General features: G+C 69.9%; 51 protein-coding genes and 1 pseudogene (2 of these 52 running past the window's edge). 34 read left to right on the top strand and 18 right to left on the bottom strand.

Annotation, left to right across the window (positions count from 1 at the left end):
* A pseudogene (gene msrB / locus AOP72_RS11535) lies at positions 1-173 on the top strand (peptide-methionine (R)-S-oxide reductase MsrB) (its annotated part extends 214 nt beyond the left edge of the window); the annotation flags it as partial.
* 188 nt (positions 174-361) lie between these two features.
* A complete protein-coding gene (locus AOP72_RS11530) occupies positions 362-961 on the top strand; it encodes a hypothetical protein (RefSeq protein ID WP_062137248.1) in 600 nt (199 codons plus the stop codon).
* A 252-nt stretch (positions 962-1213) separates the two neighbouring features.
* On the opposite strand, the gene AOP72_RS11525 is transcribed toward AOP72_RS11530, so the two are convergent.
* Together AOP72_RS11525 and AOP72_RS11520 are read right to left on the bottom strand one after the other, a co-directional pair.
* On the bottom strand, positions 1214-2185 hold the full coding sequence (locus tag AOP72_RS11525) for an NUDIX hydrolase (RefSeq protein ID WP_062136548.1): 972 nt from the start codon (positions 2183-2185) through the stop codon (positions 1214-1216).
* The gene (locus AOP72_RS11520) at positions 2182-4467 is read right to left on the bottom strand and encodes an RNA degradosome polyphosphate kinase (RefSeq protein WP_084631780.1); all 2286 of its coding nucleotides are present in this window, start codon (positions 4465-4467) and stop codon (positions 2182-2184) included. Before AOP72_RS11520 ends, AOP72_RS11525 begins: the two co-directional genes overlap by 4 nt.
* 115 nt (positions 4468-4582) lie before the next feature.
* Between AOP72_RS11520 and AOP72_RS11515 the strand changes: the two genes are divergently transcribed.
* The 4 genes from AOP72_RS11515 (at position 4583) to AOP72_RS11500 (ending at position 8573) form a co-directional block, all read left to right on the top strand.
* The gene (locus AOP72_RS11515; RefSeq protein WP_062136545.1) at positions 4583-5068 is read left to right on the top strand and encodes an ArsR family transcriptional regulator; all 486 of its coding nucleotides are present in this window, start codon (positions 4583-4585) and stop codon (positions 5066-5068) included.
* Entirely contained in the window at positions 5065-6015 is a 951-nt protein-coding gene (locus AOP72_RS11510; protein ID WP_062136542.1) for an ABC transporter ATP-binding protein, read from the top strand. The genes AOP72_RS11515 and AOP72_RS11510 overlap by 4 nt, the downstream gene beginning before the upstream one ends.
* Complete coding sequence (locus tag AOP72_RS11505; protein WP_062136540.1) at positions 6015-7679, top strand: ABC transporter permease subunit; 1665 nt, start codon at positions 6015-6017, stop codon at positions 7677-7679. The genes AOP72_RS11510 and AOP72_RS11505 overlap by 1 nt, the downstream gene beginning before the upstream one ends.
* A gap of 186 nt (positions 7680-7865) precedes the next feature.
* Positions 7866-8573 (top strand): phosphatase PAP2 family protein, encoded by a 708-nt coding sequence (locus tag AOP72_RS11500; protein WP_084631779.1) that lies wholly within the window; start codon positions 7866-7868, stop codon positions 8571-8573.
* 6 nt (positions 8574-8579) lie between these two features.
* Here the strand turns inward: AOP72_RS11500 and AOP72_RS11495 are convergent, their stop codons facing one another.
* Complete coding sequence (locus AOP72_RS11495) at positions 8580-9026, bottom strand: plastocyanin/azurin family copper-binding protein (RefSeq protein WP_084631777.1); 447 nt, start codon at positions 9024-9026, stop codon at positions 8580-8582.
* 71 nt (positions 9027-9097) lie between these two features.
* On the opposite strand from AOP72_RS11495, the gene AOP72_RS11490 reads away from it, so the two are divergent.
* Positions 9098-9385 (top strand): hypothetical protein, encoded by a 288-nt coding sequence (locus tag AOP72_RS11490; protein ID WP_152650368.1) that lies wholly within the window; start codon positions 9098-9100, stop codon positions 9383-9385.
* Between the two features lie 13 nt (positions 9386-9398).
* Here the strand turns inward: AOP72_RS11490 and AOP72_RS11485 are convergent, their stop codons facing one another.
* Positions 9399-9995 carry a TetR/AcrR family transcriptional regulator gene (locus AOP72_RS11485; protein ID WP_062136529.1) on the bottom strand — a complete coding sequence of 199 codons (597 nt, stop codon included), beginning with the start codon at positions 9993-9995 and terminating at the stop codon, positions 9399-9401.
* 138 nt (positions 9996-10133) lie between these two features.
* Between AOP72_RS11485 and AOP72_RS11480 the strand changes: the two genes are divergently transcribed.
* The 5 genes from AOP72_RS11480 (at position 10134) to AOP72_RS11460 (ending at position 16398) form a co-directional block, all read left to right on the top strand.
* Positions 10134-11159 (top strand): ABC transporter permease, encoded by a 1026-nt coding sequence (locus tag AOP72_RS11480; protein WP_062136524.1) that lies wholly within the window; start codon positions 10134-10136, stop codon positions 11157-11159.
* A complete protein-coding gene (locus AOP72_RS13845) occupies positions 11156-12940 on the top strand; it encodes an ATP-binding cassette domain-containing protein (RefSeq protein ID WP_084631774.1) in 1785 nt (594 codons plus the stop codon). Before AOP72_RS11480 ends, AOP72_RS13845 begins: the two co-directional genes overlap by 4 nt.
* A gap of 54 nt (positions 12941-12994) precedes the next feature.
* The gene (locus AOP72_RS11470; protein ID WP_439645547.1) at positions 12995-15076 is read left to right on the top strand and encodes a S9 family peptidase; all 2082 of its coding nucleotides are present in this window, start codon (positions 12995-12997) and stop codon (positions 15074-15076) included.
* An 87-nt stretch (positions 15077-15163) separates the two neighbouring features.
* Positions 15164-15496 (top strand): ArsR/SmtB family transcription factor, encoded by a 333-nt coding sequence (locus AOP72_RS11465; protein WP_062136518.1) that lies wholly within the window; start codon positions 15164-15166, stop codon positions 15494-15496.
* Positions 15496-16398, top strand: coding sequence for a cation diffusion facilitator family transporter (locus AOP72_RS11460; RefSeq protein ID WP_062136515.1), 903 nt, complete (start codon positions 15496-15498; stop codon positions 16396-16398). The genes AOP72_RS11465 and AOP72_RS11460 overlap by 1 nt, the downstream gene beginning before the upstream one ends.
* A 21-nt stretch (positions 16399-16419) precedes the next feature.
* Here AOP72_RS11460 and AOP72_RS11455 read toward each other — a convergent pair whose 3' ends face one another.
* Entirely contained in the window at positions 16420-17808 is a 1389-nt protein-coding gene (locus AOP72_RS11455) for a mercuric reductase (protein WP_062136512.1), read from the bottom strand.
* 80 nt (positions 17809-17888) lie between these two features.
* Complete coding sequence (gene acs / locus AOP72_RS11450) at positions 17889-19892, bottom strand: acetate--CoA ligase (RefSeq protein ID WP_062136509.1); 2004 nt, start codon at positions 19890-19892, stop codon at positions 17889-17891.
* A 142-nt stretch (positions 19893-20034) separates the two neighbouring features.
* Here acs and AOP72_RS11445 point away from each other — a divergent pair, with 142 nt between their 5' ends.
* Complete coding sequence (locus tag AOP72_RS11445) at positions 20035-20331, top strand: hypothetical protein (protein ID WP_062136505.1); 297 nt, start codon at positions 20035-20037, stop codon at positions 20329-20331.
* A 68-nt stretch (positions 20332-20399) separates the two neighbouring features.
* Complete coding sequence (locus AOP72_RS11440; RefSeq protein WP_062136502.1) at positions 20400-20678, top strand: hypothetical protein; 279 nt, start codon at positions 20400-20402, stop codon at positions 20676-20678.
* 14 nt (positions 20679-20692) lie between these two features.
* Here the strand turns inward: AOP72_RS11440 and AOP72_RS11435 are convergent, their stop codons facing one another.
* From AOP72_RS11435 to AOP72_RS11415, 6 genes are all read right to left on the bottom strand, one after another.
* Positions 20693-21634: a hypothetical protein gene (locus tag AOP72_RS11435; RefSeq protein WP_062136499.1), complete on the bottom strand. Its 942-nt coding sequence runs from the start codon at positions 21632-21634 to the stop codon at positions 20693-20695.
* Positions 21635-21811: 177 nt separating this feature from the next.
* Entirely contained in the window at positions 21812-21943 is a 132-nt protein-coding gene (locus tag AOP72_RS13915; protein ID WP_274519732.1) for a hypothetical protein, read from the bottom strand.
* Between the two features lie 66 nt (positions 21944-22009).
* Positions 22010-23560: a hypothetical protein gene (locus AOP72_RS11430; RefSeq protein ID WP_152650367.1), complete on the bottom strand. Its 1551-nt coding sequence runs from the start codon at positions 23558-23560 to the stop codon at positions 22010-22012.
* 47 nt (positions 23561-23607) lie between these two features.
* A complete protein-coding gene (locus AOP72_RS11425) occupies positions 23608-25158 on the bottom strand; it encodes a hypothetical protein (RefSeq protein WP_152650366.1) in 1551 nt (516 codons plus the stop codon).
* A gap of 1 nt (position 25159) precedes the next feature.
* Entirely contained in the window at positions 25160-25894 is a 735-nt protein-coding gene (locus tag AOP72_RS11420; RefSeq protein WP_062136475.1) for a SigE family RNA polymerase sigma factor, read from the bottom strand.
* Between the two features lie 19 nt (positions 25895-25913).
* On the bottom strand, positions 25914-26714 hold the full coding sequence (locus AOP72_RS11415) for an HAD family hydrolase (protein WP_062136470.1): 801 nt from the start codon (positions 26712-26714) through the stop codon (positions 25914-25916).
* A 146-nt stretch (positions 26715-26860) separates the two neighbouring features.
* Here AOP72_RS11415 and AOP72_RS11410 point away from each other — a divergent pair, with 146 nt between their 5' ends.
* From AOP72_RS11410 to AOP72_RS11390, 5 genes are all read left to right on the top strand, one after another.
* Positions 26861-27934, top strand: coding sequence for a TadA family conjugal transfer-associated ATPase (locus tag AOP72_RS11410; protein WP_238581665.1), 1074 nt, complete (start codon positions 26861-26863; stop codon positions 27932-27934).
* Positions 27921-28931: a type II secretion system F family protein gene (locus tag AOP72_RS11405; RefSeq protein WP_152650365.1), complete on the top strand. Its 1011-nt coding sequence runs from the start codon at positions 27921-27923 to the stop codon at positions 28929-28931. Before AOP72_RS11410 ends, AOP72_RS11405 begins: the two co-directional genes overlap by 14 nt.
* A 140-nt stretch (positions 28932-29071) precedes the next feature.
* Positions 29072-29260 (top strand): DUF4244 domain-containing protein, encoded by a 189-nt coding sequence (locus tag AOP72_RS11400; RefSeq protein ID WP_062137240.1) that lies wholly within the window; start codon positions 29072-29074, stop codon positions 29258-29260.
* Positions 29261-29313: 53 nt separating this feature from the next.
* On the top strand, positions 29314-29610 hold the full coding sequence (locus AOP72_RS11395) for a hypothetical protein (protein ID WP_193746414.1): 297 nt from the start codon (positions 29314-29316) through the stop codon (positions 29608-29610).
* Complete coding sequence (locus tag AOP72_RS11390; protein WP_084631928.1) at positions 29607-29993, top strand: pilus assembly protein TadG-related protein; 387 nt, start codon at positions 29607-29609, stop codon at positions 29991-29993. The genes AOP72_RS11395 and AOP72_RS11390 overlap by 4 nt, the downstream gene beginning before the upstream one ends.
* 30 nt (positions 29994-30023) lie before the next feature.
* Here the strand turns inward: AOP72_RS11390 and AOP72_RS11385 are convergent, their stop codons facing one another.
* A complete protein-coding gene (locus AOP72_RS11385; RefSeq protein ID WP_062136455.1) occupies positions 30024-31925 on the bottom strand; it encodes a hypothetical protein in 1902 nt (633 codons plus the stop codon).
* On the bottom strand, positions 31922-32482 hold the full coding sequence (locus AOP72_RS11380) for a sigma-70 family RNA polymerase sigma factor (protein WP_084631772.1): 561 nt from the start codon (positions 32480-32482) through the stop codon (positions 31922-31924). The genes AOP72_RS11385 and AOP72_RS11380 overlap by 4 nt, the downstream gene beginning before the upstream one ends.
* 167 nt (positions 32483-32649) lie before the next feature.
* Here AOP72_RS11380 and AOP72_RS11375 point away from each other — a divergent pair, with 167 nt between their 5' ends.
* Positions 32650-35025, top strand: a complete 2376-nt coding sequence (locus AOP72_RS11375; RefSeq protein ID WP_084631770.1) for a sodium-translocating pyrophosphatase — start codon at positions 32650-32652, stop codon at positions 35023-35025.
* 60 nt (positions 35026-35085) lie between these two features.
* On the opposite strand, the gene AOP72_RS11370 is transcribed toward AOP72_RS11375, so the two are convergent.
* Positions 35086-36270 carry an asparaginase domain-containing protein gene (locus AOP72_RS11370; RefSeq protein WP_062136452.1) on the bottom strand — a complete coding sequence of 395 codons (1185 nt, stop codon included), beginning with the start codon at positions 36268-36270 and terminating at the stop codon, positions 35086-35088.
* Positions 36271-36571: 301 nt separating this feature from the next.
* On the opposite strand from AOP72_RS11370, the gene AOP72_RS11365 reads away from it, so the two are divergent.
* From AOP72_RS11365 to AOP72_RS11340, 6 genes are all read left to right on the top strand, one after another.
* A complete protein-coding gene (locus AOP72_RS11365) occupies positions 36572-37876 on the top strand; it encodes an MFS transporter (RefSeq protein WP_062136449.1) in 1305 nt (434 codons plus the stop codon).
* The gene (locus tag AOP72_RS11360; RefSeq protein WP_062136446.1) at positions 37873-38808 is read left to right on the top strand and encodes a LysR family transcriptional regulator; all 936 of its coding nucleotides are present in this window, start codon (positions 37873-37875) and stop codon (positions 38806-38808) included. The genes AOP72_RS11365 and AOP72_RS11360 overlap by 4 nt, the downstream gene beginning before the upstream one ends.
* Before the next feature lie 57 nt (positions 38809-38865).
* Complete coding sequence (locus AOP72_RS11355; protein WP_084631768.1) at positions 38866-40398, top strand: MFS transporter; 1533 nt, start codon at positions 38866-38868, stop codon at positions 40396-40398.
* Between the two features lie 10 nt (positions 40399-40408).
* Complete coding sequence (locus AOP72_RS11350) at positions 40409-41830, top strand: M20/M25/M40 family metallo-hydrolase (protein ID WP_062136443.1); 1422 nt, start codon at positions 40409-40411, stop codon at positions 41828-41830.
* Between the two features lie 21 nt (positions 41831-41851).
* Positions 41852-43420, top strand: coding sequence for a DUF7059 domain-containing protein (locus tag AOP72_RS11345; protein ID WP_062136440.1), 1569 nt, complete (start codon positions 41852-41854; stop codon positions 43418-43420).
* 190 nt (positions 43421-43610) lie between these two features.
* A complete protein-coding gene (locus AOP72_RS11340; RefSeq protein ID WP_062136436.1) occupies positions 43611-44273 on the top strand; it encodes a hypothetical protein in 663 nt (220 codons plus the stop codon).
* Positions 44274-44632: 359 nt separating this feature from the next.
* Here AOP72_RS11340 and AOP72_RS11335 read toward each other — a convergent pair whose 3' ends face one another.
* Positions 44633-45460 (bottom strand): inositol monophosphatase family protein, encoded by an 828-nt coding sequence (locus tag AOP72_RS11335; RefSeq protein WP_152650364.1) that lies wholly within the window; start codon positions 45458-45460, stop codon positions 44633-44635.
* 149 nt (positions 45461-45609) lie between these two features.
* On the opposite strand from AOP72_RS11335, the gene topA reads away from it, so the two are divergent.
* From topA to AOP72_RS11300, 7 genes are all read left to right on the top strand, one after another.
* Positions 45610-48270 (top strand): type I DNA topoisomerase, encoded by a 2661-nt coding sequence (gene topA, locus AOP72_RS11330; RefSeq protein WP_062136431.1) that lies wholly within the window; start codon positions 45610-45612, stop codon positions 48268-48270.
* Positions 48271-48311: 41 nt separating this feature from the next.
* Positions 48312-49079: an ABC transporter ATP-binding protein gene (locus AOP72_RS11325; protein WP_062136428.1), complete on the top strand. Its 768-nt coding sequence runs from the start codon at positions 48312-48314 to the stop codon at positions 49077-49079.
* Positions 49061-50623 (top strand): hypothetical protein, encoded by a 1563-nt coding sequence (locus AOP72_RS11320; protein ID WP_062136425.1) that lies wholly within the window; start codon positions 49061-49063, stop codon positions 50621-50623. The genes AOP72_RS11325 and AOP72_RS11320 overlap by 19 nt, the downstream gene beginning before the upstream one ends.
* 186 nt (positions 50624-50809) lie before the next feature.
* Positions 50810-51349, top strand: coding sequence for a sigma-70 family RNA polymerase sigma factor (locus tag AOP72_RS11315; RefSeq protein WP_062136422.1), 540 nt, complete (start codon positions 50810-50812; stop codon positions 51347-51349).
* On the top strand, positions 51346-52746 hold the full coding sequence (locus tag AOP72_RS11310; protein ID WP_062136419.1) for a hypothetical protein: 1401 nt from the start codon (positions 51346-51348) through the stop codon (positions 52744-52746). The genes AOP72_RS11315 and AOP72_RS11310 overlap by 4 nt, the downstream gene beginning before the upstream one ends.
* Positions 52747-52967: 221 nt before the next feature.
* Complete coding sequence (locus AOP72_RS11305; protein ID WP_062136417.1) at positions 52968-53504, top strand: sigma-70 family RNA polymerase sigma factor; 537 nt, start codon at positions 52968-52970, stop codon at positions 53502-53504.
* Positions 53501-54898, top strand: a complete 1398-nt coding sequence (locus tag AOP72_RS11300) for a hypothetical protein (RefSeq protein ID WP_062136414.1) — start codon at positions 53501-53503, stop codon at positions 54896-54898. Before AOP72_RS11305 ends, AOP72_RS11300 begins: the two co-directional genes overlap by 4 nt.
* A 124-nt stretch (positions 54899-55022) precedes the next feature.
* Here the strand turns inward: AOP72_RS11300 and AOP72_RS11295 are convergent, their stop codons facing one another.
* Entirely contained in the window at positions 55023-55715 is a 693-nt protein-coding gene (locus AOP72_RS11295) for a DUF998 domain-containing protein (protein WP_062136411.1), read from the bottom strand.
* Between the two features lie 41 nt (positions 55716-55756).
* Complete coding sequence (locus tag AOP72_RS11290; RefSeq protein ID WP_062136408.1) at positions 55757-56416, bottom strand: DUF998 domain-containing protein; 660 nt, start codon at positions 56414-56416, stop codon at positions 55757-55759.
* 66 nt (positions 56417-56482) lie between these two features.
* Here AOP72_RS11290 and AOP72_RS11285 point away from each other — a divergent pair, with 66 nt between their 5' ends.
* Positions 56483-56770, top strand: the beginning of a protein-coding gene (locus tag AOP72_RS11285; protein WP_062136404.1) for a Gfo/Idh/MocA family protein. Its footprint extends 741 nt past the window's final position; 288 of the gene's 1029 nt are visible here — the first part of the coding sequence; the start codon lies at positions 56483-56485; its stop codon lies beyond the right edge, outside the window.

Genomic DNA, 56770 nt, shown 5'->3' with positions numbered 1-56770 from the left:
TCACCGCCGAGAACGACGCGGTCACGCTGAGCGAGGACGTCTCGCTGGGCATGATCCGCACCGAGGTGCGCTGCGCCACGTGCGACTCGCACCTGGGCCACGTCTTCAAGGACGCGCCTCAGACCCCCACCGGGGACAGGTTCTGCATCAACTCCGTCTCCCTGACCTTTGAGGACGGCGGACAGCAGGCCGATGCGCGTGAGGCTGATGGCGCTGGCGCCGAGACCGCTGGTGACGGTGCGGGCGACGGTGAGCGTCTCCCGTACGACGCCGGGCGAGGCTTCCTCGACCCACAGGCCAACCACTACACGGGCGAGTCGCGCAACCCCTGATGGTCGAGCCACGGTTCCGGCGTCCCGCCATGCTCGACATGGAGGAGGCCGAGCAGATCGAGGGGGACATCGACCCCGCCGACCGCGGGCTGATCGCTCATGAGACCGCGCTCGCGCTCGTGTCTCAGGCCCGCGCCGCGCAGGATCCCGAGCTCACGGGCCGCCTGGTGCGGCTGGTGGACGAGGAGGGCATCGACACCGTCGCCATGATGTGGTCCAAGGCCGGCGCACACAGCCTGCCCGGCGCCCTGTGGCGCATCTACATGCTGCGCGAATGGGTCAAGCACGAGCCGCGAGCCGTCGCACGGACCTACCACCACGGCGTTCACGCGGCCCATGTGCGGCACGTGATCGCCGGGGTCGAGGACCCTCCGGGCCCCTCCGAAGTGCAGGCGCTCGCCGATTCCGTGCTCTCGGGGGTGTTCTCGGGCGACCTCGCCGTCGCCCTGGAGCGCGCGGGAGCGTTCTGCCGCGTCGTGGCCACCGGGGCTGCCTACGAGGCGGAGTCCGATGACGGACATCACGATCGCCGTGCTCATGAGACCGCGCTGCGCGCCGCCCAGCTGCTGCGCACTGGCGAGGACCTCGAACGCTGCGCCGCCATGTGGCGCGAGGACCGCCTGGACTGACTCGGGTGGCCCGTCCGCGCATCGGCCGCCCGAACCCGCGGAGCCTCGAGTGCAGTCGCCGACTGGAGTGCAGGTGACGAGGGGACTGGACCTCCCACGCGAGAGGCGTACAGTGGTCAGTGACATCGGACTGCGGTAGCCCCGGGCTCCAACACAAGCCGCCACGAGCGGCCTTCGCGCCGACTGGCGCTCCCAGTCCGATGTCGCCCCTTTCCCGCCGCGTGCGGCAGCGGCGTGCCGGGCGGGTGCGACCTACGGATGCACTTGCAGCAAGTGGGTCTCGATCGCCGTGACGCGAGGTCCGGAGTCGGTATCGAGCACGTGGGCCACGAGCACGCCGCCCGCAGGCAGGTACGGGTTCTTCCGCGGCAGCGCTCCGCGCGTGTGGGAGCGGGTGGCAGCGCGCACCATCTCGACGATGGTGGGCAGCGTGGGGCGATGCACGCACACCACCCGGCTCGACGTCTTGCCGAGCAGATTCACGAACACCGATGCGGTGGCGAGAGGCTTGGCGGCGTGGCCGGGCTCGGTCAGCGCCTTGTAGCTGTGGACCTTGAGACCGGCGGCCTCGGCGTATGGCTCCACGGTGGCCACGCAGCGGCGCGCCGGCGACGAGTCGATGCACTTGACGCCGAACGCCGCGAAGAGCGGCACCAGCTGCTGCGCGCGCTCGGCGCCGACCTTGGTGATGGGCCGGTCGATGTCTTCGCCGTCCCATCCCTTGCGCCTCTTCGCTCGGGCGTGACGCGCCAGCACGAACGCGCGGGTGTCGAGCCGGTCATTGCGATAGGCGTCGACGAGCACCTCGAGCGGGCGCAGGTCGTCCTTGAAGGTGATGACTCGACGGGCCTCCTCCACCGACAGCCAGCGCTTCTTGTCGATCTCATGCTTGGAGGCGTCCTTGACCGGCGGTCGCGCCTTCACGCTCGGCGCGCCGTCCGACGCCAGATGCGCGGCCCAATACTTGACGACCTTGGTCTTGCCTCCGGAGGGGTAGCGCAGCGTGGGCAGCGGCTGGCCCAGGATCACCTCCTTGCCGGTCTCCTCGGCCACCTCGCGGATCGCGCAGGCGGGCAGCGTCTCTCCAGCGTTGAGCTTGCCCTTGGGCCACGACCAGTCGTCATACCTGGGGCGATGTACGGCCAGCACCTGGAGTTCGCCGTCACGGACGCGCCAGATCAGGGCCCCTGCGGCGATGACGGTGCCCGGGGGATAACGCTTCACTTGCGCTTGGCCCTCCGCTTGGGCTGGCGCTTGATGTACGTGGCCTGCACGTCCTTGAGCCGGCGACCATCCGTGTCCCTGGTGGTGCGGGTGAACACCCCGTCCTCGCTCAGCTCCCATGCGGAGTAGTCCGACGACATCGCCATGTCGATGTTCTCGAGCAGGAACTCCTTCTGATGCGGCGCGACGATGGAGATCAGCGCCTCGATGCGGCGATCGAGGTTGCGGTGCATCAGGTCAGCAGAGCCGAGGAAGATCTCGGGGTCCCCGTCATTTGCGAACGCGAACACTCGCGAGTGCTCGAGGAACCGCCCCAGCACCGAGCGCACGCGGATGTTCTCGCTGAGGCCCGGCACGCCTGGCTTGAGCGCACAGATGCCTCGCACCACGAGGTCGACCCTCACGCCGGCCTGCGAGGCGCGATACAGCGCGTCGATGGTCTTCTCGTCGACGATGGAGTTGAGCTTGAAGCGCACCCAGGCGTCCTTGCCGGCACGGGCATTCTCGGCCTCGCGCTCGATGCGGTCGATCAGGCCGATGCGCACGCCCGTGGGCGCCACGATGAGGCGCTTGAACTTCGCCTTGGGAGCGTAGCCGGAGAGCTGGTTGAACAGCTTGGTGAGGTCGGCGCCCACCTCGGTGTCGTTGGTGAGCAGACCGTAGTCCTCGTACAGGCGCGCGGTCTTGGGGTGATAGTTGCCGGTGCCGATGTGGCAGTAGCGCACCAGTCCCTCGTCCTCCTGGCGCACCACGAGCGACAGCTTGCAGTGCGTCTTCAGCCCGACGAGCCCGTACACCACGTGCACACCGGCCTTCTCGAGCTTGCGGGCCCAGCCGATGTTCTGCTGCTCGTCGAAGCGCGCCTTGATCTCGACCAGGGCGAGCACCTGCTTGCCATTGCGGGCGGCCTCAATGAGCGCGTCGACGATGGGACTGTCGCCGGAGGTGCGGTACAGCGTCTGCTTGATCGCCAGCACCTTGGGGTCGAGGGCGGCCTGCGACAGGAACGCCTGCACCGACGTGGAGAACGAGTCGTAGGGGTGGTGCAGCAGGATGTCGCCGCGGCGGATCGCGTCGAAGACGTTCTGCTCGTCCGCAGTCTCGACGGGAGCGAGCTGGTGGTGCGTCGTGGGACGGAACGCCGGGAACTGGAGCTTGGGCCGATCCAGGTCCGCGATCACGTTCAGGCCGGTCAGGTCCAGCGGCGCGGGCAGATGGAACACGTCGTGCTCCGTGATGCCGAGCTCGCGGACCAGCAGGTCGTGGATGTGATCGGGCAGGTCCTGTGCCACCTCGAGGCGCACTGCGGGGCCGAACCGTCGTCGCAGCAGTTCGCGCTCCATGGCCTTGAGGAGGTTCTCGGCGTCGTCCTCCTCGACCTCGACGTCCTCGTTGCGGGTGACGCGGAAGGTGGAGCTGCTCACGACCTCCATGCCGGGGAACAGGTAGTCGAGGTGCTCGGCGATCACGTCTTCGAGGGGCACGAAGCTGCGCGGCTCGTCGGAGAGGGCCGATGCGTCCGTCACTTGGGCGGCCTTGCCCGTCGAGTCCACGCTGAGGAACCGCGGCAGAGTCTCCGGGACCTTCACTCGGGCGAAGAACTGCTTGAGCGACTCCGGGTCACGCAGCTCGACTGCAAGGTTGAGCGAGAGCCCGGAGATGTACGGGAAGGGGTGCGCCGGGTCGACTGCCAGGGGCGTGAGCACCGGGAAGATGTCGGAGCGGAACAGCTTGCGCAGCCGCTCCCGCTCGGTCTCCTCCAGGCTGCCGATGTGGACGAGGTGGATGCCCTGCTCCTGCAGGCCCGGCAGCACCTGGTCCTCGAACACGTCGGCGTGGCGGTCCATCAGGTGGTGGGCGCGCTCGGTCAGCGCATCGACCAGGCGGGTGGGGCTCATTCCGGTCGCGCTCGGCACCGCGAAGCCGGCGGCGATGCGGCGCTTGAGTCCCGCGACGCGCACCATGAAGAACTCGTCGAGGTTGGACGCGAAGATCGCCAGGAAGCGCGCACGCTCGAGCAGAGGGGTCGCCTCGTCCTCGGCCAGCTCGAGCACGCGCTCGTTGAACGCGAGCCACGACAGCTCGCGGTCGAGGTAGCGATCCGCAGGCAGGTCTGCGGACGGGTCCGTGGCCTCCACGTCGTCGTCGAACGGGTCGCTCGGCGAGCGTTCGGCCGTCGCGATCGCCCCGCTGGTGGGGGGAGTGGGTGCGGTGGGATCACCGGCGGGCACGGGCCCAGGCGCGGTCTGGTCGAGGCTGTCAGCCTGGCTGCCATCGTGCATGTGCCCATCGTGGCATGGCGGCGCGCATGCGACCACCTCCGTTGGTCCTCGTTCACCGACAGATCATCCGCGAGGACGATAGACAGTTTCATGCGATTCAAATAGAACTGAAAACATGACCGCTGCCTCCTCGCCCACCGCGCTGACTCCCGAGCGCCTCGCGTACGTCGAGCGCGTGGCCGTCTACTGGCAGGCCGGGGGGCTCGGCCACGCCGCCGGCGCGATCCTCGGATACCTGACGGTGTGCGAGCCCGCAGCCCAGACGCAGAGCGAGATCGCATCGGCCCTGAAGCTGTCTGCGGGCACCGTCTCGACGCAACTGCGCACGCTCGCGGGAGTCGAGATGGTGGAGAAGGTGCGGCGCATGGGGGTGAGGACGCACTTCTACCAGCTGCCCCAGGACATGTGGGTGCGACTGATCGGCTCCGAGGACCGCCGCATTGCCGGGCTGCGCGTGCTTGCCGACGAAGGGCGCGCAGTGATGCCGGAGACGCGTCGCGACCGCGTCGCCTCCCTCGATCAGATGGTGCGGTTCTTCGAGCACGAGTGGCCGCAGCTCTCGACGCGGCTCGAGGAGTTCTTACGAAGGGAGGGGTCATGACACCGACCCCAGTCATCGAGGTGGATCGCCTCACCAAGAAGTTCGGACGCTTCACCGCGGTGGACGACGTGAGCTTCGCCATCCATCCGGGCGAGATCTTCGGATTCCTGGGTCCCAATGGCGCGGGCAAGTCGACGACCATCAGGGCGATCCTCGATCTCATCCGGCCCACGTCTGGTGCGTGCCGCGTGCTGGGGCTGGACAGCAGGCGCGATGCTGTGGAGATCCACCGGCGCATCGGCTTCCTGCCGTCCGACCTGGCGCTGTGGCCGAGTCTCACCGGCCGGCAGACGGTCGAGTACCTCGGTGGGCTGCGTGGCGGTGTCGACTGGACGCGCGTGGGCGAGCTGTCCGAGCGCCTGGGTGCGGACCTGTCCCGGAAGGTCGGCGAGTACTCGTCCGGCAACCGCCAGAAGCTGGGGATCGTGCTCGCCTTCATGCACTCACCCCGCGCGGTGATCCTGGACGAGCCCATCACGGGCCTGGACCCCCTCGTCCAGCTCGAGTTCCACACCCTGATTCGCGAGATGGCCGATGCGGGGGGGACCGTGTTCCTCTCCTCTCACACCATCAGCGAGGTCGAGCGCGTCGCGGACCGGGTGGCGTTCATCCGGCGGGGCCACCTGATCGCGGTCGAGCAGATGGCGGAGCTGCAGGACAAGGCGTTGCGCCGCATCACGCTGGAGTTCGGAGCGCCGGTCCCGGAGCGGGCGTTCCGCGGTATCGCCGGCGTGCACGAGGTCACCGTCGACGGCCCCACCGTGGCGGCACAGTACGAGGGCTCGATGGCGCCGCTGCTGGCGGTCGCCACGGCGCATGACGTGCTGTCCGTCTCCTCCGCCAGCGTCGACCTGGACGAGATCTTCCTCGAGTTCTACCGGGATGAGGTCGAGGCCGCCGGCGATGATCGGACGACTGCTGGCGGGCGCGACGGTCGGGTGGCGTGATGCTGCGCACCGTCTACCTCAAGAGCCTGCGCGACCGGTGGCTGGGCGCCGTCATCGCGGTGGCGTCGCTGTTCGCCATTGCGTGGATGGGGCTGTGGGCGTACGCCGACATGGGCGACGAGGCCACCGACTTCATCTCGCAGATGCCGGAGGCGTATCTCTCACTGCTGGGCATCACCTCAGACTCCGGCGTCGCGGGCCTGATGCTCAGCAACATGTTCAACTTCCTCGGGCCATTCGTGATTGCAGGCCTCGGCATCTCGATGGGGGCCGCGGCAATCGCGGGCGAGGAGGCCGCGGGCACAATGAACGTGCTCGGGGCCATGCCCCGCAGCCGCGCGCGGCTGCTCCGGTCCAAGGCCCTCGCCGCCGCGACGATCGTGCTCGTCGCCGGCGTCGCGGCGTCCGCGTCGTACGTGGTGGCGGCCGCGCTCGCCGGCGCCGACGTGGGCTCGATGGATCTGGCCGCTGCGACGGTCCACATGCTCGTGGTGTGTCTGATGTTCGGCTCCCTCTCCCTTGCGCTGGGGGCATGGACGGGAAACCGAGCGCTCGCATCGGGCGTGGGCGTCGGCCTGGTGGTGCTGTCGTTCCTCGCGTCCGGACTGCTGCCGCTCTTCGACGGCGTTGCGAGCTGGGCGAAGGCCTCGCCCTGGTACTGGATCAGCGGATCCCAGCCGATGACGACCGGGATCGACTGGGCGCCGCTGGTGGTGCTGCTCGCCGTGACGGCGGTGTTCGTGGGAACGGCATGGTGGGGGCTGGTGCGGCGAGACCTGGGGGCGGGAGCAGCGCGCGCTCCCATCCTCGAGCGCCTGCGGGAGGACCCGCGCTTGGGACGGATCGGCGCGATGCTGGCCGGGAGCGCCTCGACGCGCGGGATCGCGACCAAGGCGCTGACGGACCTGCGCCCCTTCCTCGTCGTGGCGGGCGGGGCCATGCTGCTCCAGGCCCTGGTGCTCGGCCCCCTGTTCAGTGCGATGCAGCGCAGCGCCGTGAACATCGGCGAGGTGGTGGACTCGATGCCGGAGTCGATCCTCGCGATGGTGGGCTTCGCGGACTTCTCGACCGCCGAGGGCTGGTACTTCGGCGAACTGATGACCATCGTCGCGCCGGTCGCGGTCGCGGTGATCGCGATCAACGCCGGGGCGGCGCTCGCGAGCGAGGAGAAGCGTCGCACGGTGAGCGTGCTGGCGACGATGCCCGTATCGCGCAGGTCGCTGGCGATACGCAAAGCCGCCGCGATCGCGGTCGGATCGCTTGTCGCTGGCGTCGCACTGTTCGCCGGAGTGGCGGGCGGAAGCGCCATCGCCGGACTGGGCATGGACGTCGCCCACATCGCTGCGGCCGGTGTGCTGCTCGCCGGCCTCGGCACGCTGCTCGGGTCGGTCGCCTTCGTGGCGGGCGCGGTCACCGGTCGCGTGAACGTGGCGATCGGCGCGAGCACCGGGGTGGCCGTGCTCGGCTGGGGCATCAACAGCTTCGTGCCCGTCAACCCCGATCTCGCGGACTGGGCGCGCGTCTCGCTCTTCTACTACTACGCCGCCGGCAACCCGCTCGAGATCGGACTGACGTGGTGGCATCTCGCGGTGCTCGTGGGCGTGTCCGCCGCGCTGGTCGCGGTCGGCGTGGCGGCGTACTCTCGGCGCGACCTGCGGGGGTAGCAACCGGCCCCGCCCCGGCCAGCCCACGCCAGTGTCGATACGCGTGCACCGATGGTCGCCGCACGGCACGCATCTCGACACTTGCGGAGCGGGGAGAGACCGGGTCCGTGTCCGCGTCCCGTGCCGGACGGCCGATGCGGGGACGCCCGGGCGTGGGGCGGTGCCACGCCCGCTTAGGCTGAACGGATGATCCGAGACGCCTGGACGAGACTGCCCCCTCTGGTGCGCGCCGTCGTGCCAGGTCTGATGCTCGTCGCCGTCGGCGCATGGGGTTTTGTCGCGGTGCTCGACGAGGTGCTTGACAACGACATCCTCGAGGCCGTCGACCAGCCGCTCATCGAGTGGCTCGTCGACAACCGGGTCGAGTGGCTGACCACCCTGATGACGGCGATCACCGAGACGTTCGGCCCCGTGGTGCTGCCGGTCCTGATCCTGATCGGCTGCGCGCTGTGGGTGTGGCGCACCCGATCGTGGCGCGACCCGCTGCTGCTGGCGGGTTCGATGGTGCTGGCGACCGGGATCTCGATGCTCGTGAAGATGATCGTGGCGCGTGCGCGACCGGACGCGGGCTTCCAGACCGTTCCCGGGTACGAGACCTCCTTCTCGTTCCCGTCAGGTCACACCACCGGTGCCGCGACGCTGGTGCTCGTGACGGGGTACCTGCTGTGGCATCGGCGCGGCGGTGTGCGCGGCGCGCTGTGGTGGGTGCTCGGATCGGTGCTGCTCATCGCCCTCGTCGGTGGGACGCGGCTCTACCTCGGCTACCACTTCCTGTCGGACGTGCTTGCCGGCGCGTGCGTGGGTGTCGTGGTGCTCGGCCTCGTGGTCGCCGTCGATCGCTGGCTGGACCTGCGGGAGGCGAGCCGCGCATCGGCCGCGCCCGCCGCGCCCTGACGAGGGTCACGCCACCGTGAAGGTGACCTCCATGCCCTGCGAGCGATGCGTGCCGACCGAGCAGTAGACGGTATACGTGCCGGGCGCGAGATCCACGGTGAACGAGTCGGACTCACCCGGGCCGAGGATCGCGGTGCCTTCGTTCACGCCCTCGCCCTCGATCACCAGGTCGTGCTCCATGCCCCCGTTGTTGGTGAGCTCGAACGTGTACGTCCCCGCGGAGGTCGGGGCGATCATCTGGTAGCCGAACTCGAACGCGAAGGCCGGCACGATGATGGCCTGCCCCTCCGCCGGATCTCCTGACGCAGCGATGGGTGCGGGCGCGCCGGTGTTGCCGGTGCCGAGGTCGACGACCTCGCCACCGCCTGACGATCCGCAAGCGGACAGCGCGACCGCGGTGACCACGGCCAGGGCACCCCGGAGGATCCGGGGAGAATGACGTGAATCAGACATATGCCGATGCTAACGCGCCCGGGTGCGGCGTGTGGGGCGGGGCCCACGCTGACAGGGTCTAGGTTGTCCGCATGAGGGCAACGGCGTGGACAATCGGCGGTGTGGGCACGGCCGTGGGTCTCCTGGTGATCGCTGCGGTGCTGATGTGGGACGCGACACTGCCCGGCTTCAGCGGCGAGGGCGGGCTCGGCGCCGATCTGCGCGCCTCGCTCATCGGGGTCGCGATCATCGCGGTCTCGATCGCCGTGGCTGCCAGCGTGCGCCGCTCGCACCTGTGGGCGAACTACGTGTTCGTGCTGCTCGGGATCCTGGGCGCGGCCGCCGCGGTGTGGTGGGCGGTCGCCGAGCTCCTGGGCTGACGTCAGCGCGGCGCTATAGCCCGGTGCGCTCGCCCAGTGCTCGGAGCGCGCTCGCGGCGTCGACCTCGCCGAAGATCCGGCGCTGGAGCAGCAGGCCGGGCATGACGCCCGCGAGCGCCGTCGTCAGTGCGTCAGCGTCTTCGCTCGCGGGGATGTGGCCGGCCTCCTGCCAGCGAGCCACAAGCGCGCCCAGATCCGTGCGAATGCCCCCGTAGACCTGCTGCAGGGCGTCGCGAATCTCCGCATCACGCTGCGACTCGGCCCACACGTCGAGGGTCAGCGCGGTCATGTCGGTGCCGTCCCGCTGAGCCCTCTCCAGCAGCGCCGCGAACATCGTGCCCATCGCCTCCGTGGGCCGCACCACCCTGCCGGACGCGACGAGCGCGGTGAGCGGAGCGGCTGCAGGCAGGAACACGGCCCGGCCGGCGGCAACCACCAGCGCGGACTTGGACGGGAAGTATCGGTAGACCGTGCCTGCGGAGACGCCGGCCGCCGCGATCACGTCCGCCATCGATGCTGCGTGGAAGCCGTCGCGTGCGAAGCATCGCAGCGCGGCCGCGAGCACCTGCTCGCGGCGCTGCTCGTGGTGCTGGGGCGAGCGACGGGGCATGGGTCCACCATAGCGAATGAACATTCGTTCTTGACAGCCCGCTGCGCTCGCGCCACGATGGAGTCGGAAACCGAATGAACGTTCGGTTTAGGCGGGCGACTCCGCCACCGCCATGCGCATGACGCCGGGGAGGCACCGATGAAGGGCATGATTCTCAAGGAGTTCCGCGAACTTCGGCGCGACCGGCGCACGATGGCCATGCTGGTCGCGCTGCCCATCGTGCTGCTCATCGTCTTCGGCTACGCCGCCAACTTCACGGTCGACGAGATTCCCACCGCTGTGATCGGGGAGCGAGCGGACCAGATCGAGCGGGCGCTGCCCGAGATCTTCACGGTGGCCGATGACAACGATCCCGACGCCGACCCCCGGCAGCTGCTGCGCGACAACGTCGTGGACCTGGCGATCGACAGCTCGACGCAGCCCCCGACCGCGTACCTCGACGGCTCGAGCCTGTTCGCCGCCCAGTCCGCCGACGCCGCTCTGGCCCGCGGGGGCGACGCCGTCGAGGTCGAGATCCTCTTCAACCCCGACCTCGACACCTCGTGGGTCATGGTGCCCGCGCTGATCGGTCTGATCTTGACCTTCATCGGCACCATCATCACCTCGATCGGCCTGGTGAAGGAGCGCCAGAACGGCACCCTCGAGCAGCTCGCGGTGATGCCCCTGAGGCCCTGGGACGTGATCCTGGGCAAGATCGCGCCGTACTTCATCCTCGCGGCGATCGACATGCTCATCGTCACCCTGGTGGGCGTGTGGCTCTTCGACGTCCCCTTTGCGGGCAATCCCTGGCTGTTCGCTGCGGGGGCTGGCCTGTACCTGTTCGTGGTGCTCGGGTTGGGCGTGCTGATCTCGACCGTGTCGCAGACCCAGGCTCAGGCGATCCAACTCGCCATCATGATGCTGCTCCCGCAGATCCTCCTCTCCGGCTTCATCTTCCCGCTCGACGCCATGCCCACCGTGATCGCGTGGATTGGACGCTGTCTGCCGCTCACCTATTTCGTGGAGATGAGCCAGGGAATCTTCCTCCGCGGCGCGGGGCTGACCTCGCTGTGGCCGGTCTTCGCTGTGTTGCTGGGTATGGCCTTCACTGTCTTCACCGCAGCCGTTCTCCGGTTCCGCCGTGACCTGGCGCCGCGCGCGCACCAGAAGGCGCGGGCCTCATGACGGCCGATGCGCGGACCTGGGGCCTCGACTCCGTCACCGTCCGCTACGGGAGCCACGTGGCGCTGGACCAGGTGACGCTCCAGGCGACACCGGGAGAAGTGCGCGCACTCGTGGGCGGCGACGGTGCCGGGAAGACGACGGCGCTGCGAGCTCTGGCCGGCGCACTGCGGCCCGCAGAGGGCGAGGTGCGTGCGCCCAGCCTGGCGCACCTCGGCTTCATGCCCACTGCCGCTGGGGTGTGGCGCGATCTGTCCGTCGACGAGAACATCGCGTTCGCGGGCGCGGTCTACGGCGTGCGCGGCGCGACGTTGCGCGAGCGTCGCGCGACCCTGCTCGAGGGCACGGGACTCGCTGGCGCGACCGCTCGGCTGGCGGGCGCTCTGTCTGGCGGAATGCGTCAGAAGCTCGCGTTCTCCCTTGCGATGCTCCATCGGCCCGAGCTGCTGATCCTGGACGAGCCGTCGACCGGTGTGGACCCGGTGAGCCGCATCGACCTGTGGCGGATGATCTCCCAGGCTGCCGCGGACGGCGCCGCCGTGGTGATGGCGACCACGTACCTGGACGAGGCCGAGCGCGCCTCGCACGTGCTCGCCCTCGATGCCGGACGCGTGCTCATCGAGGGGACTCCCGCGCAGGTGCGAGCCGCTGTTCCGGGCCACGTGGCCACGACTGAGACTCCTGCCGAGCTCGCGTACGCGTGGCGGCGTGGCGCGTCATGGCGGCAGTGGTCTCCAGATTCCCCAGCATCAGGCGAGGCCCCCGTGGCGGATCTGGAGGACGCGATGGTGGCCGCTGCGTTCGCGAAGCTGGCGGTCGCCGAGGGGGAGAGCGCGCCGGCCGGCGCGCCCGTGGCGTCGTCGTCCATCGTCCGCTCGGCCCGCGCATCGGCGGTGCCGCGCCGCCAGACGGGCGACGCGGACGCAGCCCCCCTTATCCGCGCTTCGGCCGTCAGCCGGCGGTTCGGTGACCTCACGGCCGTCGACGACGTGTCGCTGACGGTGCTGCCCGGCGAGATCGTGGGACTGCTCGGCGCCAACGGCGCAGGGAAGACCACGCTGATCCGGATGATCCTGGGCCTGCTGCCTGCCTCGGCGGGCGAGCTGGAGCTGTTCGGAGAGGTTCCGTCGCGGCACACCCGCGCGCGCCAGGGGTACGTGCCGCAAGGTCTGGGGCTGTGGGCTGCACTCACGGCGCGCGAGAACCTCGACTTCGTGGATGCCGCGTTCGGGTCCCGCGGTACCGCGCTGCCCGAGGCGCTCACGGGCGCGGGCGGCCGCACCGTGGGACAGATCGGGCTGGGCGGTCAACGGCAACTCGCGTTCGCCGCGGCACTGGGGCATGAGCCCCAGCTTCTGGTGCTCGATGAGCCCACGTCAGGCGTCGACCCACTGTCGCGCGCGCGCCTGTGGGACGTGATCCACGAGCATGCGGACCGCGGCGTCGGCGTACTCGTCACGACGCACTACATGCAGGAGGCGGAGCAGTGCGACCGACTGGTGCTGATGTCGCGGGGTCGCGACGTCGCCGCCGGGTCGCGAGACGACATCGTGGGCGGCGTTCGCGCCCTTGAGGTCGAGGTCGAGCAATGGCCGGCCGCGTTCCGGGCATTGTCCGAAGCCGGCCTTCTGGTGTCGCTCGCCGGGACGCGGGTGCGGGTGATCGGGGCGTCCACGGGGCAGGTGCGGGACGCGCTGGGCATCGCCGGGCTCCGCGGCGGCATCCACCAGGTGCCCGCCACACTGGAGGAAGTGATGACCGCGCGCGAGCGCCTGCCGGCCTGACGGGTCCATGGCTGGCGGTCTCGCACACCCGATCGCGCCGATTACGGTGGACTGGTGAATGATGCATACGAGAATCTGAGCGACTTCATCGCCATCCCCCGCATTGACGGCCTCGCGCTGTCGCCTGACGGGACGCGTGCCGTGCTGACGGTCGCGACCCTCACCAAGGACGCCACCGCCTACGAGCGTGCGCTGTGGGAGGTCCCCGCCACCACGAATGCCGAGGGTGAGCCCGTGCGCCTGACGCGTTCGGCCAAGGGGGAGTCCGGTGCGGCCTTCACGGCGGCCGGCGACGTGCTGTTCACGTCGACACGGCCCGATGCTGATGGCGACGACTCGACGTCGCAGGTGTGGCTGCTCTCCGCCCGCGGCGGCGAGGCGCGCTGCATCTCTCGACTCGCAGGCGGCGTCTCGGGGATCGAGGCGATCGCGGCCGATGCGCCCGCGGCGATTCTGGGCGCCCAGCTCATGCCCTCGGCAGAGTCGCTCGAGGAGGACGCGCGCATTCGCGCGGCCCGCACCAAGGGCAAGGTGAACGCGATCCTGCACTCGTCGTACCCCATCCGGGACTGGGACCATGACCTCGGCCCGGCCGAGCCGCACCTGCTCGCGCTGGACCTCGACCGCGTGCCTGCTGAAGCCGCGCGCGCATCGGCCGCGGAACCTGCGGAGCAGGACGACGCTGCCACGACTCCCTACCCAGAGACTCTGCCGCGCCCGCGCGACCTGACCCCCCAGCCAGGTCTCAGCGTCGACCACGGGGGAGTCGCGGTCAGCCCCGATGGCACCACTGTGATCGCCGCCTTGTCGGTGCCGGTGGGCCGCTCGTCGCGCACCAGGCTGGTGTCGATCGACGTCGCCTCCGGCGCCCACACGGTGCTGGCTGACGAGGAGGGGATCGACTTCGCGAGCCCCGCGATCAGCCCGGACGGCACCGCCCTGGCGTACGGGCGCGGCGCGAAGTCGACGCCTGCCGGTCCGGCCGACCACGAGCTGTGGATCGCGAACCTGGACGGCTCTGGCGCCCGCGAGATCGCCGCCGACTGGGACCGCTGGGCCGCATCGACCCAGTTCTCTGCCGACGGTTCCGCGCTGATCGTCACGGCCGATCACGACGGCCGTTGCCCCGTGTTCTCGATCGACGTCGCGACCGGCGAGGTCGCCCAGATCACCGAGGACGACGCCGCCTACTCAGCCGTGGCCGTCGACCGGACCGGCGCCGGCCTGGTGGCCCTGCGCGCCACGATGCTCGAGCCGGCGCACCCCGTCCGGATCGCCTTCGACGGGACCGTGACGCGCCTCGCGAACCCTGCTCCCGCGCCTGAGGTGAACGCGACGCTGACCGATGTGGACGCCACCGCCGAGGATGGCGCCCGGGTGCGCGGATGGCTGCTCACCCCGCCCAGCGCATCGGCCGCAGCCCCTGCTCCGCTGCTGCTGTGGATCCATGGTGGGCCGCTGAACTCGTGGAACCAGTGGTCGTGGCGCTGGAGCCCCGCGCTCGCCGTGGCGAAGGGCTACGCGGTGCTGCTGCCGGACCCCGCGCTGTCCACCGGCTACGGCCTCGAGTTCATCGCGCGCGGCTGGAACAGCTGGGGCCACAAGCCCTACACGGACCTCCTGACGATCACCGATGCGGTGGAGGCTCGGCCCGAGATCGACGAGACGCGCACGGCCGCCATGGGCGGCTCCTTCGGCGGCTACATGGCCAACTGGGTGGCGGGCCACACGGACCGATTCGACGCGATCGTGACGCACGCGGCGCTGTGGGCGCTCGACCAGTTCGGTCCGACGACGGATCACGCCGACTACTGGCAGTCGATCTTCACGCCCGAGGCGATGGTCGAGCACTCGCCGCACCACTCGGTGGCCGAGATCTCGACGCCCATGCTCGTCATTCACGGGGACAAGGACTACCGCGTGCCGATCGGCGAGGGCCTGCGGCTGTGGGCTGAGCTCGCGGAGCACTTCGCGGCGCCCGACGGCTCCATGGATCACCGGTTCCTGTACTTCCCGGACGAGAACCACTGGATCCTGAAGCCGCAGCACGCGATCGTCTGGTACGAGACGGTCTTCGCCTTCCTCGCGCGGCACGTGCGAGGCGAGGAGCCGGAGCTGCCGGAGGTGCTGGGCTAGCCCACGCCCCCTCGGCTCCCAGGGCCTTGTGCTCTCACTTCCGATCTCTTAATGTATGAATAAGTGCTCATATATTCAGGAGTTGACGTGACCGCATCGCATCACCACAGGCCTCTTCCTGCGCCACTGACGCAGGAAGAGGCCGACCGTCTCGCAAGCGTGTTCTCCCTGCTCGCCGACCCTTCGCGGCTGCGTCTGGTCTACGTGCTGATCGACGGCGGTGCCATGTGCGTGAGCGACATCGCCACGGCAGCGGGATCCTCCGAATCGGCCACGAGCCATCAACTCTCCAGGCTCCGCGCCTCGGGCGTGGTGCGCTCGGAGCGGCACGGTCGCGAGATCTGGTACCAGCTCGAGGACTCACACATCCGCGTACTCCTCGATCTTGCCGCCGAGCACTACCTGGTGGAGAAGCACTGATGGGCCACTCCCACAGTCCCGCCGCTCACGTGGGTGCGCGCTACCGCAACCGTCTCCTGGTCGTCTTCGTGCTGGTGGTCGTGTTCATGGCCGCCGAGGTGGCAGCCGCCATCCTGTCCGGCTCCTTGGCATTGCTCGCCGATGCGGGCCACATGACCGCCGACGCCGTCACGTTGGGCGCGGCGTACGTGGCGACCCGCGTCGCGACTCGCGTCGACACCACAGGGACGCGCACGTACGGCTCCTACCGCGCGGAGGTGTTCGCCTCCGGGCTCGCGGTGCTGATCATGCTGGGTGTCGCGGTCTTGGTGGCGGTCGAAGCGCTGGGACGCATCGGTGCGCCTGCAGAGGTCTCGACCACTCCCATGCTGGTGGTCGGTGTGCTCGGGCTGCTCGTGAACGCCCTGTCGATGCTGATCCTGCGTGCTGGCGCGAAGGAGTCCCTGAACGTCAAGGGCGCATACCTCGAGGTGATCGCAGATGCGGCGGGCTCGGTGGGCGTGATCGTTGCCGGCGCGCTCATCCTCGTCACGGGGGACGGTGTCTGGGATGTGGTGGTGGGCCTCGCGATTGCGGCGTTCGTCGCGGTGCGAGCCGCGATCCTTGGCAGGGAGGTGCTCGCGGTGCTCGGTCAGCATGCGCCGCGCGGCTTCGATGCGGCCGCGGCCGTCGCCGACCTCCGCGCCGTCGAGGACGTCGTCGAGGTGCACGATCTGCACGCGTGGACGCTCACGTCGGGAATGAACGTCGCCACGGCTCATCTGATGGTGACGGCCACCGCAGACCTGCAGACAGTGCTCGCGACAGCACAGTCCGTGCTTTCCGAGCGGTACGAGATCGCGCATGCCACGTTGCAGGTCGAGTCCGCTGCCTCACGGCAGTGCGAAGAGGTGACCTGGTAGCGCGATGGCGCAGCGCCGCTGCTAGCCCTCGTCTGGCGCGAGCGCGCCGTAGACGGTGGGCAAGAGTTCCGCGACGGTCGGATGGATGGTGAGCCAGGTGTGCAGGGCCGATGCGGGCCCGTCGAGGTGCATCAGCATCGACAGGGCGTGGATCACCTCGTCGCCGTGGTGGCCGAGGACGGCGGCACCCACGAGGCGGTCGCGATCCGCGTCCACCACGAGCCGGATGGTTCCCGCGGTGACGCCGTCGAGAGCGGCGCGAGCGACACCGGCCATGGGGTAGTCCGCGACGGAGACATTGACCCCCGCGTCGCGTGCCTGCGCGAGAGTCATCCCCACGCGCCCGAGCGGCGGGTCCGTGAACACCGCGTAGGTGGGGATGCGGCCGGCCACCGACCGGTCCTCGCCCGCCAGGTGCTCGGCGAGGATCTCGTGATCCTGGTAGCTGGTGTGCGTGAAGGCGCCGCGGCCATTGACGTCGCCCAGGGCGTAGATGCCCGGCGCAGAGGTCAAGAAGTGCTCATCGGTGACGACGTAGCCGCGCCCGTCGGTGTCGACTCCGACGGTGTCGAGGCCGAGCTCATCGCTGTTGGGGATGCGGCCTGCCGCGATGAGCACGCGGTCGCCCGCGATCGTCTCGCCGTCCGCAAGCGTCAGGACCACGCCCTCCCCGTTCCGCTCCGCGCGGACGATGCGCACTCCGGTGCGCACCTCCAGGCCCTCCTCGCGCAGGAAGTCCGCGGCCGCATCGGCGATGTCCGGGTCCTCGCGAGGCATCACGTGGTCGCCTGACTGGAGGATGGTGACGTGGGAGCCGAACCGCGACCAGATCTGTCCCATCTCGAGGCCGATGTAGCTGCCTCCGATCACGAGCAGCCGCTCGGGCGCCTCGGTGAGGTCGAGCAGGGTGTGGTGATCGAGGTAGTCGATGCGTGCCAGTCCCTCGATGCGCGGGGGCACGGACCGGGCGCCGGGATTGAGCACGATCCGCGGCGCCGTGACCACCTGGCCGTCGAACTCGACCCGGTAGTCGTTGCCGTCGCGCCCGGATAGGCGGGCGCGGGCCGTGACGTAGCTGATGGTCTCGTGGTCCTCGAAGAACGCACCGCTGCTCGAGCGCCAGCCGTCGATGAGCGCGTCCTTGCGGGCGACCGCCTCGCCCACGTCGACGGTCACGCCATCGACGTGGACACCGTACGGCGCCCCGGTGCGTGCCACGTGCGCCGCGTGGGCCGATGCGCGGAGGGCCTTGGTGGGGCGGCACCCGTCATTGAGGCAGGTGCCGCCGAACGGCCCGTCCTGAAATACCGCGACGCGCTCGCCGCGGGCATCGAGCGTGGCCGCCAACGACGGGCCGGCCTGGCCGCCGCCGATGACGATGGTGTCGAACTGCGTGTGGTGAAGGGTCATGCCTCATTGTGCGCAGGTCATCGGCCGATGCGCCCGGCGGGGCGCCAGGGCCTCCGTGAGACGTCGCCGCCAGTCGGGGCTCAGTCGCCCTTGCCGGAGTCCAGCCCCTCACGGATCGCGTCCATCACGGACGAGTCTGCGAGCGTGGTGACGTCGCCCACCGGACGGTGCTCGGCGACGTCGCGCAGCAGCCGCCGCATGATCTTGCCCGAGCGGGTCTTGGGGACCTCGGACACGACGAGGATGGTGCGCGGCTTCGCGAGCGGACCGATCTCCTTGGCCACCTGCTCGCGCAGCGCGACGGAGACGTCGTGGCCAGAGGCGTCGGCGCCTGCCGCATCGGACCTCACCACGACGAACGCGACCACGGCCTGGCCGGTGGTCTCGTCGCTCGCGCCCACGACGGCGGCCTCGGCGACCCACGGGTGGGAGACGAGGGCATGCTCGAGTTCCGTGGTGGACAGCCGGTGGCCGGAGATGTTCATCACGTCGTCCACACGCCCGAGGAGCCAGATGTCGCCGTCGGCGTCACGCTTGGCGCCGTCGCCCGCGAAGTACAGGTGGGGCCAGCGGCTCCAATAGGTGCGCTCGTATCGAGGGCGGTCGTTCCAGACGCCGCGCAGCATCGACGGCCACGGCTCGGTGAGCGCGAGGTAGCCACCGTGCCCGGGTCCCACCTCGTCCCCGTGATCGTCGACCACGGCGGCCGCGACGCCCGGCAGCGCCACCTGCGCTGAGCCGGGCTTGGTGGCGGTCACGCCGGGCAGCGGCGAGATCATGATCGACCCGGTCTCGGTCTGCCACCAGGTGTCGACGAGCGGGCAGCGGTCGCCGCCGATGACGCGGCGGTACCACATCCAGGCCTCGGGGTTGATGGGCTCACCCACCGAGCCGAGCAGGCGCAGCGAGCTCAGATCGAACTTCGCAGGGATCGCCTCGCCCCACTTCATGAACGTGCGGATCGCGGTGGGCGCGGTGTAGAAGATCGACACTTTGTACTTCTCGATGATCTCCCACCAGCGGCCCTGATGAGGGGTGTTGGGGGTGCCCTCATAGAGCACCTGGGTGGCGCCGTTGATCATGGGGCCGTAGACGATGTACGAGTGGCCCGTGATCCACCCCACGTCTGCCGAGCACCAGAACACGTCCGTCTCGGGCTTGAGGTCGAACACCACACGGTGGGTGTACGAGACGCCGGTGAGATAGCCGCCGGTGGTGTGGAACAGGCCCTTGGGGGTGCCGGTGGTGCCGGAGGTGTAGAGGATGAACAGCGGGTGCTCGGCCTCGACCATCACGGGGACGTGGATCTCAGAGGCGGGCTCCACGACATCGTGCCACCACGTGTCCCGGCCCTCGACCCAATGGGTGTCCTGGCCGGTGCGCTTGACCACGAGCACGTTCTCGACGGTCGCTGACGGCTCGGGGTGGTGGTCGCCCGCCGCGATCGCGGCGTCGACGAGTGGCTTGAGCGCGAGATGCGCGCCTCGCCGGTTGCCGCCGTCTGCGGTGATGACCAGCTTGGCCTCCGCATCGTCGATCCGCTGGCGCAGCGACTCTGCGCTGAAGCCGCCGAACACGACGGAGTGGATGGCGCCGATGCGCGCACAAGCCAGCATGGCGATGACGGCCTCGGGGATCTGCGGCAAGTAGATCGCGACGCGGTCGCCCTTGGTGAGGCCCAGGCTCTCCAGGCCGTTCGCGGCCTTCGACACCTCGCGCTGCATATCCGCGTAGGTCAGCGTGCGCGTGTCGCCGGGCTCGCCCTCGAAGTGGAAGGCCACCCGGTCGCCGCGGCCTTCGCGCACGTGACGGTCCACGGCGTTGTCGCACGCGTTGAGCGTCCCGTCAGCGAACCATCGGGCCACGGGGGCGTCCGACCAGTCGAGCACCTCGGTGAACGGCTTCTCCCAGTGCAGGCGCCGCGCCTGCTCGGCCCAGAACTCCGGGCCCTCGGCCGCAGCCTGCGCGTAGAGCTCCGCGGTGGCGTTGGCCTGAGCGGCGAACTCGTCACTGGGAGGGAAGGATCGAGTCTCGGTGTGGAGGTTCTCGAGCGTGGGGGACTGTGTCTGGTCATCATTGGCCATGTCGGCCAGCCTAGGAGGACTTTGGTCCTCTGCCAACCATTTGTAAGCGCGCCTGGTAGATCGGTAGTCGCCCGATGCTAAATGGTTTCACCAATGCCATCTCTCCGCGCGCATCGGTCGCCTGCCGTGTCACGATGTCCTCATGACGGAATCAGAGAACTTCACCTACACCACCCGTACCAACGGCGAGGTCGAGATCCTGCGCGACGGATCGGTCGCGCTGCTGCTCCGGGGCGACGACGCCGAGGACTTCCTCGCGCAGGTGAAGAACGGCGACGCAGACCAGGTGATGGAGGCTTTCGTCGGCGACCAGTCCGGCACCGCCCAGGCCACTGGGACGGACACGCATCCCGCGATGGAGCAGCCACTCGACGGCCCAGTTCCGCACGGCGATGGCGAGCCGCGTGAGGCTGACGGCGAAGAGCGCCCCTCGTCCTAGACCGGCGGGCCCACATCCGTGTGCGATTCGCCGCGCGGTCCGGTCGCCTCCCGTGTCACGATGGGCAGATGACTGGAGCAGAAGGATTCGACTACCGTACGCGCAGCAACGGCGAGGCGGTCATTTTTCACCACGGCAAGCTCGCGAAGATGATGCGCGGCGAGGAGGCCGCAGCCTTCCTCAAGGACGTAGAGGCGGGGGATCCGCAAGAGGTCATGGGCACGTACGTCGGCCACGACGGCCAGGAGCAGAAGCCCGGCAGCGCCGGCAAGAGCACTGGCCCCGACTCACTTCACGGCAATGGTGAGGCCCACGCGACCAAGGACTTCCGCCGCAAGACCGGCTGAGAAGATCTGCGACCTCACTCGACGGTGAAGGTCGCCGGCTCGGAGATCGCGACGGCGGCGGGAGCGTCGACCACGTAGTGCTCCGGCACGTCTCGGGTCAACACGTCCGCGAGCACATCCTGGGGCACGTCGCACAGCCTCTCGCTCTGCCCGTCGGGGGTCTCTGACTCCTCACAGTGGTCGGCGATGCGCGGGTCATCGCGGATCGCCGAGTACCCGGCCGTGTACTGCAGGTAGGCAAGGCCGGTGACGCCCTCCTCTGCCAGCGCGCGTGCGGCCGCGGCCGGTTCGCCAAGAATGACCGGGGTCCACGCGTACACCTCGTAGTCTCCGGGCGGCAGGTCTGCGTTCGCTGCCTCGAAGTCCTCTGCCTCCTGCTGGCGCGCGGCGATCTGCTCTTCAGTCGCGCTGGACCATTCGAAGTCGTCCCAGATCGCAGAAAGCTCTGCGGCGGTGTCGCACAGCGTCGCGCCGGTGAACTCGATGGAGTCCGAGGACGGTGCCGTCGTGTCCGTCGAGGTCACGAACAGGTCGGGGACGAACTCGCTGCCCCAGTCGGGCGTCACGACGACGCCGTCGCGCGTGATGATCAGCTGGCCCTCCTGAGCGAGGAAAGCGATCAGCGCCTCATCCTCGCTGGTGAAGGTGACGGTGGCGGATGCGCTCATCGCGTTCCTGGTCACCTCGACCTCGGGGATCACGCCATTGGCGGCGGTGGCCTCGGCCGACCAGGTGTCTCCGCATGCGGGGGGCTCGAACAAGCCGTTTGCCTGGCTCTCGACCTCGGCGAGGTCGAACGTCAGGGGCACGGTCGCACGATCCGTGGTGGGGCTGCTCGACGGCTCCGCCACCGGCGTCTCGCCTCCGCCTGTCAGCAGCTGGACGCCGTACCACCCGACGGCTGCGGACAGCCCTGCGATGGCGATCGCGCCCACGGCCATGAGACCCTTGTTCATCCGTTGGTCGTGCCCCCCTGGGCGGGCGCGCTGCCGCCCCGCCGAATCCTCGTGGTGAGTCTCAATCGTACGTCCCTGAAACGGACGAATGCCTACGTCGCGCGGACGATTCTGCGCCGTCCCTGGTCAGGGACATGCCCCGCGGAGAAAGCCGTGTCGCACGGCGTGTCGCACCCCTCACTCGGTCGCCTCGACGGCGATGGACGGGTGACCTGGCACGGGCTGCCACTGCTGCCATGTCCAGCCGGCGGCGACTCCCAGCAGCAGCGCCACTGTCACCGCTGCGGTCAACGCGATCCTGCGCATCATTCCCCCTCAAGGCCGTGCCACCGTCCTGTCACAGTGTCAACGCATGGGGGGTGGTGAAAGGTTGGGTCAGGGGTAGATCACCAGTGCGTCGAGTTCCTCGCGGGTGCCGTCCCCGAGCGTCACCGTGGCGGGCGATGCGATCATCGCGGGAGCGGACTCGGGAGGCCCGTCGACGCCGGTGGCGAAGGTATCGGCGAAGTCGACTCCCTCGCACCACTGCACCTCGTCGACCGTCAGCGACCATGGCTCGGGCCCGTCGTACCGGATGATCTCCAGGGGTGAGTCGCCGGCAGCGGACGTGGTGTCGACCCATCCCACGACCTCCCGTGAGAGGTACCAATACGGCGTGGCTGCCTCGCCGCCGTCGTACTCCGCCTCCTGCGTGCGCATGATCCACAGGCGAGGGTTGGCGGGCATGGTGACCTCCGCCTCGGTCCATCCGCTTTCGTCGATCCAGAAGGACACCTGAACGGAATCCCCCTCCTCGAGGCTGCTCAGCTGCGGGGTGTCGGGCGCCCAGAAGCCGCCCAGAGACCCCGAGTTGAAGGTCGCGTACGCATCACCACAGGCGGGAACGCTCTCGCGCTCGTACGCCGGCAGGTCGGGCCCCTCGGTGTTCACGTACCACGACCGGTCACTCTCGAGCGTGACCGGGATAGGCGTCGAAGCGAAGACAAGGTCCACGTCCCTGGAGTAGAGCGCGGAGTCGTACGGGACCGTCGTCACGCCCGCCTCCTCGTCGACGACGACGCCGGGCAGCGCATTCGGCTGGCACGTGATGGGGGTGATCCCGCCCCACAGGTAGTCATCGCGGCACTCGTAGGCGCCTTCGCGGATGGCCGGGAGGTCGGAGCGAGCCGGCAGGCCGTAGTTCTGCAGCCGGAGGCTGTGGACCGCCGCAGTCTGCTCGCTGTTGTGAACGCGAGAGACAAGCACCATCTCGTATTCTCCGGAGTCGAGCGAGCCGGACTCGGACGCGGCCTCGCAGTCGGCGGCGGCACCCGCCCACTGCCAGAGGTGAGTGAGCGCGCCGCCTGGCTCGAGAGTGGTCACCGAGGGTGCCATGTCGGCCCATCCGTGGCCCACGACCACGCCGTCTTGCAGGAACAGGGCCTCGGGCTGCTCGACGAACACCGGCAGCGGATCGGAGCCCGTGAACGACAGGGTGACATGGGGCCGCGTCTCGGCGTTGATGAGCGCTTCCCCGGAGCTGTCCAGGTCGAGCTGTGCAGGCATCTCGAAGAGCGCCGAGAAGCCCTCGTTCTCGGCCGTCTCCGCCGGAACCGGCTCGCCGCAGTAGTCGTTCGCGGTGTTCACGCTGTGGCCCCACGGGTGCTCGGGGAACGGCACGGTGGCGTAGGCGGTGTCGCCCTGGTCGATGGTGAGGTCGGGTGAGGCGCTGGGGCTCGGCTCGGGCGCGACGCCCACTCCGGTGAACCCGGCGCCGGCGGCCCCGACTCCGGTGATGACGACCGCCGCGATCGCCGCCGACCCGCCGATCCGCATGGCTCGAGCGCGCCCGATGGACCCTCGCAGGCCGCCCCCGACGCGCGCATCCGACCATCGCCCTGCCCGCGCATCGGCCGCCGCTCGTATCCGCTCGCTGAAGACGTCCACCTCAGGGCCTCACCGCGTGGTCCAGGTCGAGGCGAAGCACAGTGCGGTCACGGCGAGAACACCAGCGCGTCGAGTTCTTCGCGGGTGCCGTCGTCCAGAGTCACGGTGGACGGCGAGGCGACCATCCCCAGGTGGTTGTCATCCGTGGTGTCAGCACTGTCGAAGCCCTCGCACCACTGCACGTCCGTGACGGAGAGCGGCCATGTCTCTGGTCCGTCGTAGCGCACGATCTTCAACGTGGTGGCGTCCGATCCGGAGTCGGTGTCGAACCAGCCCACGACCTCCTGCGCGGAGTACAGGCTCTCGGTCGAGGCATCGCCATCGCCGTCGTCGAACGCGATGTCACGCTGGGCCAGGACCCAGACGCGCGGGTCCACAGGCACGGTGACCTCTGCTTCGAGCCACCCCGAGCCCCTGCGCCACAGTTCCGGATCGAGCGCGTCGCCCACCTCCGTGCCAGCGAGGGACCCCGCCATCGAGTCCCACGGGCCTTGGATCGAGCCAGTGCCGATGCTGCCGAACTGATCGCCACAGGCGGGGACAGTGCCCCGCTCGAACCCGGGCACGGGCGGGGAGAGTAAGAAGTCCTCGGCGCCGTTCTCGTTCGGGGTGACGGTGACGGCTATCGGTGGCGAGACATACAGGAGCGACACGTCCTCCGTGTAGAACGACGCCTCGTACGGCACCGTCACGGTGCCCGCCTCGTCATCGATCTCCACCCCGGGAAGTGCATGCGGATCACACGTGAGCGGCGTGATGCCACCCCAGCGGTCCTCGCTGTCGCACTCGTAGGCGCCTTCCCTGAAAGCCGGGAGCTCGCTCATGACCGGCAGCGTGTAGCCGTCCATGCGCAGGCTCTGCGTCGCCGCGGCGGCCTCGTCGTTGTACACCTGGGTGACCAGCACCATCTCGTAGTCGCCTGGCTCCAGGGTGCCGAACCCGAACCCGGGCTCGCTCTCGGTGTCGCAGGAGGCGGCGCCCCCGATCGACTCCCAGCGATAGGTCGCGGTCCCCCCTGGTTGGAACGTCCTCACGATGGGTTCCTGATAGTCCGGTGCCGCGCCCACGACGGTCCCGTCCTCGACGAACAGCGCTGAGGGGCCGGACACGAATGCGGGGAGCGGGGAGCTCCCCGAGAACGTGAGTTGAGCCGAGGACTGCGCAGGGCCGGCAGAGACGCCTGTCTGCTGATCGATGTCGAGGCGTTCCGGGATGTCGTACGCGACGGAGAAGTCCTCCGATTCAGCGCGCGTCTCGGGGACCGGCCCGCCGCAGTAGGCCGCGAGCTGGCGCATGTGGGAGTCCATCTCGTGCTCGTCGGGAAAGGGCAGCGTGGCGTAGGCGGTGTCGCCCTGACCGAGGGTGAGGTCGGGCGAGGCGCTGGGGCTCGGCTCGGGCGCGGAGCCCACTCCGGTGAATCCCACACCCGCGGCCCCGATGCCGGTGATGACGACCGCAGCGATGGCGGCCGAACCGCCTACCCGCAGGGCGCGAGCCCGCCCGATCGAGCGGCGCCGTTCGCGGCCCGCCCGCGCATCGGGCCATTGCCGTGACCGCGCATCGGCCGCGGCTCGTACTCGCTCGCTGAACTCGTCCACGTCAGGGCCGCACCGCATGGTCCGCGACGGTGATCTCCGCGGCCATGTGACCGTCGTCCCCGAGGTCATCATGGGCGAGCGCGATGCCCAGCCGTTCGCTGACGACCGCGGTCACCTCCCGCAGCGCGTCCCGGACGGCAAGGGGCGGGAGGGCCAGCTGTTCCGCGATCTGACCCGGCGTCCGCCCGTCGTGGTGGCGCAGCAGCGCTACCGCGCGCGTCTGGGGCGGCAGCGCCAGGAGGGTCTCTGCGAGGCGGGCATCGTCGTCAACACCGTCGGGGGCGGCATCGGTCCGCTCGGGCCGTCCGGCCGATGTGCTGGCAGGCTCGGCCTCGCCCTGGTCCGCGGTGCGTGGCGGGGACTGAGAGACGGTGCCGCTGTCGTGGCCCGGAGGCGCGTAGGGGTTGGCCTGTCCGTGGACCGCGTGCTTGGCTGCGGAGGGCGCCGCCGCCGGCTCGTCACTCCTGTGGTCGACGCCCGCTTGATCGGTCGAGGGCGGCGCGGGCGCGAACTCACGCGCACGGGCGAGGAACTGGGCCACGATGGCCCGGCGGACGTGGAGCTCGGCCTCGCCCGGACCGCTCAGCCGGCGAGGCCGAGCGAAGGTGCGCCGGAGTGCGGAGGCGACCAGCGCATCGGCCGTGTCGCGGTCGCCGGTCAGCAGGCTTGCGTACGCCAGCAGGGCAGGAAAGCGTGGCCCGGCGAGCTCGTCGTAGAGCCGAGTCCAGCGTCTCATCGTGGGGGGTAGGCGCTCGTCAGTCGTCGTCCGACCGCGCGGCGCGTACCAGCAGCACGATTCCCGTCACGACGGCGGCCGTGGCGAGCAGTGTGAGGATGGTGGACCGCGCCGACGGTCCCGTCCGCAGCCCGACTGGCTTCTTGAACGTCAGGGCGCCCCACCCGTGCAGGGCGGCGGCGCGCCTGAGCGCGCGGTCGGGATTGATCACGAACCCGTAGCCCACCTCGTTCAACAGTGGCGCGTCAGTGATCGAATCGGAATACGCGTACGAGCGGGACAGGTCGTAGCCCTTGTCCTCGGCCAGCTGGCGGACCGCGTCGGCCTTCGCCTCGCCGTAGGCGTAGAAGGTGATGTCGCCCGTGTAGAAGCCCTTCTTGACGCCCAGCTGCGACGCGACCACGGCATCGGCACCCAGGAGTTCGGCGATGGGTTCGACGATGTCGGAGGCCGAGGCGCTGACGACCACGACGTCGCGACCGTTCGCCTGGTGACGCCGGATCAGCTGGAGGGCCTCTTCGTAGACCACCGGGTCGATGTAGTCGTGGATGGTCTCGGCGACGATGCGCTTGACCTTCTCCACCTCCCAGCCCTTGATGAGGTCGCTGAGCGAGTCCCGGAGCCGGTTGGTCTGGCGCTCGTCTGCGCCCCCGACCAGGAACAGGAACTGTGCGTAGGCGGTGCGCAGCGCGTGCGTGCGCGTGACGAGGCCTCCGTCGTAGAACGGCCTCGAGAACGCCATCGATGAACTGGTCGCGATGATGGTCTTGTCGAGGTCGAAGAACGCCGCTGTGGGCTTCGACACCTTCTGGCCGGCCATGGCACCTCCTCTGACCGCAACCCTAACCAACGCGGCCGACATTCGACACCCGGCGGCCGTCCCCAGACGGCACGTTCACCCGAACGTTCCCCACCACGGCAGCCCGGCCGACGCGCGGGTGCGGTCCGGCGTTCACGCTGGCTCGTGTGACGGGGAGAGCGGAGGGCGCAGACGAGGGCCGGGGGGAGGCCTCCGAGCATCGAGACCCCGCGGCGATGGCGTGGGCGGGCCCGCTCGCTCTGCTGCTGCGCACCCCGGGGGTCACCGATGTGCTGGTGCACCGTCCTGGCGAGGCGTGGGTGGACCGCGGGCTCGGCCTCGAGCGCGTCGACGTCGCATTGCACGACGCCGATGCGGTGAGGGCGCTCGCGGTCCGGCTCGCCGCGGCGGGGGGCCAGCGGCTCGACGACGCGAGCCCCGTCGCCGATGCCCGCCTGCCCGACGGCAACAGGCTGCACGCCGTGCTGCCGCCGGTGTCGCCCGGGTGTGCCGCGATCTCGTTGCGGGTGGTGCGCTCCCAGGCGCTCACCCTCGCGGATCTTGCCGCGTCCGGCGCGATCGATGCGCGCACGGCGGCGCTGCTCGCGCGCATCGTCCGAACACGGCTGTCGGTGCTGGTGTGCGGCGCCACGGGAAGCGGCAAGACCACGCTCATGGCATCCCTGTTGTCGCTGGCGGCGCCGCACGAACGCATCGTCGTCATCGAGGAGGCGGGCGAGATCGCCCCCGCCCACCCCCACGTGGTGCGGCTCGTGGAGCGGCGCGCGAACGTCGAGGGCGCGGGTGCGGTGGGCCTGGCCCGATTGGTCCGGGAGGCGCTTCGGATGCGTCCTGATCGGGTGGTGCTGGGGGAGTGTCGAGGGGCCGAACTGCGAGAGGTGCTGTCCGCGTTCAACACGGGACACCGCGGCGGAATGACCACCATCCACGCGAACTCCCCGCGAGACGTGCCGGTCAGGCTGACGACCCTCGGCGCTCTCGCGGGCATGCCCGCCGCCGCAGTCGAGGCTCAGGCTGCCGCTGGATTGGACGTGGTGCTGCACGTCTCGCGGGCAGGCGGCGTGCGACGGCTCACCGAGGTGTGCGTGCTGCGCTCGTGCGACCCGGGACTCGAGGTCGCCGTGGCGTGGGCCTGGGATGCGGAGGGCCGCTGGCGTGCGGGTCCGGCGTGGGGCGACCTGGCGGCGGCACTGGGGGATACGGCCGATGCGGTGGGTTAGCCGTCGAGGTCAGACGGGCGCGGTCGGCGGGGCCTCGGTCGACGTCTCGTTGCTGTTCGCCGATGCGATCGCGCTGCTCGAATCGGGCCTTCCGCCCATCCGCGCGTGGACGCTCGCGGGGGTGCCGGTGGACTCCAAGGGCGTGCCGCTCGCGGATGCTCCCGTGTGGAACGGGGGCCGCACGGCGGCGCAGTCGGTGGCGGCAGCCTGCACTCTTGCGCGGGACACGGGCATGCCGCTCGCGAGGGTGCTCGCTCGGGTGGACGATGCTGTCGCGCGAGACCGCGATGCGCGTGACGCTGCGGAGGCGCAGCTCGCGGGTCCGCGGATGAGCGCGCGGATCCTGCGGTGGCTGCCGCTCGTGGGTGTGGGGCTGGCGGCAGCGGTCGACCCAGGCGCTCTCGGCCTGCTGATCGCGTCCCCGCTGGGGTGGGCGATGCTGGGCGGCGCCGGTCTGCTGACCTGGCTCGGGTCGTGGTGGATGTCGCGGCTGGTGAAGGCGGCCACCGTGTCGGCCTCGGAGGGGCTGCCCGTCCCGGTGGTGCTGGCCCTGGTGGACGCCGCGCTCGCGGCCGGTCTCGACGTGTCGACGGCCCTGGCGCGCACCGCCGACGCCGCCGACCCCCGCACCGCCGGGCCGCTGCGTGCGCTCGCGGCCGCGCACGCCTACGGCGGGACCGCCCCGGACCTGGAGGGGCCGCTGGTCGAGGCGCTGGCCCGTCCCTTGGCGCTCGCGCAGTCGGCCGGTGCGCCCGCCGGGCACGGCCTTCGTGCGGCGATGGTGCGCCTTGATCGGGACGCGCGGCGTGATGCGGCGCGGTCCGCTGGCGAGCTCGGTGTTCGCCTGGCGCTGCCGCTCGCACTGTGCCTGCTGCCGGCCTTCGCGCTTGCGGGCGTGCTGCCGCTCATCGTCGCGGTGGTGGTGGGCGCGGATCTGGGGTCGCTCGACGTGCCGACACCGGCGAGCGTGGCACCGACACCGCCACCCCCACCCTGACAGCGGTGCGTGGACCCTTGTCCCCAACTGGCGCCGAGCGTGGCGGGTCCACCATTCGATGGTGGCGCCGATGCGGTGCACTCCGCGGTCCATCAGCGTGGGGCATGGGCGGCGAGGGTCGCGGTCCGGAAGGGATGACGATGGACACGTGGATCGATGAGCGCGAGGGCCGGCACTGGGACCCGCGCGACGACGACGGCATGGCCACCACCGAGTACGCGCTCGTGACGGTCGCGGCTGCAGCATTCGCGGGCGTGCTGATCGCGCTGGTGCGGTCGGAGGAGGTGCGGGAGCTGCTGGCGGGGATCCTGCGCTCGGCGTTCGGGTGAGCGCGGTGGCGCCGCGGCGGGGGCGCTGGTCCGGTGATCGCCAGGCCGGGACGGTGACGGTGGAGCTCGCGGCCGCGCTGCCAGCGGTGGTCATCGTGCTGGGGCTCGTCCTCGCCGCCGTGGGGTGGGCGCGCATGGGCGTCGTCGCGACCGAGGCGGCGTCCGTAGGCGCACGGATCGCCGTCGTCGAAGGCGCGGATGCGGCGCGGGCCGAGATCGCACGGGCGGTGCCCCAGGCGGTGGTGGGAGTCGATGCCACCGGCGAGAGCGTCCGGGTCACCGTGCAGATCGACGGGCCGGGATGGCTGCCGGCCGCCTCAGCGACCTCCGTGGCACGCGTGTCGCCGTGACGCTCACCCCGGGCGACAGGAGGACGTCTGACAGCGGGAGCGCCAGCATCCTGACGCTCGCCCTGGTGATGGTGGTGGTGATGGTGGGTGCGGTGATCGTGGCGGGTGCGGCGGCGTCTGCGGTGAGGGTCGCGGCTCAGCACGCCGTGGACGAGGCGGCGCTGGCGGGTGCGCACGCGGCGCGGGGCGAGCGGGCGCTCGGACGGGATCCTGCGGCTCGCGCGTGTGCCGCCGCGACATCTGCCGCGGGTGACAACGGTGCGCGCACCCGTCGGTGCGCGGTGGAGGGCGCCGTGGTCACCGTGGAGGTGTCGCTACGGCGGGGTCGCATCGAGGCGAGGGCGACCGCGGTGGCTGGCCCTGCGCACGCGGAGTCGGGATGACCGGCGCCGCGTGCGCGACCGTGTGTGGACCTACGAAGCCGAGACGTTGATCGTGCCGAGCGACGTCCACGCCTGGAGCTCGAGCCACTCGCCCTGGTCGGGGGCCGGGGCGATCGTGATGTCGGGCTCGATCTGCCCGTCGATCGTCAGTTCGGAGAAGCCCGCGGCACCGGAGTCACCGCCGCCGAATCCGAAATCCTCCCGCGGCACGCCGCCAAGGGTGGTGTCCCCGGTGTCCGGCCCCACCAGCGCAGAGTCGTTCAGTTCGGGCAGCGGCTGGGGGTCCTCGTAGTACACGGGCGGGTAGGCACTCGAGAGGCTGAGCGACTGCATGGTGAGCACGGTGTAGGTGCCGGGCTCCACCTCGGTGCGACCCGACTCGGAGTAGCACCCGTTGATGTCCCGCCACAGGAACTCACCCTCCAGCGACTGACCGGGCTCGAGAGCGCCGCCGTCACTGGGCGCGATCATCATGTCGGTGGCTGCATCGCCACCCTCGGCGGTGCGCGCAATCCCGATGCCCTCGTCACGGAGGCTCACCGGGAACCCTTCCGCCACCACGCGGCCGTCCTTCACCAGGAATAGCTGTGGCTGTGGGCTCACCTGTCCCGGGATCGTGTACTCCGACGCGTTCTTGACGGTCGAGGACACCAGCGGGTTGCCATCCACCACGAACCCATAGCTCACGTCGATGCGCGCAGGCAGGTCCACGTCCGTGGACAACAGGTCTATCACGGCCGAGGTCGCAGGGAACGACGCACCCTCCTTGCCGTCCCACGAACAACCGAAGAAGTTTGCGGTCCAGTCGTCACCGCTCGATGCCGAGTCGTTCACCTTCACCCATCGCTGCGAACCCGGCGCCATGTCCCAGGCCCCGTCGACCCGATTCGCTTCGAACATCTGGCGAGCGACATCCGGCGTCAGGTAGCCGTCGGGGAGCGGTTCAGGGTCGATGGGTTCCGGCAGCGGCACCGGTTCCACCGGGGTGTCGCCGTCGAGGTACGCCGCGAACGGGTCGTCCACCGGCTCACCATCGATGGTCAGGTCGAGCGGCTCGGCGGCGACGCGGAAGAGTTCCGGCATCGCCGGCGCGGGAAGCGCGTCATCGCTGGAGGCCGAGCTCTCGTTTGACGCGGGATCTCCTTCAGATGCGGTGCCGTCGCCGTCGATCGACGCGTCCGGTTCGGCCGTCGGCTCCGTGGGGGCGGCAGGGTCCGCTGCATCGTCCGCGTACGCCAAGGTCCACGCCTGGTGCACCTCGTAGTCGCCGGCAGGCAGCGGCGCGCCATCCCAGCAGTTCACCGGGTCGAGCTGGGTCGACTGTTCGAGGGTCGAGAACTCGGTCGCCGGGTCGAGCCGCTCGTACACCTCTTCCTCCGGGAGCATGGGTTCGTCCGCCGGGCCGTACTGGATCGGCGTGTCATTGACGGATCGACCGACCACGATGCCGTCCCACGTCACGACGTAGTCAGATCCCGAGATCAGGTCCACGGGACGGCTCGCTTCGAGGGTGCTGGGCAGCCAGATCTCGGAGCCGTCCACCTCGGGCGCGCTCACCGTGTAGGTCACGCCGGACGAGTCTCCCCATGCCCACGCGCCGTCGTCCGCGGCGAACTCGGTGCCGCACATCCATTGTTCGGCGAGACGCGTGCCGGCGGCACCTCCGGCGGAATCCTCGGCCGCCATCTCCGGAAGGTCGGCGCCTCCCATCGCCGCCGCGTCGGAGGCGGACTCGTCGCTCGTCCCCACGCCGAGCGGACCGATGGCGCCCACGGCGACCACCGCCGCCGCCCCGACTCCCACGAGTCCGTTCGCACCCATGCGCAGCGCCCGCTCGCGCTTGACCCTGCCCGCCGCGTGGGCGGTCGAGACGTGCATCTGCTCCACCGGCGCGCGGTCCGCGGCGCCCCTGAGCGCGTCTGAGAGCTTCATGACTCATTCCTTCCGTGCGTGCGGGGCGAGTCCACCGGGGTCTCGTCCGCGTCAGCCTGTGGTGCGTCCTCGAGCGGGCCGAGGGCGAGCTGCATCTGCGTCATCCCGTCGCTGAGGTAGCGCTTGACGGTGCCTTCGGCGATGCCGAGCGCCCGTCCGATCTGCGGAACCGTGAGGTCGTCGAAGAACCTCAGCACCACGCACGCCCGGACGCGTGGAGGAAGGGTGGCGAGCGCATCGGACACCTCCGAGCCCGCCTCCACTTGGCCGAACTCATCAGGCGCGAGCCGTTCCGGGCGGAACAGGTGCTGCACCCGTTGCCAGCGCTGACCGCGTCGGTACTGATCGACATAGATGGTGGTGATCGCACGACGCACGTAGCTCTCCGCCTTGACGGCGGTGAGGCCCGCGCGCTCTTTGGAGAACGTGCGCACCAGGGCGTCCTGCACCAGGTCCTGGGCCTGCACGGGGTTGCCGCACACCAGATACGCATAGGACAGCAGGGCGCGCTCCCGGGTGCGCACCAGCTGATCCATCGTGTCCTGCCACTGAGACATGACCCCTCCGGTCCTCGACTATTGGTTCCGCTGCAGTATCGACGTACAACTGGTCGCCACCGTTGGGTGGCATCGCGCCCCGCAGACCATCGTCGCCTAGACTCCCCGAATACTGATCGACCGCGCGACAACGTCGTCGCCGCGGCGCGATTCGTCAAGGAGGACGAATGCATCACGTGGTCAACCCCGCCGTCGAGGTCGGAAGTTCCAGCCTCACCATCGTTGCCATCATCGGAGTGATCGGTGCCGCCGCCCTGGTCTTCTCCTATGTGCTGCGACAGCAGGTGCTGAGATCCGCGGACGGCTCGGACAAGATGCGTGACATCGCCGGTGCGATTCAAGAAGGGGCGTCGGCGTACCTGAGCCGGCAGTTCCGCACGCTGCTGCTGTTCGCCGCAGTCGTGTTCGCGTTGCTGTTCCTCCTCCCGGGAGACACGGGAGTGCGCATCGGCCGTTCGATCTTCTTCCTGCTGGGAGCCGGGTTCTCGGCGACCATCGGCTACATGGGCATGTGGCTCGCGGTGCGTGCCAACGTGCGGGTGGCGCACGCGGCCACCCAGCCCGGCGGGCGCGTGGAGGGCGCGCGCATCGCGTTCCGCACCGGCGGCGCCGTGGGGATGTCAGTGGTAGGCCTCGGCCTGGTGGGCGCCTCCGCGGTGGTGTTCTTCTACCGCGGCGACGCGGCAGCAGTGCTGGAAGGCTTCGGCTTCGGGGCAGCGCTGCTCGCCATGTTCATGCGCGTGGGCGGTGGCATCTTCACCAAGGCGGCCGATGTGGGGGCGGACCTCGTCGGCAAGGTCGAGCAGCACATTCCTGAGGACGACCCGCGCAATGCCGCGACCATCGCGGACAACGTGGGCGACAACGTGGGCGACTGCGCCGGCATGGCGGCCGACCTGTTCGAGTCGTACGCCGTGATGCTGGTCGCCGCGCTGATCCTCGGCAAGGCCGCGATGGGGGAGCAGGGCCTCGTGTTCCCGCTCATCGTGACCGCCATCGGAGCATTCGTCGCCGCGATCGGCGTGTTCATCACCAAGATCCGCAAGGATGAGGCCGGCCTCGCCGCGATCAACCGCGGCTTCTACACCTCCGCTGCGATCGGCGCCGTGCTCGCTGCCATCGCCGCGTTCGTGTACCTGCCCGCCTCGTTCGACGAGATCGGCACCGCCGCACTCGAGGGCGTCACCGGGGACCCCCGGATCATGGCCACGGTCGCCGTATTCGTGGGCATCGGCCTCGCGGGGCTGATCCTGTGGCTGACCGGCTACTTCACCGATACGGGGTCCAAGCCCACCAAGCGCGTGGCAGAGACCTCCCGCACCGGCGCCGCGACCGTGGTGCTCTCCGGCATCGGCCTGGGGCTGGAGTCCGCCGTCTACACCGCGACGGTCATCGCGGGCGCCGTGGTGATCCTGTACTTCGTCGCCGGCGGCGTGATCACTCTGTCCCTCTTCCTGGTGGCGCTCGCCGGCTGCGGGCTGCTCACCACCGTGGGCGTGATCGTGGCCATGGACACGTTCGGCCCGGTGTCCGACAACGCGCAGGGCATCGCCGAGATGTCGGGCGAGGTCGACGCCGAGGGTGCTCAGATCCTCACCGACCTCGACGCCGTGGGCAACACCACCAAGGCCGTCACCAAGGGCATCGCGATCGCGACGGCCGTGCTCGCCGCCACCGCGCTGTTCGGCTCCTACTCCGATGCGGTGAGCCAGGCGATCGCCGACGCCGCCGCATCGGCCACCGACTTCTCGTACGAGGTCATCAACCCACTGACGCTGGTGGGCGTGATCATCGGCGGCGCGACCGTGTTCCTGTTCTCGGGGCTCGCCATCGATGCGGTCACGAGGGCCGCCGGCGCGATCGTGTTCGAGGTGCGCCGCCAGTTCCGCGAGTACCCGGGGATCATGACCGGCGAGGTGCGGCCCCAGTACGGCCGCGTCGTGGACATCTGCACGCGCGACAGCCTGCGCGAGCTCGCGACGCCCGGCCTGCTCGCCGCGATGGCGCCCATCTTCGTGGGCTTCGGCCTGGGCGTGGGTGCGCTCGCGGGGTTCCTCGCCGGCGCCATCGGCACCGGCGTGCTGATGGCCGTGTTCCTTGCCAACTCAGGCGGCTCGTGGGACAACGCGAAGAAGATCGTCGAGGACGGCCACCACGGCGGCAAGAACTCGCCCGCACACGAGGCGACGGTCATCGGCGACACCATCGGCGACCCGTTCAAGGACACCGCTGGCCCGGCCATCAACCCGCTCATCAAGGTGATGAACCTCGTCGCGCTGCTGATCGCCCCCGCGGTGGTCATGACGAGCTACGGAGACGACGCGAACCCGTGGCTCAGGTGGGGAATCGCCGGCCTCGCCGCCGCGATCGCCATCGTGGCCGTCGCCGGTGCGTCCCGCCGCTCGCACGCCTCCGACCTCGAAGGCGTGGCGGACCGCGCGGTGGCGTCCGAGGGCCATCACGAGCCGTCGCCAGGTGACTCGGCGCAGGCTGCCATGGACCCGGGGGCCACGGCAGGCTCCGACGACCGCGGCTCGCACTAGCCGCCCGGACGCACGTCAGGGCGGGCGACCATGCGATCGCCCGCCCTGACAATGCTCTCGCTACTCGGAGGGAGAGTACGAGAACTCGGGGTTTCCGACCGTCTGGAACCAGTCCCGCACCTGCTCGGTGTCCTCGGCGAAGGTCAGTGCCAGTTGAAGCAGCACGCGGGCCTTCTGCGGGGTGAGATCGAGTCCGCCGATGACATCCGGCTCGCCGGTGTCGTAGATCGAGCCCGATCCAGTGCGCGTGGTGCTCACGAACACCGTGCCATCGTCAACCCCGGCCTCACGCGCCTCCGCTTGGGTCGACGAGATGCCGCCGGCGCCGTGCCCCGCCGTCACAATGCCGTCCACGCCTGCCTCGACAAGGGCCTCGATCGGCACCGGGCTCGCCTCGACGTAGCTGAAGACGATCTCCGCGCTCGCGAGGTCCTCGAACTCGACCGTGCTCAGGTCGAAGGGGGTGAACCACTCGTCGGTGCCGCATGCCTCCACTCGGCCGGGCGCACGCATGTGCCGCTGGTTCGAGCCGTCGATTGTGCCGAGAGCGCCGTAGCGTCCGCCACTGAATGTGTCGGGACGCCACGCGTCTGTCTTGGTGACCTCGCGAGCCGCGAAGTACTCGTCGGCCATCAGCATGACGGTGCCGTAGCAGTAGGTCTCCTGGCTCGCTGCGAGACGGATCGCATTGAACAGATTCGCTTCGCCGTCGAATGAGAAGGTGTTCGACTGACGCATGGAACCCGTGAAGACCACGGGCTTCTCTGACTGCACGGTGAGGTCTGCCCAGTAGGCGATCTCCTCCATGATGTTCGTGCCGGTGTTGACGACGACAGCGTCCACCGCGTCGTCGGCGAGGATCTCATCGAGCTGACCGGTCATGTCGAACAGCTCACGTGTCAGCGTGCGCGCCGAAGAGCCTGGAATCGCGCCGTCCACGATGGTGATGTCTGCGACCTCGGCGATTTCGGGCTGGATGCGGTCCAGGATGTCGACGATGCCGTTGGGGACGCCATCGCCTCCGTACTCGGTGTACTCCGCAGGGCCGACCGCGGTCGAGGTGATGGTGCCGCCCCCGTCGAGAATCACGACGTTGGGCATGTCGGTCGAGTCGTCGACTGCCTCGAGAGAGGCGACCGTGGTCTCTTCTGCGGCGGGTTCGTCGTCGGAGGAGCTGCAGCCAGAGACGACGAGGGCGAGTCCGGCGACGGCTGCAATCCGGACGAGTGTGGTGCGTGAATTCATGGAAGGAGGTCCGTTTCTTCAGGTCTCTCTGGGGGAAGAGACATCGATCAATCCGCGCGGTACGCCGTGGGGCGTGGAGCCAGGCTAGGGGCGGAGCCAGGAGTGCTGCTCGCGAGCGTCGATGCGGCAACACTTGAGTAATGTGCCTGGTAATTTGCGATTGCGGCGTCTTGGTGCTGCGGCCGTTTCCGGGTCCCGCTTCCCCCGCGCGCGCACTGAGCGTGCGTGATCAGCAGGCTCGACGGCCGGGAGGCACGAGCCGCGAAACACGGCCGAAACCGCCCAAACGTACGTTTGCCCCATGCTCCCCGATGCGATCGTTCCACTCGAGCGTTCACCGTCTGCCGCCGTCGGCACCGCCAGCCACCGGCGGGCGGTGCGTGCCGTCGTCATCGGAAACGCGCTTGAGTGGTACGAGTTCGGGATCTACTCGCTGCTCGCGGTGTACGCGGGCCGAGCCTTCTTCCCCGAAGCCAGCGAGCTGACAGCACTCCTCGCGGCATGGGCATCCTTCGGCGTCGCCTATCTGGTGAGGCCCATCGGTGGCACGCTTCTCGCGCATCTCGGAGACGTCTGGGGTCGCCGCCCGGCTCTGCTCGTGTCTGTCACCTTGATGGGAATCGCCACGGGCCTGACGGGACTTGTGCCCGCGTACGCGACGATTGGCCTGATAGCGCCAGCCATCGTGGTCATGCTCCGCCTGATCCAAGGAGCCGCAGCGGGCGGCGAGATGGCGCTCGCCATCGTGTACCTCCGTGAGACTGCTGCGCCCGGCCGGGCGGGGCGGACCGTGCGGTGGCTGGCTGTCAGCACGTACGGCGCCTCGGTGCTCGGCGGAGGAATGGTGGCCGCGCTTGCGTGGCTCCTTGGTCCCGACGCGATGTATGACTGGGGGTGGCGCATCCCCTTGCTCCTCGCCTTGCCGCTGCTCGTCGTAGTCCTGTGGATGCGAGCGCGGGCCCCCGAGACGCCCGAGTTCCGTGCCATGGGCGGTGGTCACCAGGGCATCGCGACCGCCATCCGCCAGAACGTCCCTGGCCTGGTGACGATGGTGTCCGTGGGCATGGTCTACAACGTGACGGCCGGCGCGCTGCTCGGCGGCTATCTCACCCACCTGCACCTCGCGCGCCTGTCCGATGCGCCCGCGCACCTCGTCAGCACACTTGGCATCGCCACCGTGGTGGCGACGTGCCTGGTCAGCGGTGCGGCGATCGACAGGCTGGGGCGGCGCCGGGTGCTTCGCGCGGGAGCCGGCCTCCTCGCGGTGGTGGCGTTTCCTGCGTTCGCGTTGGGCAGCAGCGGCAACCTCCTCCTGTCGCTCGCAGGCGCTGTGATGCTGGGCGTTGCCGCCGGGGCGATCGTGACGCCCGCCTACCTCAACGTCGCCGAGTTCTTCCCAGTGCAGTCGCGGGCCGGCCTTGGCGCGCTGGGATACAACTGCGCGACCGTGGTGGGTGGGCTCACGCCTGCTGGGGTGCTTCTGCTGCGCCAAGAGACCGGCATCACCTGGGGATTCCCGGTCGTGCTCACCGCCACGGCCATCATCGCCATCGTGGTGAGTTCGCTCTCGATGACCGACAGCCCCGTGAGCGAGGCCGACGAATGATCGACCTCACGGCCGTGCGCTCGCTCGTGGCCGTCGTCGAGACCGGTTCGATCGCAGAGGCCGCGCGCGAGCTCGGCTACAGCGCGTCGGCGGTCTCCCGGCACGTCACGGCCCTGGAGCGTCACCTGGGAGTGACGCTGCTGCGCCGTGGCGCGCGGGCATCACAGGTCCTGCTGGCGGCGCGCATCGTGGCAGATCACGCCCGGCTGCTGCTCGAGGAGGAGGCGGCATTTCTCGCTGCCGTGGAGGAGGTGCGTGCCGGGTCCGAAGGCGTGGTGCGCATCGCCTACACGCGGGCGGCCGCGACAACGATCGTGCCTTCCGCGATGGCGATCATGCGTCGCTCATATCCACGCGTTCGCGTCGATGCCGCTGAACGCGATACGGACGACGAGGTGACCATGCTGCTGGAGCAGGGTCGAGCCGACGTGGGGCTCGTGTGGGGGTTTCCCGAACCGGAGGCATCCGACCTGGAGTTGACCCCCTTGCTCGACGAGGCGCTCATCCTGCTCACGGCCGCAGACCGCTCAGACCTGCACGTTTCACCACTCGACCTGGCAGCTCTCACTCACGAGCCACGCATCTCGCATACGGTCCACCGAGGTTCGCCACCGCGAGTGGACCAGATGTTCGAGGACCACGGCCTGCGCCCGCCCGAGGTGGTGTACCGCGCCGCGGATCATGCGCAGTTGCACGGGATGGTGCGTGCCGGGCTCGGCATCGCTCTGGTGCCCAGTCTAGGGATCGTGGACGTGCACAGCGGTGTGTGGCGGTCGGTCGTCGCGGAGAGCTTCCGCGTGACCTACATGGCCGCTCGCGCCGACGTCGCGGACACACGGCACGTGGGTGCGATCACGCGGGCGCTCGCTTCTGCTTCGAAAGGCCTGGACTCGATCGAGCTGACGTTCGTCGGCCCCGAGTCGCCCCGCTGAAGCGGCGGCGAGCACCGCCTCCACCCGTGCGCCGAGCGGCCGTGGCACGATGCGTTCATGACGAGATCCCGCACCGCGCTGGCCGGAGGGGTGGTGGGCGCGCTCGTGGTGGTCGAGGGCGTCTCCGGAGTGCTCCAGGGCTACTACACGCCGCTGTTCACCGATATCGCCAGGCATCTCGAGATCAACGATGCGGACATCAACTGGTTCGAGGCGGCGCAGCTGCTGCTCAGTTCGATCGCGGTGCCCGTGCTTGCGCGGCTGGGCGACATGGTGGGCCACCGCAAGGTGCTGATCGCCTCTCTGGTCCTGACGATGATCGCGAGCTTCGCGATCGCGTTCGCCCCTACCTTCCCGCTGTTCGTGGCGGCCTGGGCGCTGCAGGGCTTCTACGTGGTGTGGCTGCCGCTGAACGTCGCGATCATCTTCTCTCGCGCTCGCTCGCGGCCCGACGGCGCGGCGCTCACTCGCAAGGGCGCCGGCATCATCGTGGTGGCGCTGCAGGCGGGCGCCATCTTCGGGGCTCTCGCGGGCGGCCAGCTGGGCGGGATCCTGCCGCTGTGGGCCGCGCTGTGCGTGCCCGCCGTGCTGGTGTCGATCGCGCTCATCGTGGTCATCGCCAAGGTCCCTGACACCGGCCAGCGGGGCGAGGGGACCATCGACACCCGGGGCACCTCGATCCTGACCATCGCCCTGCTCGCCATCATGGGCGGGCTGTCGCTGGTGCGGGTGGACGGGATCACCCTGTGGGTGGCGGGAATGGTGCTGATCGGCATTGCGCTGCTCTGGGTCTTCGTCAGGGTCGAGGCGCGCACCGAGCACCCGCTTGTCGACATTGCGATGCTGCGCAGCCCGGCTCTGTGGCCCGTGGTCGTGACAGCGGGACTGTTCGGCGTGAGCGTGCTGGGCGCGCAGGGCCCGCTGTCGACGTTCGCCCGCACGGACCCCACTGAGGTGGGCTACGGGCTCGGGCTGAACTCCGCGACAGCCTCGTACCTCATCGGCGCATACGTGCTCTCGCTGCTGTTGGGGGCCGCCGTCTTCGCCAAGATCTCGACGATGACTTCGCCACGCCTGGTGCTGATCGGCGCCTCCGGCCTGGTGGGTGCCGGCTATCTGGCCCTGATCCCGTTCCATGACACCTTCGCGATGGTCCTGGGGTGCATGGTGGTCGCGGGCGTCGGCTCCGGTGCGCTCGTCGCCGCGCTCCCGGCCGCCGCCGCCGCAGCAGCGCCCCCGCAGCACACGGGCGTCGCCGCAGGTCTGACGAACACCACCAAGACCATCGGCGGCGCGTTCGCCTCGGCCGCCTTCGCGATCGCGCTGTCCACGGGAGTGGCCGTCACCGCGACCGGCGCCGCCTCCACCGCCGGCGCGATGTCCGGCTACATCACCGTGTGGGCGATCTGTGGCGGCACGGCGCTGGTGGCGATGGCGTTCCTGTTCGCGATGCCCAAGGTCGCCTTCAGTTCGAGCGCCGATGCGCTGGTCGCCGAGGCGGGCGTCCCCGCCGCCGGCGTCCCCATGGCAGCGCCCACGAGCGAGGGCCACCCCGCGACGCACCCCACCACCGACGAGGACCAGCGATGAGAGTGTCACGATGATGAGGTTCCGCAGACGCGCATCGGCCGTCCCGACCGCCGACCACTCGGCCGAGGCGCTGCGCGCCGCGGAGCACCTCGCGCGGCTGGTGCGCATCCCCACGGTCACGCCGCCGCCCGGCCCGCTCTCCGATGCCGACGCCGCCGTGTTCACCGCGCACCGCAAGGAGCTCGAGGCGATCTACCCGCGCGTCTTCGCCGCGGCCGAGGTCGAGACCGCGGGCCGGGCGGGACTGCTGCTGCGCGTGCCCGGCCAGTTCACGGAACGTCCCGTCCTGCTCATGGCGCATCAGGACGTGGTGCCGGTGCCGGCCGACTGGTCCGCGGAGGGGTGGGAGCACCCGCCGTTCGACGGCGTGATCGCGGGTGGCCGCGTGCACGGTCGCGGCACGCTCGACGACAAGGGCGCGATGGTGGTGCTGCTGGAGGCTCTCGATTCGCTGCTGCGTCAGGGCTGGTCCCCGGTGCGGGATCTGTACCTGTTCTTCGGCGGTGACGAGGAGCTTCACGGAGCAGCTGCGGTCGAGGCGGTGCGCGTGCTCGAGGAGCGCGGCATCGAGCCGTGGATGGTCCTCGACGAGGGCGGCGCGGTCGCGACCGAGGCCTTTCCCACGCTGCGGGGGCCGATGGCCGTGATCGGCGCCTCGGAGAAGGGCATCATGACGCTGCGGCTCAGCGTCGCCAGCCTGGGCGGCCATGCGTCGACGCCGCCGCGCCAGTCCGCGCCGGGAATCCTGGCCCGTGCCCTGGTCGAGATCGAGGAGCACCCCTTCCCGGCGGCAGTGCACGATGTCACGATCGAGATGCTCGAGGGCGTCGCCCCCCACGTCGCGCGGCCGATGCGCGGGCTGCTCATGCGCGCCGGTCGCCGGCGCGCGGTGCTGGGGCGGGTCATGCCCCGGTTCGGGCCCGAGCTCGCGGCCATGGTGCGCACCACCGCAGCCATCACCCAGCTCGAAGGCAGCCCCGCACAGAACGTGCTGGCGACCCGCGCATCGGCCGTCATCAATGTGCGCGTCGCGGTCGGATCCAGCTGCGCCGAGGCCACGGCGCACCTGGTCGACGCCATCGACGACGCCCGGGTGACGGTCGAGGTGGTGGAGGCCACCGAACCCTCGCCCGTGTCGCCCACGGGAGACGATGCCCGGTGGCGCGCGCTCGGTGCGGCCGTCGCCGCCTCGTACCCGGACGCCGTGACGGTGCCGTACATCATGCTTGCCGCCTCCGATGCGCGGCACGTGGCTCGTATCTCGCCGGCGGTGTATCGATTCTCGCCGCTCCGGATGGACAAGGCCCAGCGCGAGTCGATCCATGGTCCGAACGAGAACGTCGAGATCGACGCGCTCGGGGCGGGGGTCGCGTTCTATCGCGCGCTCCTCACCGGTGACGCGCTGGGGCCGTCGGCGCCGGGCCAGCCGTAGCGGCGCGCTAGCCTCGAGCCTGTGAGCACCCGTCCCCCCGCGGTCGACGCCCCCGCCGCCGCCGCCTTGCGCGCGGACCTCGACGGCTGGACCGTCGATGACGTGAGCACCCTGGTGGGCGATCGTGCCTTCCGCGCGCTCGGACGTGAGCAGGTGGTGCCCGCACTCCTGGAGGCGCGCGCCGCCGGTGACGCGCCGACTGCCATCCTGACGAGGCTGTTCATGCTCGGCGATGACGTCACGCGCGCGCAGGCCGACGCCGCACTGGCCCACCTGGGGGTGCCTGGTGCGGAGCGCATCGGCCTCGTGCGGTCCGCGGGCGAGGGGGCTGACGACGGTGTGCGGTCTCTCATCGACCTGCGCCCGTATGCGGCCACCACCGAGCATGGCCAGGTCGACTGGTGGATCGCATCCGATCAGGGCGAAGCGGTGACGGCTCAGGGCGTCGGGCAGGATCACGTCTTGGGGATCGGCGGCGCCGCCACGACCCTCGCGTCGGTGACGGTGCGTACTCCGCGCAACCGAGTGCTCGACATCGGCACGGGGTGCGGCATCCAGGCCATGCACGCCTCTCTGCACGCCGATGCGGTGGTCGCGACGGACATCTCGGCACGGGCGCTGTCGTATGCGCGGTTCAACGAGACGGTCAACGCACCTGCGCTCGGCGGCGGTGCCACGGCACATCGCGCCTGGGACCTGCGCGAAGGATCCATGCTCGAGCCGGTGGCAGGCGAGTCGTTCGACCTGGTCGTGTCGAACCCGCCCTTCGTCATCACACCTCCGGGCGCGCCCACCTACGAGTACCGCCACGGGGGAGTTGCGGGCGACGGCGTCACTGCCGGACTGATCTCCGACGTCGGTGCGGTCCTGGCGCTGGGAGGCGTGGCGCAACTGCTCGGCAATTGGGAGATTCGCCGTGGCGATGACGGCGGCGACTGGCGTGCCCGCATCGAGCACTGGCTCGACACGGCGTCGGTGCCGCTCGACGCCTGGATCGTCCAACGCGATGCGCTGGATGCTGCAGAGTACGCGGAGACGTGGCTGCGGGACGCCGGCGTCACTGCGGACCGTGATCCTGCCCTGTGGTCGAGTGCGTACGAGGCATATCTGCGGGCGTTCGACGAGGACGCCGTGGAGGCCATCGGCTTCGGTCTGGTGGTCCTGCGCAGGCCGCTGACCGGTACCCCGACGCTGCGCCGATTCGAGGAGCACGAGGGCGCCATGGCCACGCCGCTGGGTCCCACGCTCGCCGCCGCGCTGGAGGCGCACGATTGGCTGGCGTCGGCCTCAGACGGCGACGTCCTGGACACCGCGTTCACGGTCGCGCCCGACGTCACCAAGGAGACGCACGGACGGCCGCTCGAGGCTCACCCCGAGCACATCCTGCTTCGTCAGGGCGGCGGCTTCGGCCGCGTGATCAAGGCCGACACGGCACTCGCGGGGCTCGTGGGTGCGAGCGACGGCGAGCTCACGGTGGGCCAGATCGCGCACGCCCTCGCGGCGCTGCTCGACGTGGCGCCGGGAGACGTCATCGGCGGAATCGTGCCCGCTGTGCGGGACCTCGTCCGCGACGGACTGCTCCTGCGCTGATTTCGACCGGTTCGAGCGCGCCCTCTCTCAACTCTCGGCGAACTCCCTGGAAAGACCGCGGAGGGTTTTTCCTCGTGGATTCGTGACAAATGGGTCGCGGTGGGTCCATGGTCCCGTACGCGGGCTCTTTGGGGCCGTCAGTCTTGGGGCACTAGCAACACCAACCCCGGATGGGAAAGGACCCCACATCATGACCGCTCGACTCAAGCTCCTCGGCATCATTCTCGCCATCATCGGCATCGGCTTCATCGGCGTCGGCGCATTCGCCGCGCTCCAGGTGAAGGCGGGCAACGACTCCCTGCAGGCCTTCTCCGCGGCACAGAACGTCACCCTGACCTACAACGAGGACGGCGTGCTCGTCGACCGCGGCGAGGTCGAGGGCGCAGAGGCCATCAAGTCGCTCGTCGAGGACGACTGGGGCTACGCGCTCAAGGGCTACGAGATGGACCCCGACAACCCGCTGGTGAACACCGGCTCCGAGTACATGTACCAGATGGGTCTCGTGGCCTACCACACGCTCAACGGCACCACCGAGGTGACGCTGGACGAGCCCGTCGAGTACAACGGCGAGACCTTCGAGGCCGGCACCTACGAGGTTCCCACCGACGGTCGCTACTGGGCCGACTTCGACCGCATGCACCCGCTCGAGGGCGCGGCACGCGCCGAGGCATGGAACCCCACCGCACACGCACTGATCGGCGAGCTGGGCGTCGGCTCGGTCACCGCCAACGTGCTGGTGCTCGGTCTGGGCACCGCCGCGATCGCAGCTGGCCTGGGCCTCACCCTGATCCTGACCGGACTCGGCCTGGTGTGGGCGACCCGTGCAGACAAGGTCGGCACGACCGAGGCGTAAGCGATACGCGAAGAGGGCCCCTCCTGGGGCCCTCTTTTCGTGTCCCCGCACCCTCGCACCCCATCTCCGCCTTAGCGCGCCAGGGGACGCTGAGTGTCGCATCGGGTGTATTCACGAATCCTGGAGAACGCCCAGTGTCGTTGAGCACGCGCACGCCCACGCGCACCCGCCTCGCACCGCACGAGGTGCCTCACGCGAGACGCAGCCCGATGATGCATCGGCCGGGAGGACGCTGGCGGCGCGGCACACCTCACGATCGACAATGGATGTCCGCCAGGATCCGCAGACCGCCCAATTGCGACACTCACCGCCCGCTAGCGCGCCAAGGCGAGAGCGAGGAAGAGCGGGGGCGGGGAGGGCTAGAGCGTCGCGCGGGCGCGCACGGCGGCGGCCAGCGCCTCCCACTCGCCCGCGCGTGCCACCAGGAACGGGCGTCCGGGGTCGCCGGGCCGGTACTCGGCGCCGTCGAGGTGGCGCACCGCATAGCCCGCGGCCCGGCAGATCGCTGCGCCGGGAGCGTGATCCCACGGCTTGGCCCGGAAGTACAGCAGGAAGTCGAGCTCGCCGTCGATGATGTCCCAGTAGTCCCACCCGGCGCACATGCGCGGCGGCGTGACCTCGGCGACGTCCTCAGCGAGCCCCACGAGGCCGCTCGCGGTACTCTCCGGCGCGAACTTCAGCACCGCCATGCCGCGCAGCTCCGAGACGGGGCGCACCGGCGCGCTCGCGACCGACTCGACCGTCCGCACCATGCCGGAATCGTCCGTGACGGTCACCGGAGCGTCGACGCCCCCGTACAGGAGGTTGCCGGTCTCAGGGTGGAGGATCCACCCGGTGTGGGCGTTGCCCGAGTCCACGTGTCCCACCATCACCGCGTAGTCGATCGAGCCGTGCGCGAAGTTCCACGTCCCGTCCACGGGGTCCACGGTCCATGCTGCAGGCGCGGTTCCGAGCACGTCGGGAAGCGACGGGTCGGCCTCGGAGGCCTCTTCTCCCACCACCGGCTGGTCCGTGATGGCCGCCAACAGCGGCGTGAGGGCGCGCTCGGCCTCCACGTCGGCGATGGTCACCAGATCATCCGGTCCCGACTTGGTATCGACATCTCCGTCCGTCAGGGTTCGGAACCTCGGTCGAATGAGGTCATCCGCGACGTCTCGCATCGCCTGTCCCACTGCTTCACTATTCACACCCCCATGGTGACAGAGCCGGGTGGCGGCGGGGTGAACGGCAGAGCATTGCGGGACCGGTCCCGTTCGACTCTGCGCGCACCGTATGTATTCTGTGAGCGTCTCCCGCCCGTTGCGCAGGAGTCGCCCCCACCCGAAAGCAGGAGCAGATGACGCACAAGCTCGTGATCGTCGAGTCACCCACCAAGTCGCGCACGATCGGCGGCTACCTGGGTGCCGACTACGAGGTGGTGTCGTCCGTCGGGCACATTCGCGACCTTCCCCAGCCCTCGGAGATGCCCGCCGACAAGAAGACGGGATCGCTCGGCAAGTTCGCGGTCGACGTCGAGAACGGCTTCGCACCGTTCTATGTGGTGAGCCCCGAGAAGAAGAAGCTGGTGGCTGATCTCAAGCGTGCGCTCAAGGGTGCCGACGAGCTCTACCTCGCGACGGATGAGGACCGCGAGGGGGAGGCCATCGCGTGGCACCTGCTCGAGGTGTTGAAGCCCAAGGTCCCCGTGAAGCGCCTGGCATTCCATGAGATCACCCGCGAGGGCATCGAGCGTGCCCTGGCGAACCCGCGCGACATCGACATGGAGCTCGTGGAAGCCCAGGAGGCGCGCCGCGTGCTCGACCGCCTCTACGGCTACGAGGTCTCGCCGGTGCTGTGGCGCAAGATTCAGCAGGGCCTGAGCGCCGGTCGCGTGCAGTCCGTCGCGCTGCGCCTCGTCGTGGACCGCGAGAAGGAGCGCATGGCGTTCCAGTCCGCAGAGTACTGGGACCTCACCGCGACCTTCACCGCCTCCGAGGGGGCCGATGCGGGCAAGGGCTTCACCGCGCGCCTCACCACGGTCGACGGCAAGCGAGTCGCGACCGGCAAGGACTTCGACGACCGCGGCGTGCTGAAGAACGCCAAGGTGCACCACGTGACGGCTGGAGAGGCCGGAGCCCTCGCATCGGGCCTCGCCCACTCCTCCTATTCCGTGTCGAGCGTCGAGTCCAAGCCCTACAAGCGCAGGCCGGCCGCCCCCTTCATCACGTCGTCGCTCATCCAGGAGGCCAGCCGCAAGATGCGCCTCGGCGCTCGCCAGGCGATGGGCGTGGCGCAGGGCCTGTACCAGCGCGGCTACATCACCTATATGAGGTCCGACTCGCCGGCGCTGTCGGGAGAGGCCATCCGTGCCGCCCGGGCGCAGGCTTCCGAGCTCTACGGCTCTGACTCGGTCGCATCGTCGCCTCGCGTCTACGCCAGCCAGGACACGAACGCGCAGGAGGCGCACGAGGCGATCCGGCCCGCCGGCGACAAGTTCCGCACGCCGGCCTCGGTGCGCGGCGAGCTGTCGGGCGACGAGTTCCGCATGTACGAGATGATCTGGAAGCGCACCGTGGCCTCGCAGATGGCCGATGCGGTGGGCAGCACCTCGACGGTGCGCATCGGCGCGAAGACCGCGGCCGGGCACGCGGTGGAGTTCTCCGCTTCCGGCACCATCATCACGTCGCCGGGGTTCCTGGCGGCGTACGAGGAGTCCAAGGAGCGCTCGCGCTACGAGGATGACACCAAGGAAGCCACGCAGGACAAGGACAAGCGCCTGCCGCAGCTCGCCGAGGGTCAGCAGGTCGAGGCCGAGGATCTCGAGCCCATCACGCACGCGACCACGCCGCCGCCGCGCTTCACTCAGGGCGGCATGATCCAGGAGCTCGAGGACCGCAAGCTGGGCCGCCCGTCCACGTACGCGTCGACCGTGGACGTACTGGTCGCGCGGGAGTACGTGCGGATCGACAAGCAGACGCTCGTGCCCACGTGGATCGCCTTTGCGATCGTGCGTCTGCTCGAGCAGCACTTCCCCACGCTGGTGGACTATGCGTTCACCGCCGAGATGGAGGCGGGGCTCGACCGCATCGCCACCGGCGAGCGCGACCAGCGGGCGTGGCTCCACGAGTTCTACTTCGGCGCCGACGGCGACGGACCCGAGGGCCTGAAGAACCTGGTCGAGTCGCTGGGCGACATCGACGCCAAGGCCATCAACACGTTCGAGATCGGCGAGGGAATCGCCGCGCGACCCGGTCGCTACGGACCGTACGTCGAGCGGATGGTCGACGGCGAACGGCAGACTGCCTCGATCCCCGAGGATCTCGCCCCCGACGAGCTCACGGTCGCCAAGGCGCTCGAACTCTTCGAGAACCAGGGCGGCGACGAGCGCTCGCTGGGCAAGCACCCCGAGACCGGCTACGAGATCGTGGCCAAGGGCGGACGCTACGGCCCGTACGTCACCGAGGTGCTGCCCGAGGACGCCAAGGGCAAGCCCGCCACGGCGAGCCTGCTCAAGTCGATGTCGCTGGAGACCATCACCCTCGACGACGCGCTCACCTTGATGAGCCTTCCTCGTGAGGTCGGCAAGGACCCGGAGTCCGGCGACGTCATCACGGCGCAGAACGGCCGTTACGGCCCGTACCTCAAGAAGGGCACGGACTCGCGCTCGCTCGAGACCGAGGCCCAGATGTTCACCGTCACCCTCGAGGAGGCGCTGAAGATCTACTCCGAGCCCAAGCGCGGCCGCGGCCGTCCCGCCGCCAAGCCCCCGCTCAAGGAGCTGGGCGAGGATCCGGTCAGCAAGAAGGCCATCGTCATCAAGGAAGGCCGGTTCGGCGAGTACATCACCGACGGCGAGACCAACGTGACGATCCCGCGCGGCGACACGGTCGAGGGCATGACCTCCGAGCGTGCCATCGAGCTCCTGCAGGAGAAGCGCGCCAAGGGCCCCGCCAAGAAGAAGCGCGCTCCCGCGAAGAAGAAGCCTGCCGCGAAGAAGGCGGCTCCGAAGAAGAAGTAGGTCGCGCCGACCGCCGCAGGCGGCTCGGCAGAGGGGGACTCATGCTTGACGCGTCTGCTGTGCGGGTGCGTGGACTGCACAAGGCGTTCGGACACACGCGCGCCGTGGCCGGGCTCGACCTGGACATCCCGCGCGGGGCCTTCTACGGGATCGCGGGTCCCAACGGCGCGGGCAAGACCACGGCGCTCCGCATGATGATCGGCGCACTGCAGCCCGATGCGGGCGAGGTCGAGGTCGACGGCGTGGCGGTGTGGCCGGATCCGCGCGAAGCCAAGGGGCGACTGGGATTCGTGGCAGACAACCCTGCCCTGTTCGACCGGCTGTCGGGGCGCGAGATGCTGGAGTACGCGGGCCTGCTGCGTCGCATGGACCCTGCCGAGATCACTCGCCGTGCGGACGAGCTGCTGCGGATCCTCGCGATGACCGACGACGAGAACCGCATGATCGCTGACTACTCGTTGGGCATGACCAAGCGCATCGGCCTCGCGGTGGCGCTCCTGCACAGCCCCCGGGTGCTCATCCTCGACGAGCCGTTCGGGTCACTCGATCCCGTGAACACCCAGGTGATGGAGGAGATGCTGCATCGCTACCGTGCGGGGGGCGGCACCGTCGTGTTCTCCAGCCACGTGATGGACGTGGTGGAGCGGCTGTGCGATCGGGTGGTGGTGATCGCCGGCGGAGCGGTCCGCGTGGAGGGGACGGTGCCGGAGGTGCGCGGCAGCGCTCCATCTCTGCAGCAGGCGTTCGTCGATCTCGTGGGACGCCGGGCGATCGACGACGGGGAACTGTCGTGGCTGTCGTCCTCCTGAGGCTGCGCCTCGCGATCCAGCGCTCGGGCCGTGGGTCGTGGTCGTCCACCCGTGGCGTGATCATCATCGGCATGTGGCTGCTCGCTGTGGGTGCGGGCGTGGCGACGGGCGCGCTCGTCGCCTTCCTGCTGTGGCTGGACGGCGACGGCGCTGCCGCGCTGGCGGTGCTGACGGTGATCTTCCTGGGCTGGCTGCTGATGCCGCTGATCACTCCCGCCCTGCAGGACCAGACCGTCGATCCCGCCCGGCTCGAGATGTACCCCCTGACGGCGCGCGAGAAGGTCTCCGGACTGCTGTTGGGCGGGTTGGTGGCGCCCACCGCGACGGGCACGCTTCTTGCGGCCCTCGGGGCAGTGTTCGCGCCCGGCATCGGCTGGGGCGCACGTGCCCTCGCCCTCGTGGGCGCGGTGGTGTTCACGGTCATGTGTGTCGCCTGGTCCCGGGCGTTGCAGGCGATGCTCAGCCGCGCGACCGCCTCCCGCCGCGGCCGGGACGTCGCTCTCATGGCGTCCGGCTTGCTCGGCGTCGGCTTCTACGTCGGCATCCAGATCCTCACCCGCAATCCTGAGGCGCTCGTCAACGGCGTCTCCGATAGTGTGGTCGCCGTGCTGCTGGCCTGGACGCCGCCGGGGGCATCGTTGCAGATGGCCCTCGACCTCGATGCGGGAGATGCCGTGGTCGCGCTGGGTCGCGCCGCCTACGCGCTCGCCTGGGTGATCGCGGCGATCGCGCTGTGGGTATGGGTGCTGGCCCGCAAGGAGCGCGGCGGATTGCAGTCTCCGGCTCGACGCAGGCGGTCTCCGCGCGCCGGCACTCGCCTCGCCCTGACGGGTGGCCTGCTGCGGCTGTCGCCGAAGAGCCCCGGCGGAGCGGCGGCCGCCCAGTACGCGCGCTACCTCTTCTTTCGTAAGCCGCGTGCAGCCCAACAGACGCTGACCTCCTTGGGCATCGGAGGCTTTCTCGCCCATTCTTTGGGAGTCGACGCGAGCTTCGCTCTTGCTGGGGCCATGCTCGGGGGCTTGGTCGCGGTCTCCCTGAGCACCGGTCTGCTGAACTACGACGGTGCGGGCGCGGAGTTCTCGGTGATCTCAGGCGCGCCGATGCGGGCCGTGCTGGTGGGCAAAGCGGTCGTGGTCGCGACCATCGCGCTCGCGGCGCTGGTGGTCTTCGTCGCGGTTGAGGCCGCCCTGGGGTTCCTTGAGGTCGACGTGGTGGGCGCCTTGATCTGCGGGGCGGCGGCCGCGCTGTGGGCGACGGCCGTGGGCGCTGCGGTGTCGGTGATCGCACCGTACGACGCCGACAAGAAATCCGATGGCCGCACCGTCGCGGCGTTCTGGCACTTGGGTGCCATCCTGCTGGTGTTCACCACCATCGGCATCGCGGCAGGGGTGATCTGGGCCGTTGGGGGGCTCGGGCTCGGGCTCGTCATCGCGCTCGGGGCGCTCGCGGCGAGCATCGCCGCGTCGTGGCCGGTCGTGGCGTGGGCCGCGCGTCGGCTCGACGCGCACCAGTTGCGCGTGACCCAGCTCATCCTCGCCGGCTGATGAGGCGGCCCGGCTGTCTCCCCCCTCATCAACTCCGAACCCATCTTTCGCAGACACGCCCACGGTGACCCGCGCATCGGCCGGATGCCCCGGCGTGTCGCTGGGAAAGTGGTTCGCAGTTGACGGCGGGGCGACCACAACCCTTCGCGCGCATCGGCCGTTCTTATGCCGACGAGAGGGGCACCCGTGACTGCGGATGACGAGTTGCTGAGCGAGATGCTCGAGCGCGCTTCGAGGCGGCTCGCCGCCTACGGCTACCTGCTGACGGGTTCGCAGCACGCTGGCGAGGACCTGGTGCAAGACGCGATCGTGAAGGTCTTCGTGCGTCGCCGCCGCATCCCCAATGCCGCTGCTGCCGAGGGCTACGTGCGCGCCGCGATGCGCACCCTGCACCTCGACGGTCTGCGCCGCGACAAGGTGTGGCGGCGACTCATGCCCGGTCAGGCTGTCCGCGACGAGGTGCCCGACGCCACCGACCGCATTCATGCGGCCGATGCGGTGGGCAGGGCGCTCGGCGCGCTCAGTCCGCGCCAACGCACCGCGGTGGTGCTGCGCTTCTACGACGACCTCACGGTCGTTGACGTGGCGCACGAGATGGGTCTCGCGACCGGGACGGTCAAGCGGTATCTCTCGGAAGCCCTCGACCGGCTCGCGGTCGAAGTAGGTGATGACGCGACCTTCGATGTCGAACGCGTCGCAGTGGTGGAGACGGAGGGACGGTCATGAATCTGCACGACGAGTTGGGAAGGCACGGGGCCGATGCGGTCGACGAGTCTGCACGGCGCTTGAGTTCGAGCGACGTGCGTGCGGCGTTGGGCGCGCGGGTGCGCCGGGGCCGTCGGCGCCGCGCGGTCGGTGGCGGCGTGGGTGCCGTGGCCGGGATCGCTCTGGTGGCGGTGGGCGCGTGGAGCGTGCTGCCGGGGCTCGGCAACGGCACGGTAGCGGACCCGGCGGGAGTCGGTGGCGACGCGACGACCTACCGGGTCTCTGATAGCGCCCCGGTCGAGCCACTGCCCGGTGGTCCGTTCGACAACGAGGACACGCTGGCCTACCCCGAATTGATGTGTGGCGACCCGTTCGAGCTGGAAGAAGGTGTCACAGTCCACGACGCGAGCGTTCTCGATGACTCATGGGTCGCGAGCGCGTCGTCGTGGGCGCTTCACGATGACGGGTCTCACCACGCGGCTCCCACCGGCATCAACCTCGGGTTCGAAACGCATTACTTCCGGTTCGCATCAGAGTTCGACGGCATCCAGTCCGTGGCGCAGGTGGAGGTGCCGCTTCTCGTGCGCGATGGCGTGGTCGTTGGCGTAGGTGTCGCCGGGGGTGGCAGTGGCGGGGGCGGGTCGCTCGCCGTCGAACCTGGCGGTGACGACTGGCTGCCAGAGTGGACGCCGTCGCCGGGTCAGTGCGGGGACGAGGACCGCTCGGCCGAGTTCGGAGACGGAACATACGAGCCGGTGTGGGTGACGCGCCTGTGGACCAGCGACGTGACGTCCCCAGAGCCGCTCGCGACCATCGTGTTCAGCGCCGGCGAGATCGAGTACTCCGGCCTGGGTGAGCCTGAGGTCGATGACTCCGGCTTGCTCGGGAACACGTGGGGTGACGACGCGCTCGCGTCCGTCATCGAGGTGCGGGAGTGGAACGGCGGGCTCGAGTGCGCCGCGCTCTCGGACGATCAGGCCTTCGTGACCGGCACGGGTGACGCCGGAGACGTCGTCGGCAGCATTCCGGTGCCCAGCACGATCGAGACCGGTCGCCTGTATGGCTACGGAGATGACGCGCTCGTCGGCGGGTACCCGATTCCGGTCAACGGAAGTGAGGATGGTACCGGTCCCATCTCTCGGATGGTCGAGGTCGGCGACATGCGACTCGTGTTGCGCGGCGTCGATGGGATGTGGGTGTTCGACGCGCGCTGGTCCGAGCGCGACGACCTCCCGCACGATGAGCCGGGGTGGTTCGTCGAGCTGAGCCCGGTGTGGGACTGCTCCAGCCCCGGTGTCGTCGAACCTGGCGAGTACTCCGCCAGTCTCGTGGTGCCGGAGAAGGGGGACGTGTACGACCTGACGTCCATCACGGTCGTGGACGGCGTGCCGTCGATCCCCGAGCTCCACGAGGGGTGACTCCGCCGGCCGACGGGACCCGTGCATCGGCCGCTTTCACCTCCTTCACTCTTCACTACGAACCACTGTGGCGCGCGACACCCCGGGCCAGCACCCGCATCGGCCCGATGCCGCGGCGTGTCGCGCGAGAAGTGGTGCGTAGTGAAAGTGGGTGGGACGGACCGGGAGAAGTCGCACCCCACCCCCGAGCGCCCCTCAACCGTCTCTATGGTGTGAGGGACATGAGCAGGCCGGATATCGCCGAGGTGGTCGCGGACGTGTACCGCGAGGCGGGGTCGCGCCTGGCCGCCTACGGCTACGTGCTGACCGGCTCTCATCACGGCGCCGAGGAGCTGGTGCAGGCGGCGCTGGTGAAGACCCTGGTCAAACGGCGCCGGCTCGACGACCATCGCGCCATCGAGGGCTACGTCCGCGCGACCATGCGCACGCTCCACATTGACGGCATTCGGCGCGACGCGACGTGGCGCCGGCTGGTCCCCAAGGTCGCGACGCCTGATCCGCACGAGCATGCCGAACACGTCGAGGATCACGACGACATCAGCCGGGCACTCGCGGGCCTCCCTCCCCGCGTGCGCACCGCCGTCGCTCTGCGGTTCTACGACGACCTCACGGTCGCGGACATCGCGGTCGCCATGCGCCTGAGCGACGGGACCGTCAAGAAGTACCTGGCAGAGGGGCGGCAGCGACTCGCGCCCGTGCTGGGAGTGAGCGCCGACGAACCGGAGCGAATGCCTGTCGTCGAGAGGAGCGAGCGATGAGCGACTTCCACGACGCGCTTCGCAGTGCGGCACGGCGGCACGGTGAGGCGGTCGCGCCTGGGCTGACGGCCGATGCGGTGGTGGCGTCCAGCGTCGACGGCATCGCGCGCGGTCGGCGGCGGAGGGCGACGGCTCAGGCCGGGGTCGGCGCCCTCGGCGTCGCGGTGATCGGTCTGGCCGGATGGCTCGTGCTGCCGCTGGCCGGGGTATGGGAGTCCGAGCCCGCCGGACCGGAGACGGAGGTGAACGCGGGGCCGTGGCGCTACTCGGTCGAGTCCGAGGCCGACGTGCGCGAAGGCGAACCGGAGGTGATATTGCGGGGGGCCGGCGCGGTGATGTGCGGCGACGAGCTCGACCTCACGCCCGGGTTCACGGTGCATGATGCGCGGGCGCTCGATCGCGAGCTGTTCCTCGAGGCGGAACTGACCACATTGGGGGACACGCTCGGCACCCCCACCGCGGAGCCGAGGCCGCTGGACCCCGACAATCCGGACGGGATTATGACTGGCTGGGACCCAGACTCGCCCTCGTGGAGGATCGCCGGGGGTGGCGAGGTGCGGTCCTACCGCGTCGCCACGCTGCTGATGGATGACGACACCGTCGCGGGTGTTGTGGCGTCCAGCGCATACGGCTCGGGGGGCGATGAGGACGGCCTGCTGATGGGGGAGTCGGGAGCCGGCATCCCGCGAATCGGCCACTGCGACGACTCGCTCGACACGTGGTCCAACGACCCGGGCGATCCCATGGACACGCGGCTCATCGCTCAGTACTGGTCGACCAGCGAAACAGGAGAGAGCACCCTCCTCGCGACGGTCGTCGTGGACCCCAACGAGCCCGCCAACTCCTCCGAGTCGCCGAGCATCGACCGGGAGTCGCCGGACGCCGTGGAATCGGCCGAGCTGCGCCAGACGCAACCGGCCCATCAGGCGTTCGTGGTGCCGCGGCCCGAGCCAGGATGCTCGCCGCTGGCCGACCTGCGGGACGTGGGCCACCCCAGTACTGACGCGCCCGAGTACACGGTCAGGCTGCCGTTCCGGAACGATGAGCTCACCGGCGAGCTGTGGGGCGACGAGTGGGTGCTGAGTCTCACCGGCGGCGAGACTCCCTGGTATCTCGAGCACCATGCCTGGCTGGTGGCGGATGACGTCAGCGCCGGGATCCCGGACCCGCACCTCCAGTGGCACCCGGGCCTGCAGTTCATCCTGCGCCAGGGGGGAGTAGATCCGCTGCGGGGAGACGACTGTGCCGACGACGCGCCGATCCCCGAGGTCGACGGCGCGGTGTTCCTGGTGATCGACGGCGTGGATTGGGGCGCGGTCGACGAGGCGGGTGCCGATCCAGGTGGCGATCGTGACGGCTACCAGACCTGGGTCTACCTGGGCGAGGCGGACTGACCGCCACTCACCGCAGCAACTGCGAACCGCTCTTGGGCCCGACACCCCGGACCCGGCCCGCGCATCGGCCCTTGGCCGCGGCGTGTCGCGAGAAGAGTGGTTCGCAGTGAAGGGGCGAGGCGGGTCAAGCGTTGCTGGCGTCGGCCCTCGCCGTCAGCGCCAGGCGCCAGCCCAGCCAGATGAGCCAGCCCGGCATGACCACCATGGTCAGCGCCCGCTGCCACCACCCGAAACCGTCGGTGCCAGCATCGGCCATGATGCTGAACGTCAGGAGCAAGGCGAGGGTGACGAGCCCGAGCACCAGGTGCATCACGGTGAGCCCGCTCAGCCGGGTGCCCCGCAGCAGCCACGCGGAGAGCAGCCCGAAGACGATCAGCCCGCCGTAGGCCGCCAGGCTGCCGATCGTGTGGAACACGTCTTCCGGGGAGGGGTCGCCTGCGGCGCCGAGGTCGTCGGCCCGCCACATCCCGGCGACGAGCAGACCGAAACCCACCATGAAGAGCAGGGTCCGCAGCACCGCAGCAGAGCGGGTATCGCGCAGGGCCCGTCGCAGCGAGATTCCGGCGGCCATCCAGCCGAAGCCGAACACCACGAATGCCGCCTGCATGAGCCACTCATAGTCGCCGCGGCCGTAGGCGCTGACGTCGCTGCAGCACGGGTCGAGGTCGGGACGGATCCAGTGGAATGCCAGCACCACGAGCACCCAGAAGAGGGAGGCGTAGATCGCTCCGAGGCCGAGGGCCGATGCGGACAACGGCACGCGCGTGGAGCGGATGGGAGTCTTCGTTGTGCCTGGACCTGCGTCGTTGCCGGTCATCTCAGCCCCCTCTCACGAGGTCGTGCCTGATACCTCCGACGCTACTCCTCGCGGAGGCCCACGGCGAGCGTCCGATGCGCGGGATGGGCCAGTCTTCCACCGATAGCGGCGAGCGCGCCCGGGATCACGACGGCCGCGAGCAGCCGCTGCCACCACCCGAAGCCGCTTCCGGCGACCGCGGGCCATGCGTTGAACGTGACGAATAGTGTGAGTGTCACGAACCCGAAGGCGAGAGAGGGCAGTGCCCAGCCGGCCCACGCATCGGCCGTCCGCGCGGCCCACCACCCCACGAAGCCGAGCGCGATGAAGCAAAGGAACGCGAGTCCTGCGGTGCGCGAGTGGACGAGGCCCTCGAGCGACGGCGACATGGTGCCGAGCGGGTCGGCGCGGAAGATGCCGGCGAGCACCATCCCCAGCGCTGCGACGGCGGCAAGCACGGCCAGTGCCTTGGCGCCGGGAGCGCTACCGAGCGTGCGCCGGAGCCCGATGCCCGCCGCCGCCCAACCCGTCCCGTTGACGAGGAATGCGGTCTGCATCACCCACGCCCAGTCGCCGCGCGCGTAGTTGCTGATGTAGGCGTCGCCAGGGGAGAGGTCGGGCCGGATGAGGTGGAACGCGGCGACCGTGCCCATCCAGACGACCGCTCCGACGATCGCGATCAGCCCCAGCGCGCGCGTGGACGGGGAGGTCAGAGAGCTCATGCGACAGGTTCGCACGCCGATGCCGCGCGGGTGGGTCGGACGTCGCGGCGTCGCTAGGCTGGCCTCATGAGTTCATCGCAGAGCACCACGCCGACCACCATCGCACCGAACCCCATGGACGCGCCCGCGTACCGCTGGGGAATCATGGGAGCAGGTGGCATCGCCCGCAAGCTCGCGGACGCGGTCACTCGGTACACGCAGTCAGAGGTCGTGGGCGTCGCCTCGGCCTCGGGTGTGGAGCGCGCACAGCAGTTCGCCGACGAGAAGGGCATCGCTGCCGCGTACGGCTCGTACGAGGAGCTGCTCGCCGACGAGAGCATCGACATCGTCTACGTCGCGACCACCCACAACAAC

The sequence above is a fragment of the Demequina aestuarii genome, assembly GCF_000975095.1.
In the GTDB taxonomy this organism is placed as follows: domain Bacteria; phylum Actinomycetota; class Actinomycetes; order Actinomycetales; family Demequinaceae; genus Demequina; species Demequina aestuarii.
The sequence above is the reverse complement of the archived record's forward strand: the minus strand, read 5'-3'. Positions and strand labels throughout refer to the sequence as shown.

What these genes read in the sequence shown, in the direction of transcription:
- AOP72_RS11530 (WP_062137248.1), top strand. Translation starts at nt 362, where the DNA reads ATGCTCGACATGGAGGAGGCCGAGCAGATCGAGGGGGACATCGACCCC.
- AOP72_RS11520 (WP_084631780.1), bottom strand. Translation starts at nt 4,467, where the DNA reads ATGCACGATGGCAGCCAGGCTGACAGCCTCGACCAGACCGCGCCTGGG.
- AOP72_RS11515 (WP_062136545.1), top strand. Translation starts at nt 4,583, where the DNA reads ATGACCGCTGCCTCCTCGCCCACCGCGCTGACTCCCGAGCGCCTCGCG.
- AOP72_RS11510 (WP_062136542.1), top strand. Translation starts at nt 5,065, where the DNA reads ATGACACCGACCCCAGTCATCGAGGTGGATCGCCTCACCAAGAAGTTC.
- AOP72_RS11505 (WP_062136540.1), top strand. Translation starts at nt 6,015, where the DNA reads ATGCTGCGCACCGTCTACCTCAAGAGCCTGCGCGACCGGTGGCTGGGC.
- AOP72_RS11500 (WP_084631779.1), top strand. Translation starts at nt 7,866, where the DNA reads ATGATCCGAGACGCCTGGACGAGACTGCCCCCTCTGGTGCGCGCCGTC.
- AOP72_RS11495 (WP_084631777.1), bottom strand. Translation starts at nt 9,026, where the DNA reads ATGTCTGATTCACGTCATTCTCCCCGGATCCTCCGGGGTGCCCTGGCC.
- AOP72_RS11490 (WP_152650368.1), top strand. Translation starts at nt 9,098, where the DNA reads ATGAGGGCAACGGCGTGGACAATCGGCGGTGTGGGCACGGCCGTGGGT.
- AOP72_RS11485 (WP_062136529.1), bottom strand. Translation starts at nt 9,995, where the DNA reads ATGCCCCGTCGCTCGCCCCAGCACCACGAGCAGCGCCGCGAGCAGGTG.
- AOP72_RS11480 (WP_062136524.1), top strand. Translation starts at nt 10,134, where the DNA reads ATGAAGGGCATGATTCTCAAGGAGTTCCGCGAACTTCGGCGCGACCGG.
- AOP72_RS13845 (WP_084631774.1), top strand. Translation starts at nt 11,156, where the DNA reads ATGACGGCCGATGCGCGGACCTGGGGCCTCGACTCCGTCACCGTCCGC.
- AOP72_RS11460 (WP_062136515.1), top strand. Translation starts at nt 15,496, where the DNA reads ATGGGCCACTCCCACAGTCCCGCCGCTCACGTGGGTGCGCGCTACCGC.
- AOP72_RS11455 (WP_062136512.1), bottom strand. Translation starts at nt 17,808, where the DNA reads ATGACCCTTCACCACACGCAGTTCGACACCATCGTCATCGGCGGCGGC.
- acs (WP_062136509.1), bottom strand. Translation starts at nt 19,892, where the DNA reads ATGGCCAATGATGACCAGACACAGTCCCCCACGCTCGAGAACCTCCAC.
- AOP72_RS11445 (WP_062136505.1), top strand. Translation starts at nt 20,035, where the DNA reads ATGACGGAATCAGAGAACTTCACCTACACCACCCGTACCAACGGCGAG.
- AOP72_RS11440 (WP_062136502.1), top strand. Translation starts at nt 20,400, where the DNA reads ATGACTGGAGCAGAAGGATTCGACTACCGTACGCGCAGCAACGGCGAG.
- AOP72_RS11435 (WP_062136499.1), bottom strand. Translation starts at nt 21,634, where the DNA reads ATGAACAAGGGTCTCATGGCCGTGGGCGCGATCGCCATCGCAGGGCTG.
- AOP72_RS13915 (WP_274519732.1), bottom strand. Translation starts at nt 21,943, where the DNA reads ATGATGCGCAGGATCGCGTTGACCGCAGCGGTGACAGTGGCGCTGCTG.
- AOP72_RS11420 (WP_062136475.1), bottom strand. Translation starts at nt 25,894, where the DNA reads ATGAGACGCTGGACTCGGCTCTACGACGAGCTCGCCGGGCCACGCTTT.
- AOP72_RS11415 (WP_062136470.1), bottom strand. Translation starts at nt 26,714, where the DNA reads ATGGCCGGCCAGAAGGTGTCGAAGCCCACAGCGGCGTTCTTCGACCTC.
- AOP72_RS11405 (WP_152650365.1), top strand. Translation starts at nt 27,921, where the DNA reads ATGCGGTGGGTTAGCCGTCGAGGTCAGACGGGCGCGGTCGGCGGGGCC.
- AOP72_RS11400 (WP_062137240.1), top strand. Translation starts at nt 29,072, where the DNA reads ATGGACACGTGGATCGATGAGCGCGAGGGCCGGCACTGGGACCCGCGC.
- AOP72_RS11385 (WP_062136455.1), bottom strand. Translation starts at nt 31,925, where the DNA reads ATGAAGCTCTCAGACGCGCTCAGGGGCGCCGCGGACCGCGCGCCGGTG.
- AOP72_RS11380 (WP_084631772.1), bottom strand. Translation starts at nt 32,482, where the DNA reads ATGTCTCAGTGGCAGGACACGATGGATCAGCTGGTGCGCACCCGGGAG.
- AOP72_RS11375 (WP_084631770.1), top strand. Translation starts at nt 32,650, where the DNA reads ATGCATCACGTGGTCAACCCCGCCGTCGAGGTCGGAAGTTCCAGCCTC.
- AOP72_RS11370 (WP_062136452.1), bottom strand. Translation starts at nt 36,270, where the DNA reads ATGAATTCACGCACCACACTCGTCCGGATTGCAGCCGTCGCCGGACTC.
- AOP72_RS11365 (WP_062136449.1), top strand. Translation starts at nt 36,572, where the DNA reads ATGCTCCCCGATGCGATCGTTCCACTCGAGCGTTCACCGTCTGCCGCC.
- AOP72_RS11360 (WP_062136446.1), top strand. Translation starts at nt 37,873, where the DNA reads ATGATCGACCTCACGGCCGTGCGCTCGCTCGTGGCCGTCGTCGAGACC.
- AOP72_RS11355 (WP_084631768.1), top strand. Translation starts at nt 38,866, where the DNA reads ATGACGAGATCCCGCACCGCGCTGGCCGGAGGGGTGGTGGGCGCGCTC.
- AOP72_RS11350 (WP_062136443.1), top strand. Translation starts at nt 40,409, where the DNA reads ATGATGAGGTTCCGCAGACGCGCATCGGCCGTCCCGACCGCCGACCAC.
- AOP72_RS11340 (WP_062136436.1), top strand. Translation starts at nt 43,611, where the DNA reads ATGACCGCTCGACTCAAGCTCCTCGGCATCATTCTCGCCATCATCGGC.
- topA (WP_062136431.1), top strand. Translation starts at nt 45,610, where the DNA reads ATGACGCACAAGCTCGTGATCGTCGAGTCACCCACCAAGTCGCGCACG.
- AOP72_RS11325 (WP_062136428.1), top strand. Translation starts at nt 48,312, where the DNA reads ATGCTTGACGCGTCTGCTGTGCGGGTGCGTGGACTGCACAAGGCGTTC.
- AOP72_RS11310 (WP_062136419.1), top strand. Translation starts at nt 51,346, where the DNA reads ATGAATCTGCACGACGAGTTGGGAAGGCACGGGGCCGATGCGGTCGAC.
- AOP72_RS11305 (WP_062136417.1), top strand. Translation starts at nt 52,968, where the DNA reads ATGAGCAGGCCGGATATCGCCGAGGTGGTCGCGGACGTGTACCGCGAG.
- AOP72_RS11300 (WP_062136414.1), top strand. Translation starts at nt 53,501, where the DNA reads ATGAGCGACTTCCACGACGCGCTTCGCAGTGCGGCACGGCGGCACGGT.
- AOP72_RS11295 (WP_062136411.1), bottom strand. Translation starts at nt 55,715, where the DNA reads ATGACCGGCAACGACGCAGGTCCAGGCACAACGAAGACTCCCATCCGC.
- AOP72_RS11290 (WP_062136408.1), bottom strand. Translation starts at nt 56,416, where the DNA reads ATGAGCTCTCTGACCTCCCCGTCCACGCGCGCGCTGGGGCTGATCGCG.